General features: G+C 63.0%; 35 protein-coding genes and 2 pseudogenes. 22 read left to right on the top strand and 15 right to left on the bottom strand.

Annotation, left to right across the window (positions count from 1 at the left end):
- The 4 genes and pseudogenes from DVDV_RS07110 to DVDV_RS07095 all read left to right on the top strand — a co-directional run.
- Positions 1 to 186, top strand: a pseudogene (locus tag DVDV_RS07110) (Nif3-like dinuclear metal center hexameric protein); the annotation flags it as partial.
- A gap of 18 nt (positions 187 to 204) precedes the next feature.
- The gene (locus DVDV_RS07105) at positions 205 to 966 is read left to right on the top strand and encodes a zinc ribbon domain-containing protein (protein WP_075354001.1); all 762 of its coding nucleotides are present in this window, start codon (positions 205 to 207) and stop codon (positions 964 to 966) included.
- A gap of 455 nt (positions 967 to 1,421) precedes the next feature.
- A complete protein-coding gene (acs, locus tag DVDV_RS07100) occupies positions 1,422 to 3,407 on the top strand; it encodes an acetate--CoA ligase (RefSeq protein WP_075354000.1) in 1,986 nt (661 codons plus the stop codon).
- A gap of 225 nt (positions 3,408 to 3,632) precedes the next feature.
- Complete coding sequence (locus DVDV_RS07095) at positions 3,633 to 5,438, top strand: PocR ligand-binding domain-containing protein (protein ID WP_254845294.1); 1,806 nt, start codon at positions 3,633 to 3,635, stop codon at positions 5,436 to 5,438.
- A gap of 190 nt (positions 5,439 to 5,628) precedes the next feature.
- Here the strand turns inward: DVDV_RS07095 and DVDV_RS07090 are convergent, their stop codons facing one another.
- Positions 5,629 to 5,772, bottom strand: a complete 144-nt coding sequence (locus tag DVDV_RS07090) for a DUF3096 domain-containing protein (RefSeq protein ID WP_075353999.1) — start codon at positions 5,770 to 5,772, stop codon at positions 5,629 to 5,631.
- A gap of 237 nt (positions 5,773 to 6,009) precedes the next feature.
- On the opposite strand from DVDV_RS07090, the gene DVDV_RS07085 reads away from it, so the two are divergent.
- Both DVDV_RS07085 and DVDV_RS07080 read left to right on the top strand, forming a co-directional pair.
- A complete protein-coding gene (locus DVDV_RS07085; RefSeq protein ID WP_075354003.1) occupies positions 6,010 to 7,854 on the top strand; it encodes an adenylate/guanylate cyclase domain-containing protein in 1,845 nt (614 codons plus the stop codon).
- A 16-nt stretch (positions 7,855 to 7,870) separates the two neighbouring features.
- Positions 7,871 to 8,527, top strand: coding sequence for a hypothetical protein (locus DVDV_RS07080; protein WP_075353998.1), 657 nt, complete (start codon positions 7,871 to 7,873; stop codon positions 8,525 to 8,527).
- A gap of 181 nt (positions 8,528 to 8,708) precedes the next feature.
- On the opposite strand, the gene DVDV_RS07070 is transcribed toward DVDV_RS07080, so the two are convergent.
- The gene (locus DVDV_RS07070) at positions 8,709 to 10,571 is read right to left on the bottom strand and encodes a YgiQ family radical SAM protein (protein WP_075353996.1); all 1,863 of its coding nucleotides are present in this window, start codon (positions 10,569 to 10,571) and stop codon (positions 8,709 to 8,711) included.
- Positions 10,572 to 10,636: 65 nt separating this feature from the next.
- Positions 10,637 to 11,815, bottom strand: a complete 1,179-nt coding sequence (locus DVDV_RS07065) for a BMP family protein (protein ID WP_075353995.1) — start codon at positions 11,813 to 11,815, stop codon at positions 10,637 to 10,639.
- A gap of 346 nt (positions 11,816 to 12,161) precedes the next feature.
- On the opposite strand from DVDV_RS07065, the gene DVDV_RS07060 reads away from it, so the two are divergent.
- From DVDV_RS07060 to DVDV_RS07050, 3 genes and pseudogenes are all read left to right on the top strand, one after another.
- Entirely contained in the window at positions 12,162 to 14,144 is a 1,983-nt protein-coding gene (locus tag DVDV_RS07060; protein ID WP_075353994.1) for a sulfotransferase, read from the top strand.
- 56 nt (positions 14,145 to 14,200) lie between these two features.
- Positions 14,201 to 15,040 carry an FkbM family methyltransferase gene (locus DVDV_RS07055; protein ID WP_075353993.1) on the top strand — a complete coding sequence of 280 codons (840 nt, stop codon included), beginning with the start codon at positions 14,201 to 14,203 and terminating at the stop codon, positions 15,038 to 15,040.
- 156 nt (positions 15,041 to 15,196) lie between these two features.
- Positions 15,197 to 15,951: pseudogene (locus tag DVDV_RS07050) on the top strand (N-acyl homoserine lactonase family protein).
- 41 nt (positions 15,952 to 15,992) lie between these two features.
- Here the strand turns inward: DVDV_RS07050 and DVDV_RS07045 are convergent.
- The 3 genes from DVDV_RS07045 to DVDV_RS07035 all read right to left on the bottom strand — a co-directional run bounded on the left by DVDV_RS07045 (position 15,993) and on the right by DVDV_RS07035 (position 18,562).
- The gene (locus DVDV_RS07045) at positions 15,993 to 17,318 is read right to left on the bottom strand and encodes a HAMP domain-containing sensor histidine kinase (RefSeq protein ID WP_075353992.1); all 1,326 of its coding nucleotides are present in this window, start codon (positions 17,316 to 17,318) and stop codon (positions 15,993 to 15,995) included.
- Complete coding sequence (locus DVDV_RS07040) at positions 17,311 to 18,018, bottom strand: response regulator (protein WP_075353991.1); 708 nt, start codon at positions 18,016 to 18,018, stop codon at positions 17,311 to 17,313. The genes DVDV_RS07045 and DVDV_RS07040 overlap by 8 nt, the downstream gene beginning before the upstream one ends.
- A gap of 88 nt (positions 18,019 to 18,106) precedes the next feature.
- A complete protein-coding gene (locus DVDV_RS07035) occupies positions 18,107 to 18,562 on the bottom strand; it encodes a hypothetical protein (RefSeq protein ID WP_075353990.1) in 456 nt (151 codons plus the stop codon).
- 228 nt (positions 18,563 to 18,790) lie between these two features.
- Here DVDV_RS07035 and DVDV_RS07030 point away from each other — a divergent pair, with 228 nt between their 5' ends.
- Positions 18,791 to 19,168 (top strand): hypothetical protein, encoded by a 378-nt coding sequence (locus DVDV_RS07030; RefSeq protein ID WP_075353989.1) that lies wholly within the window; start codon positions 18,791 to 18,793, stop codon positions 19,166 to 19,168.
- Between the two features lie 202 nt (positions 19,169 to 19,370).
- Here DVDV_RS07030 and queC read toward each other — a convergent pair whose 3' ends face one another.
- The 3 genes from queC to DVDV_RS07015 are packed head-to-tail and all read right to left on the bottom strand — an operon-like array spanning position 19,371 to position 21,092.
- The gene (queC, locus tag DVDV_RS07025) at positions 19,371 to 20,078 is read right to left on the bottom strand and encodes a 7-cyano-7-deazaguanine synthase QueC (protein ID WP_075353988.1); all 708 of its coding nucleotides are present in this window, start codon (positions 20,076 to 20,078) and stop codon (positions 19,371 to 19,373) included.
- A gap of 10 nt (positions 20,079 to 20,088) precedes the next feature.
- Positions 20,089 to 20,721 (bottom strand): radical SAM protein, encoded by a 633-nt coding sequence (locus DVDV_RS07020; RefSeq protein ID WP_075353987.1) that lies wholly within the window; start codon positions 20,719 to 20,721, stop codon positions 20,089 to 20,091.
- Positions 20,715 to 21,092 carry a 6-carboxytetrahydropterin synthase gene (locus DVDV_RS07015; RefSeq protein ID WP_075353986.1) on the bottom strand — a complete coding sequence of 126 codons (378 nt, stop codon included), beginning with the start codon at positions 21,090 to 21,092 and terminating at the stop codon, positions 20,715 to 20,717. Before DVDV_RS07015 ends, DVDV_RS07020 begins: the two co-directional genes overlap by 7 nt.
- A gap of 106 nt (positions 21,093 to 21,198) precedes the next feature.
- Between DVDV_RS07015 and queF the strand changes: the two genes are divergently transcribed.
- Positions 21,199 to 21,624, top strand: a complete 426-nt coding sequence (queF, locus tag DVDV_RS07010; protein ID WP_075353985.1) for a preQ(1) synthase — start codon at positions 21,199 to 21,201, stop codon at positions 21,622 to 21,624.
- Here queF and DVDV_RS07005 read toward each other — a convergent pair.
- Complete coding sequence (locus tag DVDV_RS07005) at positions 21,621 to 22,538, bottom strand: YihY/virulence factor BrkB family protein (protein ID WP_254845293.1); 918 nt, start codon at positions 22,536 to 22,538, stop codon at positions 21,621 to 21,623. The genes queF and DVDV_RS07005 overlap by 4 nt on opposite strands.
- A 184-nt stretch (positions 22,539 to 22,722) precedes the next feature.
- Entirely contained in the window at positions 22,723 to 23,421 is a 699-nt protein-coding gene (locus DVDV_RS07000; protein ID WP_075353983.1) for a phosphatase PAP2 family protein, read from the bottom strand.
- Between the two features lie 346 nt (positions 23,422 to 23,767).
- Here DVDV_RS07000 and DVDV_RS22700 point away from each other — a divergent pair, with 346 nt between their 5' ends.
- Positions 23,768 to 23,932, top strand: coding sequence for a hypothetical protein (locus tag DVDV_RS22700; protein WP_175577075.1), 165 nt, complete (start codon positions 23,768 to 23,770; stop codon positions 23,930 to 23,932).
- Positions 23,933 to 24,030: 98 nt separating this feature from the next.
- Positions 24,031 to 24,243, top strand: coding sequence for a hypothetical protein (locus DVDV_RS06995; RefSeq protein WP_075353982.1), 213 nt, complete (start codon positions 24,031 to 24,033; stop codon positions 24,241 to 24,243).
- Between the two features lie 45 nt (positions 24,244 to 24,288).
- Here the strand turns inward: DVDV_RS06995 and DVDV_RS06990 are convergent, their stop codons facing one another.
- Positions 24,289 to 25,344, bottom strand: coding sequence for a hypothetical protein (locus DVDV_RS06990; RefSeq protein WP_075353981.1), 1,056 nt, complete (start codon positions 25,342 to 25,344; stop codon positions 24,289 to 24,291).
- Between the two features lie 233 nt (positions 25,345 to 25,577).
- Between DVDV_RS06990 and uvrA the strand changes: the two genes are divergently transcribed.
- On the top strand, positions 25,578 to 28,334 hold the full coding sequence (uvrA, locus tag DVDV_RS06985; RefSeq protein WP_075353980.1) for an excinuclease ABC subunit UvrA: 2,757 nt from the start codon (positions 25,578 to 25,580) through the stop codon (positions 28,332 to 28,334).
- 39 nt (positions 28,335 to 28,373) lie between these two features.
- Here the strand turns inward: uvrA and DVDV_RS06980 are convergent, their stop codons facing one another.
- The gene (locus DVDV_RS06980; RefSeq protein ID WP_075353979.1) at positions 28,374 to 28,538 is read right to left on the bottom strand and encodes a nucleoside transporter; all 165 of its coding nucleotides are present in this window, start codon (positions 28,536 to 28,538) and stop codon (positions 28,374 to 28,376) included.
- Between the two features lie 485 nt (positions 28,539 to 29,023).
- Here DVDV_RS06980 and DVDV_RS06975 point away from each other — a divergent pair, with 485 nt between their 5' ends.
- Positions 29,024 to 31,357 carry a methyl-accepting chemotaxis protein gene (locus DVDV_RS06975; RefSeq protein WP_075353978.1) on the top strand — a complete coding sequence of 778 codons (2,334 nt, stop codon included), beginning with the start codon at positions 29,024 to 29,026 and terminating at the stop codon, positions 31,355 to 31,357.
- An 89-nt stretch (positions 31,358 to 31,446) separates the two neighbouring features.
- Here DVDV_RS06975 and DVDV_RS06970 read toward each other — a convergent pair whose 3' ends face one another.
- A complete protein-coding gene (locus DVDV_RS06970) occupies positions 31,447 to 32,352 on the bottom strand; it encodes a hypothetical protein (protein ID WP_075353977.1) in 906 nt (301 codons plus the stop codon).
- Positions 32,353 to 32,662: 310 nt separating this feature from the next.
- Here DVDV_RS06970 and DVDV_RS06965 point away from each other — a divergent pair, with 310 nt between their 5' ends.
- The 6 genes from DVDV_RS06965 (at position 32,663) to DVDV_RS06940 (ending at position 44,461) form a co-directional block, all read left to right on the top strand.
- Positions 32,663 to 34,996 carry a methyl-accepting chemotaxis protein gene (locus DVDV_RS06965; protein WP_075353976.1) on the top strand — a complete coding sequence of 778 codons (2,334 nt, stop codon included), beginning with the start codon at positions 32,663 to 32,665 and terminating at the stop codon, positions 34,994 to 34,996.
- 297 nt (positions 34,997 to 35,293) lie between these two features.
- Positions 35,294 to 37,630 (top strand): methyl-accepting chemotaxis protein, encoded by a 2,337-nt coding sequence (locus DVDV_RS06960; RefSeq protein ID WP_075353975.1) that lies wholly within the window; start codon positions 35,294 to 35,296, stop codon positions 37,628 to 37,630.
- 312 nt (positions 37,631 to 37,942) lie between these two features.
- Positions 37,943 to 40,279, top strand: a complete 2,337-nt coding sequence (locus DVDV_RS06955) for a methyl-accepting chemotaxis protein (RefSeq protein ID WP_075353974.1) — start codon at positions 37,943 to 37,945, stop codon at positions 40,277 to 40,279.
- A 224-nt stretch (positions 40,280 to 40,503) separates the two neighbouring features.
- Positions 40,504 to 41,790: a phosphoribosylamine--glycine ligase gene (gene purD / locus DVDV_RS06950; RefSeq protein WP_075353973.1), complete on the top strand. Its 1,287-nt coding sequence runs from the start codon at positions 40,504 to 40,506 to the stop codon at positions 41,788 to 41,790.
- Positions 41,791 to 42,288, top strand: coding sequence for a 5-(carboxyamino)imidazole ribonucleotide mutase (gene purE / locus DVDV_RS06945; RefSeq protein WP_075353972.1), 498 nt, complete (start codon positions 41,791 to 41,793; stop codon positions 42,286 to 42,288).
- Positions 42,289 to 42,589: 301 nt separating this feature from the next.
- Positions 42,590 to 44,461, top strand: a complete 1,872-nt coding sequence (locus DVDV_RS06940) for a tetratricopeptide repeat protein (protein WP_075353971.1) — start codon at positions 42,590 to 42,592, stop codon at positions 44,459 to 44,461.
- A 1-nt stretch (position 44,462) separates the two neighbouring features.
- On the opposite strand, the gene recQ is transcribed toward DVDV_RS06940, so the two are convergent.
- Positions 44,463 to 46,703, bottom strand: a complete 2,241-nt coding sequence (recQ, locus tag DVDV_RS06935; protein ID WP_075354002.1) for a DNA helicase RecQ — start codon at positions 46,701 to 46,703, stop codon at positions 44,463 to 44,465.
- 155 nt (positions 46,704 to 46,858) lie between these two features.
- Here recQ and DVDV_RS06930 point away from each other — a divergent pair.
- A partial coding sequence (locus tag DVDV_RS06930; RefSeq protein ID WP_139311548.1) for a GAF domain-containing protein occupies positions 46,859 to 47,729 on the top strand: 871 nt, incomplete at its 3' end.

Below are 47,729 nucleotides of genomic sequence, written 5' to 3'. Positions count from 1 at the left end.
GTGCCGCCGGGCCGATGCCTCATTGACGCCGGACATTTTTCCCTGGAAGAAGTCATGATGCGGCATTTCGCCGCTGATCTTGCGGCTGCGTTTGGCCAGGACGGACCCGAAGTCCGCTATTTTGCGGGCACCGACCCCATCACCGCGCATTTCCCGGACGGGACTGCCACCCCCCGGACCGAATAACCACTCGGAGAGACAGTCATGTATTTGAAACAGATTGAACAGCTCGTGGTCCTGCAAAAAGTCGACGACGAAATCGTCCTGCTGCAGGATGAACTCAAGCGGGCTCCCCAGCAGATCACCGAACTTGAAAAGCGTCGCCAGGACATCGAGGACAATGCCGAAGTCGTTCGCGACAAACTCAAGTATTTAACCGACCAGCAAAAGCGGTTGGACTCGGAAATCGAAAGCGACTCCGTGCGGCTCAAAAAGAGCAAAAGCAAGATGATGCAGGTGGGCAACCAGAAAGAATACCACGCCATGATGCGTGAGATGGACAATCTGGAAAAGCAGAACCGCGGCCGTGAGGAAGAAAAGATCACGGTGTCTGAGGAATTGTCCCGCCAAAACGGCGAGCTGGCCGAAATCGACGGCCAGGCCAAGGAACTCGACAGCGAACTGACCGTCGCCCGCCAGAGCCTGGATGACCGCATCAAGCAGGCCGAAGCCCGGCTGGGCGAACTGAAGCTGCGCCGCTCCGAAGCCGGCCAGGCCGTTCCCAAGCCCATCCTGCAGCGCTACGAATTCATCCGTTCGCGCCTGAAAAACCCGGTCATCGTGCCGGTTCACGCCGGCATCTGCTCCGGCTGCCACATCGCCATTCCGCCCCAGGCCTTTATCGAGCTGCAAAAGGGCATCCAGATTTTAAGCTGCCCCAACTGCCAGCGACTCATCTACTGGAGCGAGCACATCGAATCCGAGGCCAAAGCCAACGAAGACGGGGCCGAGGCTGCGGCCGAATAGGGCCCGTGGGGGAAAGAGAAAGAATGCCTCCGGCGGCCAAAGGGCTGAGCCCTTTGCAATCCCACCTGGGGGAAATTTGATTTGCCCGGGTGCCTCGCCAAGTCGAGACGCGAAAGTTGCTCCGGGGGCCGGGGGAGAGTAGCCCCCGGCCCCCGCAACAGGGATAAGATTGCATTTGACGAAAAGCCGGCCCAGCGCCGGCTTTTCGTTTTCCGGTGGCGGGTTGTCGCCGGCCCGGCCCAGGCCGCCTCCTGCTTCGCCACCCCCGCCCACGCTGATGCCTGTTTTACCCCTCGGTAAACGGCGTCGATTTCTCGGTAAACGGTCTTTAATCTTCAGGCCAATACGATTATCACGTTGTTGCAGCCACTGGCCGAATATCGCTGGCCGGGCCGGCCCCTTTCCCGGCATGGTCCGCCAGACGCGACGCATAATCCCAAACACGGGGGGAATTCATGACTGCCGACAATATCCAAAGCCTCCAGCAGGAAGGACGCACCTTCGATCCGCCGCTTACCGGCCGCGACACCGCCCATATCAAGAGCCTGGACGAATACCGCGCCATCTACAAACGCTCCATCGAAGACCCGGAAGGCTACTGGGGCGAGCGGGCCACCGAACTGCTCACCTGGGACGCGCCCTGGGACAAGGTCCTTGAGTACGATTTCAATACGCCCGAGATCAAATGGTTCGCCGGCGGCAAGCTCAATGCCACGTACAACTGTTTGGACCGCCATTTGACCAACGGCCGGCGCAACAAGGCGGCACTGATCTGGCAGGGCGAAAAAGACGAGGACGTGCGCACCTACACCTACCAGATGCTCCACGACGAGGTCTGCCGGTTCGCCAACGTGCTCAAGAAGATGGGCGTCAAAAAAGGCGACCGGGTGAGCCTGTACCTGCCCATGGTGCCGGAACTGGCCATCGCCATGCTGGCCTGCGCCCGCATCGGCGCGCCGCACAGCATCGTTTTCGCCGGGTTTTCCGCCCACAGCCTGCGCGACCGCATCAACGACTGCGAGTCCAAACTGATCGTGGTCAGCGACGCCGTCATCCGCTCGGGCAAAACCATCCCGCTCAAGCCCAATGCCGACGAAGCCCTCAAGGAATGCCCCACCATCGACAAGTGCATCGTGCTGCGCCATGCCGGTAACGAGGTCGAAATGATGCCCGGCCGCGACCTCTGGTGGCACGACGTCATGGCCGACCATGACGTGGAAGGCGATTGCCCGCCCGAGAGCATGGACGCCGAGGATGTGCTCTTTATCCTCTACACCTCCGGCTCCACCGGCAAGCCCAAGGGCGTCTACCACACCACCGGCGGCTATCTGACCTACGCCGCCCACACCTCGCAGATCGTCTTTGATCTCAAAGACGACGACATCCACTGGTGTACCGCCGACATCGGCTGGATCACCGGCCACTCCTACATCGTCTACGGACCGCTGGCCCTGGGTGCCACTTCGCTCATGTTCGAGAGCGTGCCCACCTACCCGGCCCCGGACCGGTTCTGGCAGATCTGCTCCAAATTCAAGGTCAACATCTTCTACACCGCCCCGACCGTCATCCGCTCGCTCATGAAGTCCGGCCCGGCCTGGACCCAAAAGCACGACCTGTCCTCGCTGCGCATCCTCGGCTCGGTGGGTGAACCGATCAATCCCGAGGCCTGGATGTGGTACCACGAACATGTCGGCGGCTCGAAGCTGCCCATTGTGGACACCTGGTGGCAGACCGAAACCGGCGGGCTCATGATTTCGCCGCTGCCCTATGCCACGCCGCTCAAGCCCGGTTCGGCCTCCCTGCCGCTGCCCGGCATCGACGTCGCCATCGTTGACGTCGAGAACAAGGAAGTCGGCCCCAACCAGGGAGGTTTCCTGGTCATCCGCAAACCCTGGCCTGGCATGTTGCGCGGCATCTGGGGCGCGAAAGACCGCTTCAAGCAGCAGTATTTCTCCGGGTTCAAGGGCTGTTACGAATCCGGCGACGGTGCCCGCCGGGACGAGGACGGCTATTTCTGGATCATGGGCCGGGTGGACGACGTCATTAACGTCTCGGGCCACCGCATGGGCACGGCAGAGATCGAATCCGCCCTGGTGTCCCACCCGACAGTGGCCGAAGCAGCCGTGGTCGGAATGCCCCACGACATCAAGGGCCAGTGCATCTACGCCTATGTGACGCTCAAGGCCGGCTACGACGAGAGCGAGGAACTCTTAAAGGGCCTCAAGCTCCACGTGCGCAAGGAAATCGGCCCCATTGCCGCCCCGGAAGTGATCCAGTTCGCCCCGGGCCTGCCCAAGACCCGCAGCGGCAAGATCATGCGCCGGATTCTGCGCAAGATCGCCTCCAACGAAGTGGACAGCCTGGGCGACACCTCGACCTTGGCCGACCCGAGTGTGGTGACGGAACTCATCGACGGCAAGAAAAGACTCTTTGGCAATTAGCCGAAAAAGCAGCCAAGCATGAGAAACCGCCGACCCCGGGATTTTGTCCCGCGGTCGGCGGTTTGTATTTGACAGCGGACAAGGCAGCAACAACAGGCAGTTCATGAAACACGTATCACAGAATGCATAAAGCAGGTTCAATCGGCTCATTGGCCCTTCGGCGTTGCCAACTCTGATTGGAAGATGTAGTGGTGTATCCTGGCCTTTTAGCCTGAGGAGATCGTCATGGGTAGCCGGGATCACTCTCAAATCGACACGGTGCTTGATCCTGACGAAGGCGTTGGAACGCTTGAACTCCAAGACATTGTTGACATTCATGCACTCCAGTTATTGATGGATCATTTCCAGAAATTGACTGGCATGGTTTTCGCCATTCTCGATCTGAAAGGAACGGTCCTTGTCGCGGCAGGCTGGCAAGACATCTGCCTTCGGTTTCACAGGGTCCACCCGGAAACAGCCAAACGCTGTCGGGAGAGCGATACGCTCCTTACACAAGGGGTGGAGCCTGGAAAATTCAAATTGTACCACTGCCAAAACAACATGTGGGATGTGGCCACTCCCCTGATTATCGGGGGAAGGCACATGGGCAACCTGTTTATGGGGCAGTTTTTATTCAAAGACGAGGAACCGGACAGAAAACTCTTTCAGGATCAGGCCCGCCTCTATGGGTTTGATGAGGATGCGTACCTTGCAGCCCTGGATCGTGTTCCGCGCTGGAGCCGTGAGACCCTGGACAATGTGATGCACTTTTATTCGCATCTCGCGGACCTGATCGCCAAACTCAGCTACGGGAACATCAAACTGGCCCGAGCCATGGTCGAAAAGAGCCAATTGATCGAGATGCTTGAGAGAAGCAAAGAAAAAACCGAACTGGCAAACCGCACCAAATCGGAATTCCTGGCCAACATGAGCCATGAGGTCCGCACCCCGCTCAACGGCATATTGGGTATGCTCCAATTGCTGAACACGACGAGTCCAACAGAAGAACAAAAAGAGTATATCGTCAATGGCATTCAATCCACCAAGCGCTTGACCAGATTGCTGAGCGACATCCTCGACATCTCAAAGATTGAAGCTGGCCGAATGCACATTGTCGAGACGGAATTTGATGTCTACAAGACGAAAAAATCCATACTGGATATTTTTTCTGTCGAGGCACAGAAAAAAGGAATCCAACTCAAATTCAGTCACGACACAGGTTCATCTCTGACACTCATCGGGGATGAAGCGCGTTTGCGACAAATCCTGTTCAATCTTGTCGGAAATTCCATAAAATTTACGGATGCCGGGGAAGTCAACGTAAACACCACTGTATTGCCTGTTGCAAAAGGCTCCGTCGTCCGTGTGTTGGTGACGGTGAGCGATACCGGCATCGGCATTTCCGATGAAAACCTCAAGCGAATCTTTGAACCCTTTGTCCAGGCGGAAGATTCGTACACCCGTCGCTTCCAGGGGGCAGGACTCGGCCTTTCCATTGTCCGCCGGCTCATGGAATTATTGGGTGGAACGATTACCATTGACAGCACAGTGGGCAGGGGCACAACATTCTATCTCACCTTACCTTTCAAAGTCCCGGAAGGGTTACCCCTGGAGCCTGTCCCCCCTGCAAAAAACCACTCCGGCGAACCACTTTCTTTGCGAATACTCTTTGCGGAAGACGACGCAGTCAGTCTCCTGACAGGCAGGCGGATCCTTGAAAAGTTTGGACACACTGTCGTCATGGCGAGGGATGGCCAGGAAGCCCTGCAACGTCTCAGCGAGCAGGAGATTGACCTCATACTCATGGACATCCAGATGCCCAGGATGGACGGCGTCGAAGCGACAAAGACCATCCGGGAGTCTGCCTCACTGCACCACAAGTCCCGGATTCCGATTATTGCCATGACTGCCTATGCCATGACGGGCGACAGGGAGAAATTTCTGGCGGCCGGGATGGATGCATACATCGCCAAACCGATGGATCAGGATTCCCTGTTGGCAATCGTCAATCAAGTCATGGAATCCCGTGTCATTGCGACACACGGGAAATAATCCGGCTACTTGCATTTTTCAATGCTGCGTCCCGGGACAGGCAATCGGGCAGGTCGGGGACGAAGGCTCCTGCTCCTGGCCGTTTCCGGCATTCCCCGCCAGCCATTCCCGGACAACCGCCGGCCCGGGCGTCTTCATCCCGGGCCGGCGGTTGCGATCCGACGAATGACGTCCGGCAGTTGCGGCACGGTTACAAGCGTCCGCCCACCAGCCCGAGTATCCCGATGGCGATGAGATAAATGGCCACGATCAGGTTGAGCAGGCGCGGTATAACCAGGATCAGGATGCCGGCAATAAGCGCGATAATCGGTTGCATCTGCATGTTGAGCATCATGGGAAGCCCCCTTGGTTGCGGGTGAAACGTCCGCCGCAGCTGACGGGACGATACCATCCCTTCTACGCTCTTTTACCGGCCCGGCAATACCGAAGTGTGCCGGAGCGTATCCGCCGCAGCCGCAAATCTGCCCAGATTTGCGTGGACGCCGCCGGCCGAGTGCGGGATACTGGCTCGGTCGCCCATGGAACCACTTCCGCCCAACACCGCAATCTTCCAGCCTATCCAGCCAACTCCATGCACTTCAAGCCCATCTTCTACACCTGTCTGACCCTGGCCGCCCTGGTCGCCGGGCTTTTCACCAGTTCCCTGGAGCCGGCCCGGCGCGTGGACGCCTGGACCTCGGACTTGTGGCACGTCCTGGCCGGCAAACGCCATGAACCGGCCCGCGTGGCTGTGGCCCTTCTCGACGACGAGGCCCTGGCCGCCGAGCCCGACCGTCCGCTGGTCTTCTGGGGGCCGCTTTACGCCAAGATCCTGGCCCGCCTGCGCCAGGTCGGGGCCGTGGCTGTCGGTATGGACATCCAGCCGGCCTTAAGCCCGGTCACCTGGATGGACATTATCGGGGCCGACACCAGCCGCGATTTTGACCGGGAATTCATGCTGGAGCTGGCCAAGGGCAAGGTCATCCTGGCCGCCAGCGTGTCCACCGAATCCGGCGAGGCATCCTTTAGCCTGCCGGCCACGGACTATCTGCTCGCCCTGCCCGGACACGAGGCCGACCTGGGCCTGACCAACGTGCCGCTTGACCGCGACGGCGTGGTGCGCCGTTTTGCCCCGGCGCTGTACGGCGAGGGCGAACCACGGCTGTCCTTTGCCGCGGCCCTGGCGAAGAAAGCCGCCCCGGACGCCCCGGGACTGGCCGGCTTGGACGACCGCAAGGCACTCTCCCCCCGGCCCATTCCCTATGCCGGCCCGCCCGGCACCTTTGCCCATGTGAGCTTTGCCCGGCTGCTGGCCCCGGATGCCTTAAGCGATCCGCAGGTCCAGGCCCTGGCCGGCAAGATCGTCATTCTCGGCATCGACATCCACGGCGCGCATGACCGGCTGGCCTCGCCCTATTCCCTGCCGCTTTTCGGCGCGCCCAAGGAATTCATGCCCGGCCCGGAGATCCACGCCAACATCATCGAGGCCATGCTGGCCGGCCGCAGCCTGTCGCCGGTGGGCCGGGGAGCAGCCTCGGCGGCCTGGCTGCCGTTTCTGGCCGCCTGTTCCCTGGCCTGCGCCCGGCTGGGTCCCGGCCGCTCGGCCCTGGCCGGCGGCGGCCTGGGCCTTGCCGCCTTTGGCCTGGGCTATGCCCTCTTTCTCCGGGGCCTGCTCCTGCCCCTGGCCGGGCTCGACCTTGGTCTGGTCGCCATCTGGGCCGGAGCCAATGCCGTGCGCTTAACCCGCGGCGAACGGGAAAAAGCCCATATCCGCCACGCCTTTGGCAAGTATGTGTCAGAATCGGCCATTGCCGCCATCCTGGCCAGCGGCAAGCCGCCCGCGCCCGGCGGCTCCCTGGCCACGGTCACCATCTTATTCTCGGATATCCGCGATTTCACGACATTAAGTGAAAAACTCTCGGCCGAGGAGGTGGTGGAACTTTTAAACGTCTATTTTTCCAAGGTCTGCGACATCATCCTGGCCAACGGCGGCATGATCGACAAATTTATCGGTGATGCGGTCATGGCTGTGTTCGGCGCCCCCCTGGCCGATCCCAGACATGCCTATCAAGCCCTTGCCACCGCCCTTGGCATGGTTACTGCTTCACGGGAGTTTGAGGACTGGATGCAAAACCGCTTTCCCCAGCTTGGGCAGTGGCGGTTTCGTATTGGCGTCGGCCTGCACAGCGGCCCGGCTGTTGTCGGCAACATCGGCTCCAAGCAGCGGCTCGATTTCACGGTTATCGGCGACACGGTCAACACGGCCTCGCGCCTGGAGGGCTTCACCAAGGAAATGGGCTGTCCGGTGGTGGCCAGCCAGACCGTGGTGGATATGGCCGGGCCGGGCGTGGTGACCGGACGCAAGGAACTGGCCCATGTCAAAGGCAAGAGTGAACCCGTGCCGGCCCTGGAAATTCTGGGGCTGGCGCACGAATAATACGAAAGGAGCAGTCATGCGTCGCGCTATCGCCTTCTCATTTTCCCTGTTGCTTGCAGCATTCTTTCTGGGCGCGACAGCCTGGGCCGATGCCCCCCGTCTGGTCTGCCTCGTCTCGTCGGTTGGTGGCCCGGTGACGCTGTCCGGAACCGACGGTCCTAAAAAACCCCTGGAACTCTTCACCCGCCTGCGCGAAGGCGAACGCCTGGAACTGGGACGCGGAGCCGAGGTGCAGCTGGCCTTTCTGCAAAAGGGCCAGCGCGAAGCCTGGACGGGGCCGGCCACCATCCTCATCACTTCCGAGGGTGGCCAAAGCCCGGACAGCACCATTCCGCCGGTGGTGGAAAAGCTGCCGCTTCGGGCCAAGCCGGCCGGCGGCGAGGCGTCGTCCATCCTGACCCAGGGCGGCGAACAGGCCACAGCCCAGGTCAAGACCCGTGAGGTCACCCTGCCCGAAGACAGGACGCTCAGCGACGATGAACGCGCCCAACTGGCCGAAGTCGAAGGGCAGGTGGCCCAATTGCGCAAGACTGCCGCCCCGGGCGACGTCGGTCCGGACATCGTCCTGCTGGAAGAGCTGACCCGACTGGAACAGCGCCGCCGGCTGGCCGAAGAACTGCGCCGGCTACGCGAGGCCCACCCGGACAACGCCGCCCTGGCCAACTGGGAATAGCGCCAACCGGCGGCGCAAGACGTCGCCAACGACACTGCCGGCCGACGGCTCCCCCTTGCCCGAAACACGGGCAAGCCCCGAAACGGGGAGGGAGCCGCCGGCCGGCAGTTGCATGTTGGGGCCGGGGGTGGAGGCCATGGCCGGGTCGGCATGGGCGCATCCGGCCGGCCGGGCCACGGTATTAGCGGTTCGGTTCCTTCCGGCCGCCACTCCGGGGTCGCCCCTGGCCAGGCTTGAAGCCGGGCTTGGGGCCGGGCCGGCCGCCGGCCGGACGGAAGGGCGCACCCGGCTTGTGGCCCGGGCGCTTGTCGCGTTCGCCGCTTAAAACAGCGTGCTGGCGCAGTCGCTCGGCATCGGAATCCGCCACATGGAGCGGTTTGCCCTCCAGGTCGATTCCGGCAAAATACATGGCCGCCGCCGCTGTCCCGGGCAGAGGAATGAAGCACTGGACCTGATTGGGCTTCCAGCCCCGGCCGGTGAACCAGGCGGCCATCTCCTGCATGTCGGCCACGGTGCATCCCGGAAAGGCGCTCATGAGGTAGGGTACGACATACTGTTCCTTGCCGGCCCGGTCGGATTCCCGGGCAAAAAGCTCGAGAAACCGCTCAAATACGGCAAACGGCGGCTTGCGCATCAGCCGAAGCACCCGGTCGTTTTTGTGTTCCGGGGCCACCTTGGCCTGTCCACCGGTAAAATCCCGGACCATACGGGCCAGGGCCTTTTCGTCGGCCAGCCCGAGGTCCATGCGCCAGCCGCTGGCCACCCGCACATGGCGCACCCCGGGCACGGCGGCCACGGCTTCCAGCAAATCCACAAAGGCCCCCTGGTCCACCGCAAAATGTTTGCAGATCTTGGGAGTCAGGCAGCTTGGCCGGCGGCAGGCAGCCCCATCGCCGGTGCAGCGCCCGCCCCACATGTTGGCGCTTGGGCCGCCCACGTCGCTCACACTGCCGTCAAAGCCCCGGACCCCGGCCAACCGGGCCGCCTCGGCCAGGACAGAACCCCGGCTGCGCGACCGGATGGCCCGGCCCTGGTGCAGGGCCAGGGTGCAAAAGGAGCAGCCGCCGGCGCAGCCCCGGTGGATGTTAAGGCTCCCCCGGATCATGGCCGCCGCCGGGATGGGCTGGCTGTAGGAGGGATGCGGCTCTTTGGTAAACGGCAGGGCATAGAGCGCGTCAAGCCCCTTGCCGTCAAGGCCCTGGCCGGGCGGGGTCAGCACCACCATGCGCTCGCCCACCCGCTGCACCGCAGTCTGGCGGTTTTGATGCACATGGCGCTCACTGTCCAAGGTGGCTGCGAGCAGGAGCTTCGGTTCGGCCAGGATGGCCTCGTGGGAGGGCAGTTCGATGACGGCCTCGGCCGGGGCGTCCTCAGGGTAGTCGCCGGCTTTTCGGGCATAGGCCGCACCAGGGATGGCGGCCAGGGTATGGACCAGTTCGCCGCCCTCCTCCTCCAGCCGGTCCAGCCCCTGGGCCAGGGCCAGGATGGAGTGCTCGGCCATGCCGTAAAGCACCACGCTGGCCTTGGCATCCAGAAGAATGGATTTACGCAGGGACTGGGACCAGAAATCATACTGGCTCACCCGCCGAAGCGACGCCTCGATGCCGCCCAGGGCCACAGGCAGGCCCGGAAAGGCCCGGCGCACGAGGTTGGTGTAGACGATGCAGGCCCGGTTGGGGCGGGCTCCGGCCAAGCCGCCCGGAGTGTAGGCGTCGTCGGAGCGCTTTTTGCGAAAGGCGGTGTAATGGGCCAGCATGGAGTCGAGCGACCCGGCCGTGACCCCGGCAAAAAGCCGCGGCCGGCCCATGGCGGCAACATCGCCCGGATCATCGGGGCCAAGCTCCCAGCGGGGTTGGGTGATAAGGCCGGTCTTGTAGCCGTGGCTGACCAGCCAGCGGCCCAATAGCGGCGCGCCAAAGGACGGATGGTCCACATAGGCGTCGCCGGAAACCAGCAGGATATCCAGGCTGTCCCAGCCAAGACGGTCCATCTCGGCCCGGGTCATGGGCAAAAAATCGGGTTGTTTAATGGGTGTGCGCGCCATGGCCGCACTATGGCCGCACTCGCCCGCGCCGTCCAGTGGGGCCGGTAGCCTCAGGCCAGCCGGCTTTACCGGGAAGCGCCGGCCCCTTCCATGCCGCGCAGGAGCTGCGGGCAAAACCACAGTTCCCGGTCGGTGGGTGTGCGGCCGGGCGCGACAAAAACCGACCCGTCCTGGTAGGCCAGGGGTCCGGCATAGAGATCGAGCCGGCCCGAACCCAGTTCGGCCGTGAACTGGTCCAGGGCCTTTTGGATTACCGGCGAAAGCGCCTGTCCGGGCATGAACCCGACAGGACTGGCGTCGGGATCGTTTAGGGCCGCAAAATTCGGGGACAACCAGGCAAAGGCCGGCTTGTAGCCCCCGGCGGCCACGGCCCTGGCAACGTCCAGGAGCGGCGGACCCCAGTTGAAATAGGGCACGCCCAGACAGACCTCGGGCGCGCCCTGGCAGGCCGACTTGTACATGTACGGCAGGGCCCGGACCTTGGCCCCGGCCTTGTGGCGGGCAGCGGCGACGCTTAAGGCCTCCGGGGTGTCGAGGCCGGAGATGATGACGTCGTAACCCTGGTCAACAAGCGAGCCGGCCACCTGATTGGGATCGGAGGTCACGCCGGGGATGTTGAACCAGAAGCCGATCCAGTTGACCTTGAAGGCCAGATCTTCGGCCTTCCTGCCCCGCACAGCGACCCAGGCATGGCGGGCGCCAAGATAGGCGGCATTGGCCACGCGACGAGTCTCGTCGTTCACCAGCGGCCCGAGGTAGCCGATTTTGCCGGTTTTTGTGGTCATGGCTGCGACAAAGCCGGCCATCATCTTGGCGTATTCCATTTTCAAAAAAAGGTTGCCCAAATTTTTCGGAGCCGTGCCGGTCAGCACCTCGTCGCCGGAAACGTGGAGAAACGTCAGGCCCGGATGCTGCTCGGCCGCTTCGTGGATGCCGTCCTTCATGTCGTCGGAACCGGCGATGATGAGCCGTGCCCCCTTGGCCGCCAGATCATCCACGATTTGCGCAATGGTGACGCCGGGCCGATCGGCCGGATTGACCTTGTCGAGACAAAGCATTTTTGCGCCCGGCAGATGGGCCTCGACATATTTGCCACCCTCATACTGGGCCTGGCTGTAGCCTTTGTCGTTTAAGGGCCCAACAAGTAGCAAACCGAACACCAGCGGTTTGTCGGCAGCCAGAGAGCCGGTGGCCAGCACAAGGCAAAGGACCGGGACCAGCATGAGCAGCCGGGCATGGTTCATGAGACTATCCTTTGGGATTCGTTTCCGAAGTATTGCATTTTCCCGCGTCATTCTCCAGCCCGAGAACAGACCAAAAAGTCCTGCATCTGGTCATTGACCATTGCCGCTGCAAAAGCCCAGACATCTCCCTTGCCGGTGTCATGAGGCCCAATGATTGCGCTTGAAGCGTGATGACGGCCGGGGCACACTGCGGGGTGACCACGCCGGGCGTCGTCATTCGATTTGGCAGTTAGCGCCGGCGCGATTGGTCGTTGAACATGACGGGGCATCGATAAGCAGCCCCCCCTCTTTCTGCTTTTGGCATATGATTTGCATAATAATTCCGGAGATTTCAAGGAGACCACGTATGCAAATGAAGCGATTCAAGGCACCCTACCTCAAGTCCGGGAGTATCGACGATGCCAGGGTCTACATGGACAATGAGTGTTGGAGCGAGGCCTGCTGGATACTCCGTTCGTCGCTGGAGGCCGACTCGGGCAAATCCGAGGCCTGGCTGTTGCTGGCTGAATGTTCGAAAAACCTGGGCAGAGGTGACGAAGCCCGGGAATACCTCTCTCGCGCACGCGGCGACCAGCCACCCGCAAACCAGCTTGGGCTCCCGGCGGCCGGGGGAGTATTCATCGGCGGCACAGGACGCTCGGGAACCAGTCTGTTACGCAGTGTCCTGGGCAGCCACCCCCGCATGGCCAACGTCGGCGGCGAGACAAAATGCATTAACGACGAACAATTCCGCCTTGCCCCCTACTGGTTCCACAGCATTCCGCAACATCGACGCAAAGAGGCCCTCGCGACGCTCAAGTCCCTCTGGCGTAATAGGTTCTACTGCTATGTCCAGGACGAGCAGGCGTCGCCTACCGATGACAGGCGCCGGGGGTTCTGTCTTTGGCTGGAGCCTGAGACCCTGGACACCGAACTCGCCAGACTCGACGCGCTCCTGGATGTGGACAACCTGCACGAGATCGAAACAATCTGGGGCGGGCTCTACGCAGCGCTCTTCGCCGGACGCGCGCAAGGGGCGGGCCGGGAATTTTGGGTGGAGAAGACACCCAACAACGCGTATTATTCCCGTTTCCTCCATAGTTGGATTCCGGGCGCGCGGCTGGTGAACATCGTGCGCGACGGCCGCGATGTCGCATGCTCTATGTGCAATGTAAGCTGGGGACAGAAGGATTTGGCCAAGAGCTTGGACTGGTGGGCTGTCGGCATAGCCAACTCTTTCGTTGCGCTGCAAACCCTGCCCTCGTCCTGGAGTCTGACCATTCGCTATGAAGATTTGGTGACAGCCCCTGACGAGATCTTGGCCAGGGTGGCTGCCTTTTGCGGCGTGGAGCAGGCCTTCCCGCTGGAAATGTTCTCCACTTCGGTGGGACGCTGGAAATCTTCCATGCCCCCGGCAATTCAAGAATATGCACTGTCAAAGTATGCGCCGCTCCTTAAGGCTTGTGGCTACGAGATTCGCTGCTATGAAAATGACGCCGCAAGCAAAGAGGCTAAAACGGACGGCAATTTCGAGATGAAAAAGATAAGCGACGGCATCCGCTATGTGCAGGATATGCTGTCTCCCCTGCTGGAAAAAAAGCGCAACGTACGCCTGAGCGAACTGGCCGTCGGGGATCAGAGTTTTGCCTTGCGCCACGACGTGGATAGCTCCATAGATACTTCTCTGCAAATGGCCCAACTTGAATACAAGAATAATATTGTTTCAACCTATTTCCTGCTTCCCCCCAGTCCCTACTACTGCCCGGGAAATTATTACGGACATTTCGATGGACACAAGCTGATTCGAAATTCCAAGATGCTCGAGCATGCAAAATTCCTCGTGGACAAGGGACACGACGTCGGGCTTCATAACAACATAGCCGAACTGGCTGCATTTATGGGCATGGACTTGCGCGAGACACTTACCGATGAGATAGAATATTTTAAGACACATGGAATAAATCTTGTGGGGACCTCAGGACATGGCAGCCAATTTTACCGTGACCATGATTTCGTGAGTTACGAAATATTCAGCGAAGCTCTGGTCAAGCCTGGGGCCGATCGCGGTAGAACAATTGTAGTCAATGGAGCTCCTATTCAATTGCATTCGCTTCACTTATCCGATTTTGGCCTGGGTTACGAGGCGTATAATCTGCCTCATGATCACTATCTGACTGATTCTGAGCAGAAATGGAACGGCTCTGTCATTGCACAGTCCAGGCATCCCAACCTGAACGAGTATCCCCTGTCGGAGCTGCTTGCGGCCTACGGCGAGGCCATGGCCGAAGCTGCCAATCAGAATGGTTCCATACAGATTCTCATTCATCCCGAACACTGGATGATTGGATGAGCCGACTTGGCGGCGAAGCGTTTTAAAGACCCGAAACATTGTCAAGGAGAGGGCGGATGAACCAGACGCAGGCAGCAGTCGGGCAAAAACGCAAAGAGGCGGCTGCCCAGCCGCAAGCCGGACTGACCAGAAGCGGAGTGCCCTTCATTGTTTATGATGGCCTCATTTTTCACGGCATGCCTGTAAAAGGGGCGTTTCCCCCAAAGGGCCTTTCGGACCGTAAAGCGGAGGAACTGCAGCAGGCTTTCGCCCAAATCCTGACGGATATCTCCTTCCGCTATGAATTCAAACGCGGCGTCGTGCCTCACAAGCACTGCGACATCCTTCCCGGCGATGCGATCATGGAGGCAGGCGCCTTTCTGGGGTATTACTCCATGTACTTTGCGCGTCGGGTCGGCCCGCTGGGCAAGGTCTTTTCAGTGGAGTTCCATCCCGGAGCCTACAGAATTTTGAAACGGAATTTCCTCGCCAACTTCCCGGAGACCGCTACCGCCATCCACAAGGGTGTCTTCAACACGACCGGCACACAGAAGGCCTTTCTTTTCCGCAACCAGGCCAACAGCTTCCGTGAGGACGTTATCCTTGACGTGTGCAAGGCCTCTCCGGGAGATTATCAGGAAGTCGACGTGCCCGTGGACACGCTTGCCAACATCCTGGCCCAGTGCGGTTTCCCTCGGCTCAAGTTGTTGACCATCCAGGTCAACGGCTCGGAACTTGAGGCGCTGGAAGGTCTCGACGGCACCGAGCATCTGGTGGAGAATATTTTCGTGGCGGCGCCCTACGGCAAGGACGGCAGGGAAAATAACGTGGCGCCGGCAATGGCCATGCTGGAAAAATACAACTTTACGATCCAGATTGAAAACAGGACCGGCATCTACGCAAAATCCGCACGTTAAAGCGTGCCCCATTGTCGCAGCTCCGGCTCCCATCCCCTTGTCTTTCCACGCTTCCTGCTTATCTTTTTGCCGGTGCGGGCTGACAGAGCCAGCCACGCCGCCGCCCGGAACTCCGGGCGGCGGCGTTTTCCCAAACGTATCCGCCGGAGGTTTCGCGTGGCCGCGTTCGTGATCCATCCCATCGTCCTTGGCACCAAGGAATTCGACAAGGGCATGATGACCTATCAGTTCGATTATGGAACGCCCTACACCATTCCCATTTACGGCTGGTATCTGGAGGGCGGCGGCAAGCGGGTGCTGGTTGATACCGGAGAGATGCGGCCGGTGCAGTCGGCGGCCCGGGAGGCGGCCATTGGCGGGAAGATCCATACCCTGGATTCCGGGCTGGCCCAGTTTGGCCTGACCCCGGCGGACATCGACATCGTGGTGCATACCCATCTGCACAACGACCACTGCGAAAACGACGCCTTGTGCGAAAACGCGGTGTTTTATGCCCACGAGCAGGAACTCAGGCACATACGCGATCCGCATCCCCTGGATTTCCGCTACAACGAGGAATACGTCGAAGACGTCATCGAAGCCGGGCAGATGCAGGCCCTGACCGGTGATACAGCAATTCTGCCCGGTCTTCGCATGGTCCATACCCCGGCCCACACCGAGGGCGGCATGTCCGTCTTTGTGGACACCCCGGCCGGGCAGGCGGTCATCACCGGATTTTGCGTCATCCGGGAAAAACCTCTTTACCGCCCAAGGCCATAACGGCCCGGGAGATGGAGGTTATCCCGCCCGGCACCTGCGTGAATCCCTACGCGGCCTACGACATCCTGCGGCGCATCAAAACCGCAGCCGACATCGTCATCCCCCTGCACGAGCCGTCTTTCGCCACAGGCGCACCCATCGGGCGCATCTGACCGGCGTCGTGCGCCAACCGCCCGCGTCGCTTCCGTTCCGGCTAGTTCCGGGGCGGCGCGGGCTGTTGGCGGGGAATGGCCACAGTTACCGTGAGGCCGGCCCCCTGGACGCTTGAGGCCGTAATCCTGCCGCCGTGGGCCTGGACAATGGCCTGGCACAGGCTCAGGCCCAGGCCAAATCCACCGGTATCCCGGGTGCGCGAGGCGTCCACCCGGTAAAACGGTTCAAAAATATGGGGCAGGGCCTCGGCCGAGATACCCGGACCATGGTCGGCCACGGTCAGCACGATTCGTTCCCGCTCCCCGGCCAGGGTCACGGCAACCGGGGCATCGCCGGGCCGCGAATACTTGCAGGCGTTGTCCAGCAGGTTGCGCACCACCATGGCCAGCTTTTCGCCGTCGACCATGGCCACTACCGGCTCCCCGGGCAGGTCAACCGTCACCCCGGGTGTCCCCTCGACGTACCGCACGGCAACAGTCCCGACCAGCTCGGCCACGTCCACCGGGGCGGCGCCAACCGAGCGGACCTCGTGGCGCAGCCGGGCCGATTCGAGGATGGACACCACCATGACTTCCATGTCGTCCACATCCTCGCGCATGGCTTCGGCCCGCTCCCGGTCCGGCAGCAGTTCCAGGGCGAGTTTGAGGCGGGTGATCGGCGTTCGCAGCTCATGGCCGACGTCGATGAGCAGCCGTTTCTGGGCGCACAGTGTTGCCCGAAGGGCCAGGGTCATCTCATTGAATGTCCGGCTCAGCTCAAAAAGCTCCCCGCCGCACGTCTCGGGCACCCGGTGGTCGTAGGCTCCGTCGCGAACCGCCGCCGCCCCCTCCGACAGCCAGCGCACCGGCCGCAGCAGCCAGCGCATGAAACCATAGCCGGCCAACACCACCACCCAGGTCAGCGCCAGGGACAGGACGGCAAACAAGCGAAAGGAAGCCAGTTCGGCATCAGTGGGGAAACTGTCGAAAGTGATGGTGCTCCCGTCGGCAGCGGTCACCACCATGCGCCGGTGGCCGTGGACCACCCCGCCCGAAACGCCGTCGCCAAGGGGCCGGAGGCTTAAGTAGGCCTCGGGGAAATCCCCGGGCCGGCCAACACTCCAGCCCTGCTCCCCGCCAACCGTGACCCGAAGAGGCAGATCGGCGACCAGGGCTTCGGCCTTGGCCCTGTCCGGCGGACTCCCCACGGACTCGGCTAAAAACCGGGTATAGCGAACCATATTCCGGCTGTCGGCAGTGTCGGCCCGGCTGTGGAAGTGGATATAGAGCAGCCAGGTGCCACAGTTGATGACCACCACCATGCACAGCATGACCAGACCCAGACGGGTAAAAACCGACCGCAGGTGGCGGCGCAGGAAATCAAGCATGATCGTCCGCCTTGGCAATAAAAACATAGCCCGCGCCGCGCACGGTCTTGATAAAGGTGGGCGCTTTGGCGTCGTCGCCGAGCTTCTGGCGCAGCCGGCTCATGGCGATGTCGATTGAGCGGTTGTAGACGTCGCTTTCAAGCCCCCGCAACTCGCGAAGGAGCGCGTCACGGTCGAGCACCCGGCCGGCGCTCCCGGCCAAAAGGGACAAGGCCTCGAATTCCGTGGTGGTCAGCCCCAGGGGAACTTCGTCGAGAAAGGCCTCCCTGGCCCCCCGGTCCACCCGCAGTCGGCCAAAGGACAGACTCTCGCCGGCGGGCTGCGCCTGGGCCGGTTCGCCCCGGCGCAGCACCGCCTGGATGCGGGCCACCAGTTCGCGCGGCTCAAAGGGCTTGGGGACGTAATCGTCGGCCCCGATTTCCAGCCCGGCCACCCGGTCGGCCACATCGGTGCGGGCGGTCAGCATGATGATGGGCGTTGCCCCGCGCCGGCGGATTTCCCGGCAGGCTTCGAAGCCGTCGATGTCGGGCAGCATGAGGTCGAGGATGACCAGGGCCGGGGCAAAGGCCTCCAGGGCGTCAAGCCCCTCCCGGGCGTGGCCAACGGCTTTGACCTCAAAGCCGAAGGTGGCCAGATACTCGCGCAGGAGATCCTGGAGCCGCCTGTCGTCCTCAATAACCAGAATGCGTTTGGTGCCCATGGCGTCTCCCTGCCGGCCGGCTGGCCGTGGATGGTCGGGTTTGCGGCAGACTGTAAAAGCACCGGCCATGGTTGTGAACCGAAATCGGTCACGGCAACAGCGCCTGACGCACCAGCCAGCCGCCCCGGCCCTGGCGCACGAGCCCGGCCAGACGCTGGCGCTGGACCGGGGTCAGGACGGCGTGAAAGGCCAGAAACCGGTCCCGGGCCAGGACATAGGCCCGCTCGGCCAGCCCCCGCTTTTCAGCATACAGATCGTTTAGGGACTCCCGGCCAAACCCGGGGTCAACCAGGGCCTCGGCCAGGGCGTGGCAGAGCACGGCATTGCCGGTGGCCAGGGCCGAGACGTCGTCGTGCTGCAGGGCCAGGGAAAAGCCGAGCATCTGGCGCTGCTGCACAGACAATTCCAGTTCGCTTCGGGCCAGACGCAAGGCGGCCTGGGTGGCCAGCGGCTCGCCCGGCCGGGCAGCCTCTTCCAGAAACAGCTGCAAGCTGAGGCCAAACCCGGCCAGAACCACGATCCACAAAACAACTGTCCAGTACATGGCGCACCTCCGCACGGTAGCGGCCGGGAAAACCGGCCAAACCTGCCCTGAGGATTTACCCCGCGGACCCATCCCCGGCTTTTCCGGCCGGAAACGGTTTGTAACAAAATGTGTCGGCCCGGACGCAACAGTCTGTTACAATCCGTTGCCTCCCGGAGACGCATGGCGGCGGCCGTTTTGGCATTGTCCGGCCGCGGTCGAAACCGTCGCCGCACAAGGAGACGCATCATGGAACAAACGCCCGTCACCCAGGAAATTCTCGACGCCTTCCACCTCATGTGGGATCTCCACCCCGGACCGGCCATGCTGGTGCGGGCCAACCGCGAAATTGTGGCCGTCAACGCGACTGGCAAGGAACTGGGCATCCCCGAAGGCATCAAGTGCTTCACCCTGGCCGGCTGCGAAAGCGTGTGCAAGCACTGCAAGGGCAACGCCGCCCTGGCCGACGGAAAAGCCAAGCGCTCCGGGTCCTATTCCGAGCGGCTCGGCGGATATCTGGACGGCTACTGGACGCCCCTGGCCGGCGTTCCCGGCCTGTACCTCCACTACGGCAACAATATCTCCGAATACGTCCGCCCCGAGCTTCTGGCCCCGACGGCCGACTGAATCGGGCTCGCTCCAGAGAAAAAAAGGCCGGCCTCCCAACGGAGGCCGGCTTTTTTATGACGACGGACAGGCCGGCAACCGGATCGGCAGCGGCCACGCGGGCACCCCGGGCGAGGCGTTTCCTCCCGGCGCTGGCGGAAAACCAGGCTGGCAGCGGACGGGGACCGGCGGTCGCGGACGGTTGCCCGCCCGCTGCATCGGATCAGAGCCCTGGATGGTAGCGGGTGGGATCGGCCACGCCGGCTTCCTCGAAGCCCTTTTTGCGCAGCAGGCAGCTGTCGCAACGGCCGCAGGCCAGACCGGCAGGGTCGGGATCGTAGCAGGAATGGGTCAGGCCGTAGTCCACGCCAAGCCTCGTCCCCAGGCGCACGATTTCGGCCTTGGACAGCATTAGAAGCGGCGTGTGGATACGGATATGAAGCCGCCCTTCCACCGCTTCCTTGACGGCCAGATTGGCCATGGCCTCAAAGGCGGCCACAAACTCCGGCCGGCAGTCGGGATAGCCGGAATAGTCCAGGGCGTTGACGCCGATAAAGATGTCGCTGGCCCCCAGGACCTCGGCCCAGCCAAGGGCCATGGACAGGAAAATGGTGTTGCGGGCCGGCACGTAGGTGACCGGGATCTCGGACTCCATGGCGGCCGTGTCGCGGTCCTTGGGCACGTCGATGTCGGCGGTCAGGGCCGAACCGCCGATGGCCCCAAGGGGCAGGGGCAGGATCAGGTGGGCATGGGCCGCCATGGCCTTGGCCACGCGCCTGGCCGCCTCGATCTCGACGATGTGGCGCTGGCCGTAGGCAAAGCTCAGGGCACAGGGCAAAAAGCCCTGCTCCCGGGCCACGGCCAGACAGGTGGTGGAATCAAGGCCCCCGGAAAAAAGGACCACGGCTTTTTTCTGCGTGTCTGCGGTCATGGCCGCTCCCTCATACGCCCCGGGCATCGGGGCTCCAGATGTATTTGTGCAGTTGCAGGGACAACCGAGCGCGCACCCTGTCGGCCACCATCCAGGCGGCAAGCCTGGCCGGGTCCAGGCGGCCCGGAACAGGCGAGAAATGCACCATGTGCCCGGTCCAGACCCGGGCGGCAATCTCCCGGGCGAACTCGTAATCGGCCCGGTCGGTCAGGACGAACTTGACCTCGTCGCGAGGCCGCAACCGGTCCAGATTGGCGTAGTCGTTTCGCCTTTCCATGCCGCTGCCCGGACATTTGACGTCCATGACGGCCACGGCCCGGGCATCGAGTCCGCTGATGTCCAGGCTGCCGTTGGTCTCGACCAGCACGGTAAGGCCGGCGTCGGCCAGGGCAGCCACCAGGCCGGGTGTCTCAGGGGCGAGGAGCGGTTCGCCGCCGGTGATTTCGACCAGGGGCAGGTCCAGGCCGACCAGGGCGGCCACGGCGTCGGCCACGGCCATTTCGGCAAAAGAGTCGCCGGCATAAAGCGTGTCGCACCAGGAGCAGGCCAGATTGCAGCCGGACAGGCGCAAAAAACCGCACGGCCAGCCGGCAAAGCCCGACTCGCCCTGGATGCTGGCAAAAATCTCGTGGACTTTCAGCATGGGTCGTTACGGTAGGTGGCGGACAGGCCCTTGCTTTCCTCGACCCGCACCCGAAGGACGCGCACCCGGTCGTTACCAAGGCGGGCCTCAAGCCGGCCGAAAATCCAGGCGGCCAGGACCTCGGCTGTTGGCGGCGACAGTTCGGGATGGTCGTTTAAGCAGGCGTGGTCCAGGCCGGAAAAGGCCTCGTCCAGGGCGGCGCGCACGTCCATGAAATCGGCCACCATGCCGTCGACAAGGCGGCTGGCTCCAAGTTCGGCGACGACCTCGAAATTGTGGCCGTGCATGGCGGCGCACGGTCCGGGATGGTCGGGCAGGCGGTGGGCGGCGCTGAAGGATCCGGAAACGGCAATGGTGTAAAGCGGGGCCATAGGGGTCTCTCCCTGGTCATTGAACATCGGGGCCGGGAACGGTATGGAGGCGGGGCCTTTGTGTCAAGACAACCACGGCCCTACCCGGCCGTCAAGGAGACTCCCCATGTCGCACCCGGTTCCCAAAGATGACGTCAGCACGCTCAAAACCCTCGGCCAGGGCGCAACGGTCTACCCCCACACCGTATCGCCGGAGCTGATCGAAACCTTTCCCAACGCCTTTCCGGGCCGGCCCTATACCGTGACCTTTTCCAGCGACGAATTCACGAGCCTTTGCCCCAAAACCGGCCAGCCCGATTTCGGCACCATCTCCATCCGCTACATGCCCGATACGCTGTGCATCGAATCAAAGTCGCTCAAGCTGTATCTTTTCAGCTACCGCGACGAGGGCACCTTCATGGAGACCCTGACCAACCGCATTCTGGATGATCTCGTGGAGGCGGCCTCCCCCCTGGAAATGGAAGTGACCGGCGATTTCGCGGCCCGGGGCGGCATCACCATCTCGGTGACGGCAACCTACCAAAAAAGTTAAGCGCCCGGCCCACTTCGCCCGGTGCGGCGGCCGGAGCGCAGCCGATCAAACCAGCCGGCCGGGGACAGCCGGCGGCGCAGGGCCGACGGGGCGTGGTCGCGCTGCCACACATGCAGGAACCACGCCCCCATAAGCACCAGCCAGGCGTTGTAATCTAGCCAGAGCAAAAAGAGCACCGCGCCGCTTAACGACCCGTAGACCAGCTCATAGCGGGGCAGGACCGCCACCAGTTCGGCAAAGGTCAGACTCACCCCCCAGCCGGCCACGGCCAGCCCGGCCGAGACCCCGGCAATGGCCCGCAGCGGCCGCCGGCCCGGCAAAAAGAGCAGATAGGCCGCGGCAAAGATGCCGGTCAGGCAGCCCACGCCCCACAGCGCCGACCACTGGCGCAACAGGCTGCCCTGGGGCTCCAGGCGGGGCAGATAGGCCAGATACATGGCCGCCGTGACCGCACCCACAAAGAGCACCCCGGCCACTGCGCCCCACAGGGCAGCAAAGGCGCGCCCGAGCAGGGAGCGGCCCGGCAGCGGCGACTCGCGCCACGGCCGGGCCAAAGCCCGTCGCAACGCGCCGAGAAACAGCCACGACGACCACAGAATAAACAGCGCGCTCTCCAGGGAAAATCCGGCCGAAGCCCACAACAGCCGCCGGGCCCGGGACACCAGAACCTCGTCGATATAGGGCGTGATGACGGCCAACTGGCGGCGAAGGGCCATCTGGCCGGTCCAGCTCTCGCCGGCCACGGCCCCGCACAGGGCCAGCATGGCAAAGAGCAGCGGCACGGAGGAGAGCAAGGCGTAAAAGGCCAGGGCCGCAGCCTGGGTCGGGCCGCCGGAACGGAAAAAGGCGCTGATCGCCTCGCCGCCCAGCCGGACCACCCCCCGCAGCCAGGCCGCCACGATCCGCCGCCGCACCACCGGCCGCCTCACGTCCGCCCGCCCCCGGCCAGACCAAGACCAGAGGCAACAACGGTCCGCACGCGCCCGGCAGATTCGATCCGGCGCGTGGCCTCAGGCCTCTGCATCACGGATTCCCCCGCACAGGTCTGCCTGGGCCGCTCAAGACGGTTGCCGCGGCTTCTCCCCAACGGGCGGCACACTACTGCGAGAGCCCCAGGGCCTGGCGCACTTCGGCCCTGGCCTTGGCATAGTCTTCGAGGAAGGTCGGAGACTGGAACAGGAAGGCGGCGATGACCGTGCCGGAGAGCCGTCCGGCCTCGACGTCGCTTGGGTAATGCACCCCGCCGATTTCGCGGTTGAGCCGGTAGCGCTCGGCCCGCTCGTAAATCTGCACCTGTTTTTCCGGAACCATGTTGGCCAGGACAATGGACATGACCGTGGCAAAGGTCGAGTGGCCGCTGGGGTAGGAGGCATTGCCGGGCTTGGGCACACAGGGCGTGATTGCCGGGTTGGTGGCATAGGGCCTTGGCCGGTCCCAGTGCTTCTTGGCCTGCCCCAGGATGGCGTCCCCGTTTTCCTTGACTGCCGTAAAAAAGGCTGCGGCCACGGGCACCCTGGCCGCCGTGAAGGTGTCGCCGACGACGTCGGCAAAGCGGAAAACGGAGCGCTCGGCATCGGCCTGGGCAAAAGCCTCCATGGCCGGCGTGCGCTCCTTTTGCAGGGTCGCCAGCAGGTCCATCTCCTGCTGTTGCCAGGCCGAATCCAAGGCAGGCGGCGGCGGCAGCAACCGGGCCAGATCAATCTGTTCCCGGGCGACGAACAGTGTCTCGCCGGACCAGCCGGCCTGGGGCAAAAGGAGCAGCAGGAGCAGCAGAAATGAACGGCTCAACTGGCGCATCGGGGATCCTCCAAGCGGTAACGGGTCATTGCAAGAACGCAGGCGGCCTGACAGACCAAATCGAGGGTCCTTATAGGATGCCTGCTGCCGGCTGTCACGGATTCGCATCGGGCCTGGCCCCGGGCCGGCAGCCAGAGAATCGGGGCGTTTTCCCGCTGCAATCCCAAGGGAGCAGCCTTTTCCACGCCCACGTCTAGGCCGGTAACCGGCAGGAGCGATCCGGCGACATGGTCACCAGGGCACAGGTGCAGATGGGACGAGGGGGCCCCGGAGCCTTTGCCGGAAGGGTTTGGCGGCTTGTGGAACGGATTCTGCAAGGCCTGCCCCATGCAGGGAGGTTTTGCCCATGTTCGCACAAAGCATCCATCTGGAATGTGTCAGTTTTTTTGAGCCGACCGAAGGCGTATGGCGGGAAGAAAACGTCAACGGACCGACAGACGACGAAACCCGCACCGGGCAAACAGACGAGGAAGAGGATTTCCTGTCATTTTGCCGGCGTTCGCTGCTCTAGCTGCATTGGCAGTTTGGGCCGTTGCCGCTATAAGGGTTGTGTCGCAGCCCCCTCGTGCCTTCTGCAAGGGTGGCTTGCGGCATAACCCTGGAGGACGCATGAAACGCCTGCTGTGCCTTCTGGCGCTCATTGCCTTTGCCGCCACGACCATGGGCTGTCCGGGGCCCCGACGCCACGCCCCGCCGCCGCCCGGAATGCCCGCGCCCGGCCAAGGCCCGCATCAGCCCGGAATGCCCGGACCCGGCCAAGGCCCGTACCAGCCCGGACAGGCCCCACCCGGTCCGTTCCAGCCGCCGGTTGCCCATCCCTGACCTTGCCCAAGGGCCGGTCTCCCCGGCCCTTGGCCTCACCCCGGTTCAGTCCGGCGTATAGCGCGGTAAAGCCGGGTCGCGCCGCGACACCAGGCGGTCAGCCAGCGTGCGGCAATAGCCGCAGACCCGGCATTGGCGCGAGCAATCAGCCGTGCGCGCAAAGAAATCCTCAGGCAGGGCTGCGTTGTCGCAGGTAAACCGATCCGACAAAATTTCCAGGGTATCGAGCAGCCACAGCAGGTTGCCGTCATACCGCCCGGCCAGATAGGCCGACACAATCGTCCGCAAATCCCTGGCCGTGCGGCTGCGCCCGCAGACCTTGACGAAATCCACCACTCCTTCCAGTCGTCCCACATCCTCGGGCCGGATAAACGGCGAGGCCAGCATCCGCCCCGGGTCTTCGGCGAAACGGCGCAGACAGCCCAGGTCGCGGTTGATGTCCGGCCCCACCCGGCAGGCCGCCAGCCGCGACAAGGCGATATGGGCGTCGTGGGCGGTTTTGTAGGGACAGGCATACAGACAGCCCTCGTTGGCCATCACCCCCACCCGTATCCCCGGCCACTGCCGGTGCAGCCCCTGGGTTATGGCGGCCAGATGGCCGGGCCGGCGGTTGCTGTCCCGGTCGAGGATCACCGACGGCGGCGGCCGAAAGCGGGTGGAGCCGGCTGCCTCGATGATGGCCGAGGCCCGCTCCAGGCTGTCCAGACGGAAATTGATGCTCGGTATGGCGCAAAGCGCCCCGGCCACCTCCGGGGAGGCGTCGGAAAGGGCCTGGAGCAGGTATTGATCGGCGTAGATGATGCCGGTCACGGCCCCGGCGGCCAGGTAGCCGTCAAGCAGCATGACCAGATCGCGCAGCCCGTCGCCAATAAGCAGATCCGGGGCATGGAAGGCTGCGTTTAACAGGCCCAGGCGCGGGATGTCGGGCAGGGCGGCCAGCCCGGCAGCCAGTTCCATGGGTGAGGGATCGGCCAGCCCCGGCAACCGGGCGTCCGGCGTCTCCGGGCCGAGCCGGAAATAGACGGCCTCCAGCGCACGGGCCTGCCCGGCCACCAGCGAGGCATAGGCCGCCTCGGGCACAAAGGGGACCTCAAAACGCATGGTCGCTCCTTTGCCGCTGCCGCGCGGGATGGCGACACCGGCAAATCCGACATAATGTAAACGACTGTTAACCGCAACACCACCGCCGCAATTTCCGCCTGAAAACACCGGGCAGACAGGAAGATACCAGTCTTTATCCTCTGCCCTGCCGGCCGCGTCTTGTCAAACGACCCTTGCCTTTCCGGACAGGGTCCTTATTTTGCCTCCTTGCCACGCAGACGTTTGGAGGCATGATGAGCGAAGCTCCCCGTATCCGCATTGAAGGTGCACGCCAGCACAATCTCAAAAACCTCACCCTGGACATTCCCCGCGACAAGCTGGTCGTGGTGTGCGGCCCTTCGGGGTCAGGCAAATCCACCCTGGCCTTCGACATCGTCTATGCCGAAGGGCAGCGACGCTACGTGGAATCGCTGTCGGCCTATGCCCGGCAATTCCTGCCCCAGATGGACAAGCCGCAGGTGGACAAGATCGAGGGCCTGTCTCCGGCCATCTCGCTGGAACAGCAGACTGCCACCCGCAACCCGCGCTCCACGGTCGGCACGGTCACGGAAATCTACGATTTCCTGCGCGTCTTTTTCGCCCGCCTGGGCAAGTCCCATTGTCCGGGCTGCGGCGAACCCATCACCGCCCGCACGGCCGATGAGATCATAAGCGACATCCTGGCCCTGCCCGAAGGCTCCAAACTGCTGCTGCTGGCCCCGCTGGTCGAATACCAGAAAGGGACCCACGCCGACCGGCTCAAAAAGCTCAAGGGCCAGGGTTTTGCCCGGGTGCGCATCGGCGGCGTGGTCGTGCCGCTTGAGCCATTGCCGGAACTGGAAAAAAACAAGCGCCACACCATCGATCTGGTGGTGGACCGGCTGGTGGTCAAGGACGGCATCCGCTCGCGCCTGTCCGACTCGGTGGAGCTGGCCCTGGCCCAGGGCGAGGGCCGGGTCTACGTGGCCGACCACGAAGGCAAGGCCAAGGACCGCATCTTTTCCACGGCCTCCTCCTGCCCCACCTGCAAAATCAGCGTGCCGCCGCCCTCGCCCCAGCTCTTTTCCTTCAACAGCCCGCAAGGGGCCTGCCCGGCCTGTTCGGGCCTGGGCACGGTGGACTATTTCGAGCCGGCGCTTTTAGCCCCCAACAAGGGCCTGTCCCTGGCCGAGGGAGGCATCCTGCCCTGGAAAAGCGAGCGGGCCCTGGCCCGCTACAGCAAGCGCCTGGAAGAGCTTGGCGTGCGCCACGGGTTTACGCTTCGCACCCGGCTGGCCGATTTTTCCGACCCAGCCCGGGAGGCGCTTTTTTACGGCGACAAGGCGTTTGGCTGGGAGGGCGTGGTCCGGCTGCTGGAAAAGGGGCAATCCTTTGGCACGGTCTGGCGCGACGAGCTGGCCCGCTACCGCCAGTCGCGCCCCTGCCCCACCTGCAACGGGGCGCGGCTGCGGCCGGAATCGCTGGCCGTGCGGGTGGCGGACCAGAACATCGCCCAATTCTGCGCCATGCCCATCGACCGGGCCTTGCCCTGGCTCTCGGGCCTGGATTTCACCGGTTCGGACGCGGTTATTGCCGAGCCGCTGTTAAAAGAGCTCAACCATCGCTTGAAGTTTCTGTCCGGCGTCGGCCTGGACTATCTGTCGCTGTCGCGCAACATGGCCACCCTGTCCGGCGGCGAGGCCCAGCGCATCCGGCTGGCCGGCCAGCTCGGTTCTGGTCTGGTCGGGGTCACGTATGTGCTCGATGAACCGAGCATCGGCCTGCATCCCCGGGACAACGACCGCCTGCTTGCCACCCTGCGCCAGCTCCAGGGCCGGGGCAACACGGTGCTCGTGGTCGAACACGACGAGGCCACCATCCGTAACGCCGATCATATCATCGAACTTGGCCCCGGCTCGGGACGCCTTGGCGGCGAAATTGTCTACCAGGGCGATGTGGCCGGCATGCTGGCCTCACCCACCTCGCTCACGGGCAAATACCTGCGCGGCGACGCCGTCTCCCCCCGGCCGGAAACCCGGCGGACCGGCAAGGGCAATCTTATCCTGCGCGGTGTGTCCACCAACAATCTGAAAAACATCGATGCCGTCATTCCGCTTGGCTGCCTGGTCTGCGTCACCGGCGTGTCGGGGTCGGGCAAAAGCTCTCTGATCATGGACACGCTCTACAAACACCTGGCCCTGGCCAAGGGCATCAAGGTGGACGCGCCCGGGGCCATTGCCGGCATCGAGGGGGCCGAACTGATCGAAAAGATCGTCAGCATCGACCAGACCCCCATCGGCCGCACCCCGCGCTCCAACCCGGCCACCTACACCAAGATTTTCGACGAGATCCGCAACATCTTCACCACCACCCCGGATGCCAAGCGGCGCGGCTTCAAGCCCGGGCGTTTCAGCTTCAACGTCAAGGGCGGGCGCTGCGAGGCCTGCGGCGGCGATGGGCAGATCCGGGTGGAAATGCATTTTCTGCCGGACATCTACGTCACCTGCGAGGTGTGCTCGGGCCTGCGCTACAACCGCGAAACCCTGGATGTGCGCTACAAGGGCTTAAACATCGCCGAAGTGCTGGATCTGACCGTGCGGCAGGCCCGGGAATTTTTTGAGAATTACCCGGTCCTCGACCGCCGCCTGCAGGTGCTTGAAGAGGTGGGGCTGGAATACCTGCACCTGGGCCAGCCGGCCACCACCCTGTCCGGCGGCGAGGCCCAGCGCATCAAGATTTCCCGGGAACTGGGCAAGCGCAGCCTGCCCGGGGCGCTTTACATCCTGGATGAGCCGACCACCGGCCTGCATATGCAGGAGGTGGGCAAGCTCATCACCGTCTTGCACCGGCTGGTGGACAAGGGGGCAAGCGTCCTGGTCATCGAGCACAACACCGACGTCGTGGCCGCTTCCGACCACGTCATCGATCTCGGCCCGGGCGGCGGCGAGGCTGGCGGGCGCATCGTGGCCCAGGGCACGCCCGAACAGCTCAAGGCCGACCCGAACTCGGTGACCGGACGGTTTCTGCCCTAGTGTCATGCCCCTTGAAAAAGGGCATGGCATGAGGCCGGGCTACAATTCCTGATCCTTGTCGTCGTCCTTGCCGGTCAGCCACTTGTTGACGGGATTTTTCTCGCCCGGATGGCGTTCCTGATAGTTCCTGGCCCGGCGGTTGAAGTAGATCAGGAAGACGAAACCCAGGGCGATCAGCACAACGAGGAAGACGCCGTTGCTCATGGGACGATCTCCATGGACGCTTGCAGGCACATCGGCAAGTTTCGGTGTTATTTTCCATTATGAAAATACGACGTCACAGCCCCGTTGTACAGCCCTCTCCCGGCCCCTGCCCGTGGCGCAGGCCGCCGCCCCCCTCTCCCCCGAGGTCTTTGCCGCAACGAAAAAAAACAGCCCCGATGATCACGCAACACCCCTGTTTGACCACCCGAATGTCACCCTCGTGTCTGCTTTCGCGCCCAACAGGCACCCCAGGCCAAGCAACTGGCACCAAATCAGTAATGAAGCGTGATTGTTAGAAAAAAAATAACGCTGGCCTCAGCCGCTTCTTTTCCTTATTTCCATCCGGGGGAATGGAGATACTTTTTTGCAAGATTGACAAAACGCACCGTAGTGCACGCCGAACGGCCGGTTGAGGGAACGCCGGCGCTGGCTGCGACTCCATACAGCCCTCCCCTTTTCCATCCACCGCATCCGGGAGACTTGCCATGCGCCGACTGGGCCTCAACGCCGTCCTGACCCTGGCCGTCATTGCCTCGCTGTTTCTGGGCATTGCCGCCATCATCACCTATGCAGCGACCTCGACAGCCAACATTTCCACAGCGTTGCAGGAAGAGGAACTCCAGCGCACGGCCACGGACGTGGTCAACCTGATCAGCCTCAGCCTGGAAAACGGCAAGGATAACGCCAACACCCTGGCCTCGCTTCCGATCTTTCTCGAAGCCCTCATCGGCGCGCCGGACCGGGCCCAAAAAATGCTCGACGGCTTCCTGAAAAATTCCAATGCCCTGTTTGGCGTCCTGGTCGTCGATACCGACGGCAAGGCCGTGGCTTCGGTCTCGAAATCCGACAAGCCCCTGGCCGCTTCCTATAAGGACTGGGACTTTTTCAAGGCCATAACGGCCGGCAACGACGAGTACACCAGCAGCACGATCCGCCACGACGAGGCTTCCGGCTCCACCTATTTCATCACGGCCCATGCCGTGCACGGCCCCGACTCCAAGGTGCGGGGCATGGTGGTCATTTGCACCGACTGGAACCGGCTTACCCGCCAGTATATTTCCCCGATCCGTTTCGGCCAGACCGGATACGGCTTCATTTTCGATGACACCGGACGCATCATCGCCCATGCCAAGGACAAGTCCCTGCTGCTACAGCAACCTGCCGACCGCACCATCGCCGAACGGGCCGGGGCGCTCAAAAACGGCATCATGCGCTACGACTACAAGGGCGAAGGCAAATACATGGCCGTGGCCCAGGTTGCCGGTGTCCACTGGCTGGTGTGCATGACCGCCTCGGCCTCCGAAATTGCCAGCACGACCAACGGCCAGCGCAATGTGCTGATCGGCCTGGGCGCGGCAGTCCTGCTTGTCGTGGCCGCCCTCATCATCATCTTCAACAAGGTGGTGGTGCTCACCCCCCTGGCTGCCATCGCCGCCTATGCCGCTGCCGTGGCCGATGGCGACCTCAAGGCGCAGCTTGCCGGCCGTTTCCGCTTCGAACTGGCCGGCCTGGCTCACAATCTCGAGCGCATGGTGGGCGAACTCAAGACCAAGCTCGGCTTTGCCGAAGGCGTCATGAATGGCATTCCCACCCCCTGCGGCATCGTCGGCCCGGACTGCACCATGCTCTGGGCCAACCAGTCCATCTGCGACCTGCTGGAAAAAAACGCCCCGCCCGAGACCTTCAAGGGCCAGAAATCCGGCCTGTTCTACCTCGGAGACGCCAACCGCGAAACCTGCTCGGACAAGGCTTTGCGCCAACGAAGCGTCATGACCGCCCACAATGAATACATCACGCCCTCGGGCAAACAGCTCCATATCGATGTTGTCACCACGCCCTTTTTCGACATGGACAACAACCTCCTGGGTTCCATCTCCTTTTGGGCCGACCAGACCGAACTGCATGCCCAGCAAGGGCGCATCAGCGCCCAGAACGCGCTGATGGCCGACACGGCCGACAAGGCGTCGGCCACCTCCGACCGCATGGCCTCGGCCGCCGAGGAACTCTCGGCCCAGATCGAACAGGCCAACCAGGGCGCCCAGGAGCAAAACGACCGCGTCCAGGAAACCGTCACGGCCGTGGAGCAGATGAACGCCACCATCCTGGAAGTGGCCAGAAACGCCGGGGAAACCGCCGAGAACGCGGCCATGGCCCGGGACAAGGCCCGGGAAGGGGCGGGGCTCGTGGTCGATGTGATGGATGCGGTGGACAAGGTGCGCCAGGCCGCCGAGCGCCTCAAGGACACCATGCGTGGCCTGGGCGATCAGGCCCAGGGCATCGGCACCGTTTTGGGGGTCATTTCCGACATCGCCGACCAGACCAACCTGTTGGCCTTAAATGCTGCCATCGAGGCCGCCCGGGCCGGCGAGGCCGGACGCGGCTTTGCCGTCGTGGCCGATGAGGTCAGAAAACTCGCGGAAAAGACCATGCAGGCCACCAAGGAGGTCGGACAGGCCATTTCCGGCATCCAGCGCGGCACAACCGATACCATTGGCATGGTCGATCAGGCCGCCTCCGCCGTGGAGCAGGCTACAACCCTGGCCGAACGGTCGGGCGCGGCCCTGGGCGAAATCGTCAGCGTGGTCGAAACCGCCGGCGACCAGGTCCGGGCCATTGCCACGGCCGCCGAAGAGCAGTCCGCCACCTCGGAAGAGATCAACCGGGCCGTGGAATCCATCAGCCGCATCGCCTCGGAAACGGCCCAGGCCATGGGCCAGTCCGCCCAGGCCGTCACCGAGCTGGCCGCCCAGGCCCACGAACTCAACAGCCTGGTCGCCGACATCAAGGGCGGCAGCGGACAGGCCGCCCTGACCGCCTAGACACATCCCGGTCCTGCGCTCGTCAGTTTTCGGAAGCGCTCCCAGGCAAACGGCCCTTTCCGGCAGCACCGGAAAGGGCCGTTTGCTGTTCACAACACCCTTTCCCGGGCCAGCATTTCCATGATGGCCGCATAACGGGGCTGGTCCGGCGTAAGCAGGGGCTGGCGCGCCACCGCATCGCGCCGGGCGTTGTAGACTTCCGACATGCTCCCGCTGCCGTCTGGCTCCTGGCGCAGGGCATAAATGACGGAACGGTCCGGCTCAGGAGCCGGGATAAGATTCCCCGAGAGGGTGTTTAACTTCATGTAAAACGGGCGGCGATGGCGGATAAGGATGGATTGCAGCGGATCCGGGGTCATCATGTAGCCAAGCAGCTGATTGTCGATGGAGGCATAGTGCACGTGCAGGTAGTTGTGCCATCGAAACAGGCGGGCGTGAAAATCGAGTGAGACTTCGCCAACGGTCAGGACCCCGGCTGCCTGCAGACCGCCATCAGTGGGTTCGCCGATGATCGCCGCCCCGAGCAACCAGGCGTCGCTATGCTCATAGCGCACGGCCAGATCGTAGACCCCGCCGAGCATCCGCAACAGGTCGTGCAGGTACTTTTCGTCGTTTTGCCGGTTGAGATGCTCAAAAGTGACGGCGTCGTGGCGGGGGTCCAGGGGACTGACCGCCCGGGCCTGATGGCGGCTTTTGAGCACCCCGCAGGAAAATTCCGGGGAATAAGCCCCGACGGCGGCATCGAGAAACAACTCGGCCGGCATCTGAAAATAGGCCAGATATCGGTCGAGACGCTCGGCAGCAATACCGGAGCGGATATCCTCGATCACGGTGTTGACGCTCCGGGGCAGACCGCAATCGAGCCAGCGGCGACTGCGGGTGAAATGTTCCGCCTCCTCCCGGGTTCCCCAGGACAGCCCCGTGAGTTTGAGCGCCATGTACAATTTTTCACCAGTCCCTTCGAGGCGCAAAGCCCGAGGCCTTCCCTGTGGCATGGCTGAAACTCCTTCACAGACTCCCTCTGCGCCTCTGCGCCTTATTCTGGTATTTGTTTGGTGTCAAATAGTACCAGAAAAGGAATCTGGTAATACTTCCCCATTTTTCCTATTGGCGCAATGAGCAACGGCAAAGGTCGACTTGATAGCCAAATGCTGCACCTGCGACCAAGAGTATTTGGGACTCCGACTCCAGACCTGACTGTCCATCTGTGACCTCGCAAAACGGAAGCAATCGCCAGACATGGCAGCCTCCGCGAGAAGGTATCCAACACAATCCTTTATTTTACATCCTATAAGAGGGACTATCATGAAACATCTTGGCATTAATACTGTGCTGACACTGGCTGTCATCCTCTCTCTGTTTATCGGCATATCGAGTATCATTGTCTATACAGCCAATTCCACCCACGACATCTCCTTGAGCATGAAAGAGGAAGCATTGCAGGGAACTGCCAAGAACATGAGCAATGTCCTCGAAATGTTTATCAATAACGCCATCGATCAGACCGAGAACCTCGCATCCCAGCCCATCGTTTCCGATGCCCTGAACGGGTCGCCGCAGCAGGCGGACAAGATGCTGCAACAAGTCGTCACCCAATCCGAGGATTTGGCTTCGGCCATCATCATCGACGCCACCGGAAAACCTGTGGCAGGCGCAACCAAAAACGGCGAAGCCTTGCCGACCTCCTATGCCGACCGGGAGTATTTCAAGGCCATCATGGCCGGCCAGAAAAGCTACGTGACCAAGACGATCCTCAAGGCCAAAACCAGCGGATCCCTGATTTTCGTCGCCGCCCATGCTGTCACCGGTCCCAACGGCAAAACCCTGGGCATGGTCATCGTCAGCCCCCTCTGGGAGCATTTCACCCAGAAATTTATCGACACCGTGCACTTCGGCGCAACCGGCTACGGCTATATGCTCGACGACAGCGGACGCATCATCGCCCATGCCAAGGACAAATCCGTGCTGCTGACCCAACCGGCCGACCGGACCATCAGCGAACGGGCCTTGGCGCTCAAAAACGGCATCCTCAAATACGATTACAAAGGCGAGCAGAAATACATGGCCGTGTCCGACGTGCCCATGACCGGCTGGCTCGTCTGCATGACCTCCTCGGAGTCCGAAATGGCGGCCCTGGCCGCCGGCCAGCGCAACGTGCTTATCATCCTCGGAACAGTCGTCCTCCTTGGCGTGGCCGCCCTCATCATCATCTTCAACAAAATCGTGGTGCTCACCCCCCTGGCCGCCATCGCCACCTATGCCGCTGCCGTGGCCGACGGCAACCTCAAGGCAGACCTCGCCGGCCGCTTCCGCTTCGAGCTGGCCGGACTGGCCCGCAACCTCGAGCGCATGGTGGGTGAACTCAAGACCAAGCTCGGTTTCGCCGAGGGCGTCATGCAAGGCATCCCCACCCCTTGCGGCATCATCGGCCCGGACTGCACCATGCTCTGGGCCAACCAGCCCATCTGCGACCTGCTGGAAAAAACCGCCCCGCCCGAGACCTTCAAGGGCCAGAAATCCGGTCTGTTCTACCTCGGAGACGCCAACCGGGAAACCTGCTCGGACAAGGCCCTGCGCCAAAAAAGCGTCATGACCGCCCAAAACGAGTTCGTCACGCCCTCGGGCAAACAACTCCATATCGATGTCGTGACCACCCCCTTCTTCGACATGGACAACAACCTCCTTGGTTCCATCTCCTTTTGGAACGACCAGACCGAGGCCCATAACCAGCAGGCCCGCATTGCCGCCCAGAATGCGCTCATGGCCGACACGGCCGACAAGGCATCGGCCACCTCCGACCGCATGGCTTCGGCGGCCGAGGAACTCTCGGCCCAGATCGAGCAGGCCAACCAGGGCGCCCAGGAGCAAAACAACCGCGTTCAGGAAACCGTCACGGCCGTGGAACAGATGAACGCCACCATCCTGGAAGTGGCCAGAAACGCAGGTGAAACCGCGCAAAATGCCCTCATGGCCCGGGACAAGGCCCGGGAAGGGGCGGGGCTCGTGGTCGATGTGGTGGACGCGGTGGACAAGGTGCGCCAGGCCGCCGAACAGCTCAAGGGCACCATGCGGGGCCTGGGTGATCAGGCCCAGGGCATCGGTGCCGTGCTGGGGGTCATTTCCGACATCGCCGACCAGACCAACCTGCTGGCCTTAAATGCCGCCATCGAGGCCGCCCGGGCCGGCGAGGCCGGACGCGGCTTTGCCGTCGTGGCCGATGAGGTCAGAAAACTGGCGGAAAAGACCATGCAGGCCACCAAGGAGGTCGGGCAGGCCATTTCCGGCATCCAGCGCGGCACCGCCGAGACCATTGGCATGGTCGACCAGGCTGCCTCCGCCGTCGAGCAGGCTACAACCCTGGCCGAGCGGTCAGGCGCAGCCCTGGGCGAAATCGTCAGCGTGGTCGAAACCGCCGGCGATCAGGTCCGGGCCATTGCCACGGCTGCCGAAGAGCAGTCCGCCACCTCGGAAGAGATCAACCGGGCTGTCGAATCCATCAGTCGCATCGCCTCGGAAACGGCCCAGGCCATGGGCCAGTCCGCCCAGGCCGTCACCGAGTTGGCCGCCCAGGCCCAGGAACTCAACAGCCTGGTCGCCGACATCAAGGGCGGCAGCGGACAGCCCGCCCTGACCGCCTAGCGCGGCGTTCGGAACCAAAGCCCCAGGCCCTGCCCATTCGGCGTGCTTGGGAAACACTCCCCTTCCCCCTCCCGCGTGGCGCAACGGCAGCGCTAACGGGCCGGCCAGATTCTGGCCGGCCCGGTTTTAGGGTAACGATTTCATTTTATATTGGCCTTCCTTTCGTATTTCCGTTAAACTTGTCGTTATTTTGTAACATAATACACTGCCCCCCCGGGGCTGATCCTTCTCTTTCTTGCCAGCCGCTGTCGGCACGCTCCGCCCAGGGTCCTCCAACCCGGAATGCAGGGAGACTGTATGCGCAAGGCCAGTATCAACACCATTCTCACGCTGCTCGTGGCCTTTTTTGTGACCACGGCCATCGTTATCCTGGTTCTCTACGTTTCGCGCACCTCGTTTACCATGTCTTCCGGGCTCCAGGAGAGCGCCCTGTCCCAACTGGCGGCCTCCACCAGCCACACGCTTGGCCTCTATCTGGAAGACGCCGCCGATGTCGCCCGGGCTCTGGCCACCCAGGACGCCATCGTGGCCGGCCTTTCCGGCGATACGGCCCGGGCCAGGGACCGCTTTCGCAACTACATCGAAAGCTACAAAAACTACTGGGCCATCTTCGCCTTCGATACCAAAGGCAAGGTGGTGGCCGGATTTAACGCCAACATGCAGGACATGGCCGGCGGCGACCGCTCGGACCGCGACTACGTCAAGGGCGTATTAAACGGCCAGGACATGGTCTTTAGTGATCAGGTCATGAGCGCCAAGACCGGCGACATCCTCATCTTCGTGGTGTCCAAGGCAGTGCGCAGAGCCGATGGCAAGCTGCTGGGCGGCATTGCCGTGTGCCCCAAATGGAACGTCTTCACCAAACAGTTTATCGATCCGTTGCGGTTCGGCACCCGGGGCTACGGGCTCATGCTCGACGCCCGGGGAACGGTCATCGCCCATGCCGTGGACAAGGACATGCTGCTTAAAAACCTCGCTGACCAGGACTTCGTCAAACAGGCCCTGGCCGGCAAGGAAAGCGTGATCGCCTACGACTGGAAGGGCGAGCGCAAGATCATGGCCCTGGCCAAGGTCGGCATCACGGGCTGGCTGGTGCTGATGACGGCCTATGAATCCGAGATGACGGCCACGGCCACAGCCCAGCGCAACATGCTGCTGGTCATCGGCGCACTATGCCTGGCGGCGGCGGTCACCGGCATCACCCTGGCCAACCGCGCCTTCATGCTGCGCCCCATGGCCGCAGTGAGTCGCTACGCCCAGGCGGTGACCGCCGGAAACCTGGGATCGCCCCTGGCCGGGGTCTTCCGGTTCGAACTGCTTGAGCTGGCCGATAACGTACGCCGCATGGTGGCCGAGCTCAAAAACAAGCTCGGCTTTGCCCAGGGCGTCCTGGCCGGTATCCCGGCCCCGTGCGCCATCATCGGTCCGGATCGCCGTACCCTGTGGATCAACCGGCAGGCCATCGACCTGCTCGGCCTTGATGCCACCCCGGAGTCGGCCAAGGGCCAGATCACGGGACAGCTTTTTTACGGCGATCCCGACCGGGATACCGTGTCCGAGCGGACCCTGCGCGAGCGCCGGGGCCTGTCCCTCGACATTGACTTCCACACCCGGCAAGGGCGCGAACTCCATTTGCACGTGGACACCACACCCTTCTACGACATGGACGGCGAACTCCTGGGCTGCCTCGTCTTTTGGACCGATCTTACCGGCATCACTGCCCAGAAAAACCGCATCGAGGAACAAAACGCCCTGATTTCCAGTCTGGCCGCCCAGGCCACCGAGGTGGCCCGAAACATGGCCCGCGGGGCTGCCGACCTATCCGAACGCATCGAACAGGCCAGCGGCAGCGCCCGGGACCAGAGCAGCCGGGTCCACGAAACCGCCACGGCCGTGGACCAGCTCAACGATACCATCCTGGAAGTGGCCAGAAACGCCGGCAGCACCGCCCAACTGGCTGAGAAAGCCCGGAGCACGGCCGAGGATGGGGCCGGCCTCGTTGCCTCGGTCACCCAGGCCGTAGCCGCCGTGCGTGAAGAAGCGCAAGCCCTGACCGCCACCATGGGCGAACTCGACGACCGGGCCAAAGGCATCGGAACCATTATGGGCGTCATTTCCGATATCGCCGACCAGACCAACCTGCTGGCCTTAAATGCTGCCATTGAGGCGGCCCGAGCCGGCGAGGCCGGTCGCGGCTTTGCTGTCGTGGCCGATGAAGTCAGAAAGCTCGCGGAAAAAACCATGCACGCCACCAAAGACGTGGGCCAGGCCATCACCGGTATTCAGCGCGGGGCCGACGAAACTGCCGCCCGTATGGCCCGGGCCGTGGCCAGGGTGGCCGATGCCACCGGACTGGCCGAGCGTTCGGGGGCCTCGCTCGCCAGCATCGTCCAGCTGGTGGCCGCCGCCGGCGATCAGGTCCGTTCCATTGCTGCGGCTGCCGAGGAACAATCCTCCACTACCGAAGCCATCAACCAGTCTGTAGGCGACATCAACACCCTGGCCGCTGACGCCGCCGACACACTGTCCCAATCGGCGGTCGCAGTCCGGGAGCTGGCAGAATTAGCGAACAATCTCAACGTCCTTATCGACAATCTGCAGCAACAGAAAGGAGGGCAAAAAGCTCTGGCCTAAGGAAAATTGAGGGCGCAGAACACTTGCCAATTTCCCATTTTGACAGTAGGTATTCGCGCCGTTGCCCACATCCGACGCCAGTGCGTCAACATACTGCAAAGCCAATCGCTCCAACAGTCCAGGAGTGCCCGGTTGGATTTGCCTGTACGTTTTCGTACTGCCAAGAAAGCCGCGTGACAAAGCCGATTCGGCTCTTGAAACGTACGCTGACCGCTTTTCGTTCCCAGAGTGGTGATCGTCTGCTGTGGCACCAAGCCATAACATCAAGCAGCGCGCTGGCATCCCAAGGATGCACACTGCCAAGGAGCCACTATGCGTCAAGCAGGCATCACCACCATCATTGCCGCATCCGTCGCCGTCACCATTCTGGCCGGCGTTGCCGGTCTGGTTCTGTACGCCGCCAACTCGTCTTTTACCATGGTCCAGGCGGTCCAGGAGAAATCCCTGGCCCAGGCTGCGGCCATCTCGGCCCAGTCGGCTGAAATTTATCTCAAGGGCACCGCCTCGGTGGCAGAGTCCCTGGCCAGCCAGGACGCCATCCGGGAGGCCTTTGCCGGCAGCCCGGCCAGAGCCCAGGAGCGCCTTCGCAACTACGTTGACGCCTACAAGGACTATTTTTCCTTCTTCTTGTTTGACGCCTCGGGCACCATCATCGCCGGCAGAACAAGCGAAGGCAAAGATCTCACCGGCGGCGACCGCAAGGAACGCGATTACGTCAAAGCCATCCTGGCCGGCCAGGATCTGGTCTTCAGCAAATCCGTCTTCAAGGCCACGACCGGCAATGAACTGATCTATGTCGTGGCCAAGGCCGTGCGTGATGCCAACGGCAAACTGCTTGGCGGCGTGGCAGCCTGCCCGCTGTGGAACCGCTTTACCGCCGCCACCATCGATCCGATCCGTTTTGGCCAACTCGGGTATGGATTCATGCTTGACGATTCCGGACACATGATCGCCCACCCCTTGGATAAATCCCTGTTGCTCCAGGACGTCTCCCAGGTTGAATCCACGCAAAAGGCCCTGGCCCAGCGCGACGGCACCTTTGACTACGACTGGAAGGGGGAGTCAAAGGTTATGGGTGTCAGCCGGGTCCCGACCACCGGATGGATTGTGTGCATGTCCGCCGACACCAACGAGATGACAGCCATGGCCGCCCGGCAGCGGTCGGTGCTCATGGGCCTCGGGCTCGCAGTGGCGGCCTTGGCCGTGCTGGTCATCGTCCTTATTAACCGCCGTCTGGTTCTGGGACCGCTGTTGGCCTTAAACGATTTCACCCGGCAGGTGGGTTCCGGCAATTTGAGCGCCACCCTGAACGGCTCGTTTCGCGCGGAGCTGGCTGTCTTTGCCGATCATCTGCGCCAGATGGTCGGCGAACTCAAAACCAAGCTCGGTTTTGCCCAAGGCGTGTTAAACGGCATCCCCTCCCCCTGCGGCATCGTAGGGCCGGACTTCAACATGCTGTGGCTCAACAAGGAAGTCTGCGACTTGCTGGAAAAACGGGACGCCCGCGAATCCTACATCGGCCTGCGCTCCGGAGCTTTCTACAACAACGACGCCAGCCGCCAGACCCTCTCGGACCGGGCCATCCAGGAACGCCAGCCCCTGGCCGCCGAGATCGACTATGCCACGCCCTCGGGCCGCAAGCTGCGGATCGCAGTGCGCACCACGCCTTTTTACGATCTCGACAGCAACCTCCTCGGTTCCATTTCCTTTTGGACCGACCTGACCCAGATTCACGAGCAGAAGCAGCACATCGAGGAGCAAAACGTCGTCATCGCCCAGACCGCAGCCAGCGCATCGGCCGTGGCCGACCGGGTGGCCGCCGCCTCCGAGGAACTCTCGGCCCAGATCGAACAGTCCAGCCGGGGAGCCGAGGAGCAAAACGGCCGGGTCCAGGAAACGGCCACCGCTGTCGAGGAAATGAACGCCACCATCATGGAAGTGGCCAAAAACGCCTCGGCCACGGCCGGCAGTGCCGAACTGGCTCGGGACAAGGCCCGCCACGGGGCGCAGCTCGTGGCCGAGGTCGAGACCGCCGTGGCCTCCATCCGTGAAGAAGCCGTGGTCCTCACCGACAATATGCAAAGCCTCGGACAGCAGGCCCAGGGCATCGGGGCCATCATGGAAGTCATTTCCGATATCGCCGACCAGACCAACCTGTTGGCCTTAAATGCCGCCATCGAGGCGGCCCGGGCCGGCGAAGCCGGACGCGGCTTTGCCGTCGTGGCCGATGAAGTGCGCAAACTCGCCGAAAAGACCATGAACGCCACCAAGGAAGTGGGCCAGGCCATCAGCGGCATCCAACGGGGAACCTCCGATGCCGTGGCCCGGGTGGAGCGGGCCGTTTCGCGGGTCGCCACGGCCTCGGATCTGGCTGCCCGGTCGGAAACGGCCCTGGCTGAAATCGTCACCGTGGTGGAAGCCGCCGGCGATCAGGTGCGGGCCATTGCCACAGCCGCCGAACAGCAGTCCGCCACCTCGGAAGAAATCAACCGGGCCGTGGAATCCATCAGCTCCATTGCCGCCGAAACCTCCCAGGCCATGCACCAGTCGGCCCAGGCCGTGTCGGATCTGGCCCGACAGGCCCACGATCTCAACAGCCTTATGGCCCAGTTGCGCGGGACGGACGGGCCGCAAAAAGCCCTGTCCTAGCTCCATCTCCGGCCGGCCGGGCAGCGCATTGCCGCTGCCCGGCCGTTTGCATTTTGCGGCCATTGCGGCTAATTTGTTTTTTTTCTTGGTAAGGCTTTTCCCCTCCCCCGTCAGAGAGTTGGTCCCGGCCGCGCGCCGGACCCGGGGGTGTTTTTCCCGGCGGCCTCCCAGGACGGGCATCCCCTCCCGGCAGCCGACGGCACAACCGCACAAGGAGACGCGCGATGCGCATTCTGGTGGTCGGCTCCGGCGGCCGTGAGCACGCCCTGGCCCATACCCTGACCAAGAGTCCCGATGTTTCGGCTGTTTTGGCCGCACCGGGCAACGGCGGCACAGCCTCGTGCGGCGAAAACGTCGCCCTGTCCGACACCGACGTCCCCGGCATCGTGGCCCTGGCCAAGGATCGGGGCATCGATCTGGTGGTGGTCGGCCCGGAAGCGCCGCTGGTGGCCGGGCTGCGCGACGCCCTGGAATCGGCCGGCGTGCCGTGTTTTGGCCCCGACGCCTATGCCTCGCAGCTTGAGGGCAGCAAGGCCTTTGCCAAGGAAGTCATGACCGCGGCCGGCGTACCAACCGCAGCCTACGAAACCTTTACCGACGCCGCTTCGGCCCGGGCCTATGCCAAAAAAATCGGCGGCCCGGTGGTGGTCAAGGCCGACGGCCTGGCAGCCGGCAAGGGCGTTACCGTGGCCGCCACCACCGAAGAAGCCATCGCCGCCATTGACGAGTCCATGGTGGCCGGCGCATTCGGCTCGGCCGGGGCCACGGTCGTGGTGGAAGAGGCGCTGATTGGCGAGGAAGCCTCGTTCCTGGCCTTTTGCGACGGCAAAACCGCCGTGCCCATGACCGCCTGCCAGGACCACAAGGCCGCCCATGACGGCGACACCGGCCCCAATACCGGCGGCATGGGGGCGTACTGCCCGGCTCCCATCCTGCCGCCGGCGCGCTACAACGAGATGATGGAGCTGGTCATCCATCCGATCATGCGGGAAATGGCCAAGCGCGGCCATCCCTTCACCGGCATCCTCTATGCCGGCCTCATGATGACGGCGGCCGGCCCCAAGGTCCTTGAATACAACGTGCGCTTCGGCGATCCGGAGTGCCAGCCGCTCCTGGCCCGCCTCGACAGCGATCTGCCGGCCATTTTCCTGGCCTGCCGGGCCGGGAAGCTCACGCCGGAGTTGGTGCGCTGGTCGCCCAAAAGCTCCGTCTGCGTGGTCATAGCCGCGCCGGGCTATCCGGGCAGCTATCCCAAGGGCATGCCCATCACCGGCATCGAGGCGGCCGAGGCCACCGGCAACGGTGCGGTCAAGGTGTTTCAGGCCGGCACGAAACTCGACGGCGGCCGGCTGGTCACTTCGGGCGGGCGGGTGCTTGGCGTCACGGCCCTGGGGGATGATCTGGCGGCGGCCCAGGCGGCGGCCTACCGGGCTGCGGAAAAAGTTCATTTCGAAGGCGCGTTTTACCGCCGCGATATCGGCGACAAGGGACGCAAACGGGAGGGGAAATAGATGCGCATCGCCATTTTGATCGGTTCGATTTCCGATGAAGAAAAAATGCGGCCCTGTTCCAAGGTGCTCGATTCTTTAGGCATCGACCATCTTTTCACCGTGACCTCGGCCCACCGCACCCTGGAGCGCACCGAGCGCATCATCCGGGAGTGCGAGGAAGGCGGCTGCCAGATTTTCATCTGCGCCGCCGGTCTGGCCGCCCATCTAGCCGGGGCCGTGGCCGCGCGCACGATCAAACCGGTCATCGGCGTGCCGCTGTCCACCTCCGGCTCGGCCCTTGGCGGCATGGACGCCATGTTGGCCACGGTGCAGATGCCGCCGGGCTACCCGGTGGCCACGGTGGCCCTGGACGGGGCCGGCGCGAAAAACGCCGCCTGGCTGGCCGCCTCCATCCTGGCCCTCAATGACGCCGAACTGTCCGCCCGCATCCGCGCCGCCCGCGAAGGCTTCGCCCGCGACGTGGAGACGGCGGCGGCCAAGCTCGGCAACAAGATCTAGCCCGGCTACGCCGACGCCCATCGCCTGAGTCACCGTCCGGTCCGGGGCACATCCCGGCCCGGACGGTGACACGAACCCGCCACGCCCCCGCGTTCGGACCATTCCCGCCCGCGCCTCGCCTGATTCCCTTCCCGTCCGACGAGCCTGCAGTTTTTTTCAGACGTCTCCCCGCCTGCCTGCTGTGTTTGGCACTGCACTGTGTTTGTGCCCTCTGTGTACCAGACTGCGAATTCGCCGTATTGCCGTTGCATGGAATGTTGCGTATAGGGCGATACATCCTGCCAACAGCCTGGAGCATCGCATGGGACACGCCAGAAACCGTTACGCATTGGGGAACGCACTGCCGCGCCGACGTGGCCGGGCCTTACTGGCCGTAGCCCTGTTGACCGGCTGGCTGCTCGTGTGGCTGGCGACGGCCGGCGTCGGCCTTGCGGCCAAGGCCGGCGATGGGGCGGCGAATGTTGGCAGCGCGGTGCCTGTTGCTGGCGAGAGTGTAAACGAGCGACTGACGCGGATGGAACTGGAGATACGGCAGTTGCGGGAGGAGCAGGCGGCGAAGGCGGCGGAGATTGAGATGGCGAAGACCAATGCAGGCAATGCGCTGGCTACGCTTGAGTCGCACAAGGATCGTATTTCAGATGCACACAGCCGGGTAAGTGATGTGAATTTTAGCATCACCTTGAGTTCTGCAATTTTATCGCTGCTTTTTGCCGGTGTCGTCGCGGTAGGCGGTGTACTCACCTATCAAAAAGCTGTGGAAGAGGCACGGTCAGGCGTCAACAGATGGTTTGAGGAGGAAAAGGACAAACTCCACACCATAATAGATCAGTTTATTATTGATTCATATAATAAAATACGTATCTACGAAAAAGAAGCAAAGAAACAACTTGATGACCACATAAAAGATCTCGATAGCAAACACCATGCAGCTATAGATTCATTAAAAATAATACAATCGAAAAACCTAGGGCCGATTGACGACTCAGAACGTGAAGAATTGACAGAACTTGCCGACACAACTAAAGAAAAACCTGAAAATACTTTTACTTCTGAAGACTGGTCTGCCAAAGCATTCGCTGCATATTATGCAGGTGATTTATCAAATGCTGCTGACTACTGGTTGAAGTCTGCTTCAACCAAAGACACAACCTCGTTGAATGCAGCCAACTCGCTCATTAATCGTGGCGTCACCCTCGGGAAGCTCAAACGACCACAAGAGGAATTAGAGGCCTACGACACCGTCATCGCGCGATTCGGCAGTGATACTGGACCAGAAATTCGAGAAGAAGTGGCTATGGCCATGTTCAACAAAGGCGTCACCCTTGGACAACTCAAAGAAAAACAAGAAGAATTAGAGGCCTACGATTCCATCATCGCGCGATTCAGCAATGATACAGAGCCGGGGATTCGGGAGCCGGTGGCGAAGACCATGGTCAACAGAGGCGTCACCCTCGGGCAACTCAAAGGGCCACAAGAGGAATTAGAGGCCTACGACGCAGTCATCGCACGATTCGGCAACGATACCGAACCGGGTATTCGGGAGCAGGTCGCGAAGGCCATGTTCAACAGAGGCCTCACCCTCGGGCAGCTCAAACGGCCACAAGAAAAATTAGACGCCTACGACGCAGTCATCGCACGATTCGGCAACGATACCGAGCCAGGGATTCGGAAACAGGTAGCTGAGGCATTCTCATCTCGAAGTTTCGCACTCCTTGGCCTTTACGAATACGACAAAGCCCTCACTGCCAGCGAAGAAGCACTCCGCCGCTTTCTGGAATCCGACAAGAATGCCTTCTCCGACGCTATCGCCAGCGCAATGGCCAATAGAAGCGCAGCCCTTCTCAAACTTGGGCGCGCACCTGAGTCGCTGGCCGGCTGCGAAGAGATTTTGACACGCTACAAGCAGTCCGCCGACAGCTTCAAGTGGCTGGCTCCATTTGCCGAAGCCATGGCCATCAAAGCCGATGCCCTGGATGCGCTTGACCGGCATGACGAAGCCCAGACCACCTGCGACGCCATGGTGGCAGAGTTCGGCAAATCGGATGATGCTGACGTACTTGAAGAAGTCACCAAAGGACTGCGTGAAGCAGCCGAGCGCGCCCGGGCGCGAAACGACGCAACCCGGCTGGCTCATTATGAAGAAACGCTGAAGAAGCCGCCGCAGTCGGACTAGACTAGCCCTGCCCGTCGCGGACCTTGGCGCGCAGTTCCGCGTCGAGGCAACGCAGAGCTTCATACGACACAGCACCCCCAAGGGCCTCATAGGCCGGGGTCAGGCCGGATGCCCCTTCGCGGCGAAGGCGGGTCAGCGTCTCGCGCGCCCGGGAAAGCACATCATCGGGCAGGCCGCATACGGCATCGGCCGATAAACGGCCCCAGGCCACGTAGGCGAGCAGGTGGCCGTGGATGCTCGACGCCTTGAGGTTTCGCCGCTCGGCCACCGCGTCCACAGACCCAAGCTCACGGAAAAGCTCCAGGCTCTTGGCCGCCGAATCACCGGGTTCGCGCACCGGCCCACTGCCCGACGCCTCGGGCGGCAGGGCCGGACGCGGTGCATCCCGGCCGTTGGCGGCGTAATGCGCCGCAAGCATGGCGAGCAGCACCTCGCCGTATTTGTCGATCTTGGCCTGCCCCATGCCGCCGGCTTCGGCCAGACCGGCCGCGTCCACGGGCTTGAGCAGCACCACATCCAGCAACGTGCGGTCGAGAAAAATAACGTACGGCGGCACACCGGCCGCCTTGGCCGTTTCCGAGCGCCAGGACCGCAACCCTTCCCACAAGGCCTCGTCTGCAGGCGTGGCCAGATGGTCATAGGCCCAGCTCTTTTTCGACCGGCCGCCAGCCTCGGCCCGTTCGCCCCGGCTGCCGCGCTTTTTCGACCGGGGTTCGGGATCGGTCCGCAGCCGCATGGTCAGGCCGCGCTTGCCCTTGAGGATTTCCCAGGCAAGCGGGGTCAGCACCAGCCCGCCGTAGCCCTCCTCGTCCGGGGCCAGCGCCCCCATGGCGGCCAGACGGCGGTAGACCGCCCGCCATTGCAGCCTGGTCAGCTCTTCACCAATGCCAAACGTGCTCACCGCGTCGTGGCCCAGGCGCACCACCCGGGTGGTGGGCTTGCCCAGGAGCACGTCAACCAAGTGCCCGGCCCCGAAACGCTGGCCGGTGCGAAACACGCACGATAACGCCTTCTGGGCCGCGATGCTGGCATCGGTCGGCTCGGTCGGGTCGGAGCAGATGTCGCAGTTGCCGCACGGGTCGGGCATGTTCTGGCCGAAATAGCCGAGCAGGGTCTGGCGGCGGCAGGCGTCGGCCTCGCAGTAGCCGGCCAGGGCGTCGAGCTTGGACAGCTCAATGCGCGTGCGCGTCCCCTCCCCGCCCTCCGGGGCAATGAGCCGGCGCAGCGAGGCGAAATCGCCGGGGCTGTAGAGCATGAGCGCCGTGGCCGGTTCGCCGTCCCGCCCGGCCCGGCCGGTCTCCTGGTGGTAGGCCTCCAGGCTCTTGGGCGGGTCGAGATGAGCCACAAAACGCACGTCGGGCTTGTCCACGCCCATGCCGAAGGCCACCGTCGCGGTCATGACCAGCCCTTCCTCGCGCATGAACCGGTCCTGCCGGCGGTCGCGCTCGGCCGGAGCCAGACCGGCGTGGTAAGCCAGGGCCGGCACGCCATGGTCGGTCAGCCAATCGGCCATGTCCTCGACCTTTTGCCGCGACAGGCGGTAGACAATGCCCGACTGGCCGGGATGCTCCTCGCTTATGAATTGTAGAAGTCGCCGCCGGGGGTGGTCCTTGGGTTCGACGATGTAGCGGATGTTTGGCCGGTCAAAGCCGGTGGCAAAAATCCGGGCGTGGCCGAGGTCCAGGCGGGCCAAGATGTCGGCCCGGGTGGGGCCGTCGGCCGTGGCGGTCAGGGCCAGACGCGGCACACCGGGAAAATCCTGGGCAATGCTGGCCAGCTGCAGGTATTCCGGCCGGAAATCATGGCCCCACTGGGAAACGCAGTGGGCTTCGTCGATGGCGAAAAGGGCCAGGGGCAGGCCGGCCAAAAGCTGGGCAAAACCCGGAGACATGAAGCGTTCCGGCGCCGTATAGAGGATGTCGAGGCTGCCCCGGCGCAGTTTGTCCACCACCTCCCGGGCCGCACCCGGAGCCAGGGCGGAATGCAGGCACTCGGCTGCAACCCCCAGGGCGGAAAGCGCCTGCACCTGATCGCGCATCAGGGCAATGAGCGGGGAGATCACTATTGCCGTGCCCGGACGCAGCATGGCCGGGATCTGGTAGCACAGCGACTTGCCGCCGCCGGTCGGCATAAGGACCAGCCCGTCGCCGCCGGCCAGCACGTGGTCGATGACGGTTTCCTGGGGACCCTTGAAGCGGTCGTGGCCGAAGACCCGTTTGAGAATACTGCGCGGCGTTGTCATAATATTGTAGGGCAGGCTGGCCTGCCGCATAATCGGGTAATCGCTTGGCCCGGGAAAGGCAATGGATCAGGCCACTCTATCTTGAATTACCGCCGGCTTGGCCGTATCCTGGCCGTGCCCCGACAGACAGGCGACTTTGCAAGGGAGGCACGCCCATGGTGTCCACAGTCCATCTCCCGCTCTCCAGGGAACGCATCATCGCCGTCTCGGCCCAATGGCGGCGGTTCATGGCCGGCATGGACGTGGACACGGCCGTGGTGCGTCCGGCCATCCTCGACTCCTGGCTGCGCTGCCGCCGGGCCGGGTTCCCGCGCGACACCCTGGCGCTTTGCCCCATCGACCAGGACGGGCTGTCCCGGGCCGTGGCCGAAAACCGGGAACTGGTGGAGACGGCCAAGCAGGTCATGGATCGCCTCGCCCACTCCATCCACCTTTCGAGCAGCGTGGTCACCCTAGTTGATACATCAGGGCTGGTGCTCCATGTCTCGGCCACCAGCGAGGACCTCAACAATGTCCCCTACGGTGCGCCGGGACGCCGCTGCGACGAGGCGACGCTTGGCACCAACGGCATGGGCGTCTGCTTGATCGAGCGCAAACCCGTCCACATCATCGCCTCGGAACATTACAGCGCCTCCCTGCACTATCTAAGCTGCTCGGCCGCGCCCATCCACGACAGCTCCGGCCGCTTTCTCGGCGCGCTCAATCTGGCCATCAGCACCGAGAACTTCCACCAGCACACCCTGGGGCTGGTGGAGGCCGCCGCCCACGCCATCGAGGAACATTTGCGGTTGCGCAGCCTGGTACGCACCCAGCACATCATCCTGGAACTCCTTGACGACGGCGTCATCGTCCTTGGCGGCGACGGCACCATTGCCAGCATCAACCGGCAGGCCTGCGCCATGCTGGGCCTCGCCACCGACGCCACCGGCCGCAACATCCAGACGTTTATCCGGGCAAGCGAAGTGCTGCGGACCATCCTGGCCGACCGGGAGACCTTCCACGACCGGGAGGTCGCCTTCAGCCTGG

Origin of the sequence: Desulfovibrio sp. DV (assembly GCF_001936595.1) — a bacterium.
GTDB lineage: Bacteria > Desulfobacterota > Desulfovibrionia > Desulfovibrionales > Desulfovibrionaceae > Solidesulfovibrio.
The sequence above is the reverse complement of the archived record's forward strand: the minus strand, read 5'-3'. Positions and strand labels throughout refer to the sequence as shown.

Excerpts from the sequence above, each read along its gene's own strand:
- DVDV_RS07105 (WP_075354001.1), top strand. The coding sequence starts at position 205 with ATGTATTTGAAACAGATTGAACAGCTCGTGGTCCTGCAAAAAGTCGAC.
- acs (WP_075354000.1), top strand. The coding sequence starts at position 1,422 with ATGACTGCCGACAATATCCAAAGCCTCCAGCAGGAAGGACGCACCTTC.
- DVDV_RS07095 (WP_254845294.1), top strand. The coding sequence starts at position 3,633 with ATGGGTAGCCGGGATCACTCTCAAATCGACACGGTGCTTGATCCTGAC.
- DVDV_RS07090 (WP_075353999.1), bottom strand. The coding sequence starts at position 5,772 with ATGATGCTCAACATGCAGATGCAACCGATTATCGCGCTTATTGCCGGC.
- DVDV_RS07085 (WP_075354003.1), top strand. The coding sequence starts at position 6,010 with ATGCACTTCAAGCCCATCTTCTACACCTGTCTGACCCTGGCCGCCCTG.
- DVDV_RS07080 (WP_075353998.1), top strand. The coding sequence starts at position 7,871 with ATGCGTCGCGCTATCGCCTTCTCATTTTCCCTGTTGCTTGCAGCATTC.
- DVDV_RS07070 (WP_075353996.1), bottom strand. The coding sequence starts at position 10,571 with ATGGCGCGCACACCCATTAAACAACCCGATTTTTTGCCCATGACCCGG.
- DVDV_RS07065 (WP_075353995.1), bottom strand. The coding sequence starts at position 11,815 with ATGAACCATGCCCGGCTGCTCATGCTGGTCCCGGTCCTTTGCCTTGTG.
- DVDV_RS07060 (WP_075353994.1), top strand. The coding sequence starts at position 12,162 with ATGCAAATGAAGCGATTCAAGGCACCCTACCTCAAGTCCGGGAGTATC.
- DVDV_RS07055 (WP_075353993.1), top strand. The coding sequence starts at position 14,201 with ATGAACCAGACGCAGGCAGCAGTCGGGCAAAAACGCAAAGAGGCGGCT.
- DVDV_RS07045 (WP_075353992.1), bottom strand. The coding sequence starts at position 17,318 with ATGCTTGATTTCCTGCGCCGCCACCTGCGGTCGGTTTTTACCCGTCTG.
- DVDV_RS07040 (WP_075353991.1), bottom strand. The coding sequence starts at position 18,018 with ATGGGCACCAAACGCATTCTGGTTATTGAGGACGACAGGCGGCTCCAG.
- DVDV_RS07035 (WP_075353990.1), bottom strand. The coding sequence starts at position 18,562 with ATGTACTGGACAGTTGTTTTGTGGATCGTGGTTCTGGCCGGGTTTGGC.
- DVDV_RS07030 (WP_075353989.1), top strand. The coding sequence starts at position 18,791 with ATGGAACAAACGCCCGTCACCCAGGAAATTCTCGACGCCTTCCACCTC.
- queC (WP_075353988.1), bottom strand. The coding sequence starts at position 20,078 with ATGACCGCAGACACGCAGAAAAAAGCCGTGGTCCTTTTTTCCGGGGGC.
- DVDV_RS07020 (WP_075353987.1), bottom strand. The coding sequence starts at position 20,721 with ATGCTGAAAGTCCACGAGATTTTTGCCAGCATCCAGGGCGAGTCGGGC.
- DVDV_RS07015 (WP_075353986.1), bottom strand. The coding sequence starts at position 21,092 with ATGGCCCCGCTTTACACCATTGCCGTTTCCGGATCCTTCAGCGCCGCC.
- queF (WP_075353985.1), top strand. The coding sequence starts at position 21,199 with ATGTCGCACCCGGTTCCCAAAGATGACGTCAGCACGCTCAAAACCCTC.
- DVDV_RS07000 (WP_075353983.1), bottom strand. The coding sequence starts at position 23,421 with ATGCGCCAGTTGAGCCGTTCATTTCTGCTGCTCCTGCTGCTCCTTTTG.
- DVDV_RS22700 (WP_175577075.1), top strand. The coding sequence starts at position 23,768 with ATGTTCGCACAAAGCATCCATCTGGAATGTGTCAGTTTTTTTGAGCCG.
- DVDV_RS06995 (WP_075353982.1), top strand. The coding sequence starts at position 24,031 with ATGAAACGCCTGCTGTGCCTTCTGGCGCTCATTGCCTTTGCCGCCACG.
- DVDV_RS06990 (WP_075353981.1), bottom strand. The coding sequence starts at position 25,344 with ATGCGTTTTGAGGTCCCCTTTGTGCCCGAGGCGGCCTATGCCTCGCTG.
- uvrA (WP_075353980.1), top strand. The coding sequence starts at position 25,578 with ATGAGCGAAGCTCCCCGTATCCGCATTGAAGGTGCACGCCAGCACAAT.
- DVDV_RS06980 (WP_075353979.1), bottom strand. The coding sequence starts at position 28,538 with ATGAGCAACGGCGTCTTCCTCGTTGTGCTGATCGCCCTGGGTTTCGTC.
- DVDV_RS06975 (WP_075353978.1), top strand. The coding sequence starts at position 29,024 with ATGCGCCGACTGGGCCTCAACGCCGTCCTGACCCTGGCCGTCATTGCC.
- DVDV_RS06970 (WP_075353977.1), bottom strand. The coding sequence starts at position 32,352 with ATGCCACAGGGAAGGCCTCGGGCTTTGCGCCTCGAAGGGACTGGTGAA.
- DVDV_RS06965 (WP_075353976.1), top strand. The coding sequence starts at position 32,663 with ATGAAACATCTTGGCATTAATACTGTGCTGACACTGGCTGTCATCCTC.
- DVDV_RS06960 (WP_075353975.1), top strand. The coding sequence starts at position 35,294 with ATGCGCAAGGCCAGTATCAACACCATTCTCACGCTGCTCGTGGCCTTT.
- DVDV_RS06955 (WP_075353974.1), top strand. The coding sequence starts at position 37,943 with ATGCGTCAAGCAGGCATCACCACCATCATTGCCGCATCCGTCGCCGTC.
- purD (WP_075353973.1), top strand. The coding sequence starts at position 40,504 with ATGCGCATTCTGGTGGTCGGCTCCGGCGGCCGTGAGCACGCCCTGGCC.
- purE (WP_075353972.1), top strand. The coding sequence starts at position 41,791 with ATGCGCATCGCCATTTTGATCGGTTCGATTTCCGATGAAGAAAAAATG.
- DVDV_RS06940 (WP_075353971.1), top strand. The coding sequence starts at position 42,590 with ATGGGACACGCCAGAAACCGTTACGCATTGGGGAACGCACTGCCGCGC.
- recQ (WP_075354002.1), bottom strand. The coding sequence starts at position 46,703 with ATGACAACGCCGCGCAGTATTCTCAAACGGGTCTTCGGCCACGACCGC.